The following is a 41782-nucleotide window of genomic DNA, read 5'->3' as shown; positions in this document are numbered from 1 at the left end:
CCACCAAACCGGCAGCAGGCCATTCGAGCATAGCGACAAGGTCAAGGCCCTGCTGACCCAGGTCAGCGCCTTCATGGACCAGCACATCTATCCCAATGAGCAGTCCTATCACGATTTCGTCACCGATCCCGCCAACCAGTGGCAGGAATGGCCGGGGATGGAAGAGCTCAAGGCCAAGGCGCGGGCAGAGGGGCTGTGGAACCTGTTCCTGCCGCACGAATTCGGCGAGTTTTCGCCCGGACTGACCAATCTTGAATATGCGCCGATCGCCGAACTGCTCGGCCGGGTGCCATGGTCCAGCCAGGTGCTCAACTGCTCGGCCCCTGATACCGGCAACATGGAAGTGCTGGCCAAGTTCGGTTCGCCCGAGCAGCAGGAAAAGTGGCTGAAGCCACTGCTCGATGGTACAATCCGATCGGCCTATGTGATGACCGAGCCGCAGGTGGCCTCGTCCGACGCGACCAACCTGGAACTGTCGATCATGCCCGATGGCGATCACTATGTCCTCAACGGGCGCAAGTGGTGGATCTCCAACGCGATGCACCCGCGCTGCATGATCTGGATCGTGATGGGCAAGACCCACTTCGACGCGCCGCGTCACGCCCAGCATTCGCAGATCCTGGTCGAACCGGACACACCGGGGATCACTATCGTCCGCCACCTGACCGTGTTCGGATCGCATAATTCGCCGGGCGGGGAGGTTGAGCTGCGGTTCGACAATGTCCGCGTGCCCAAGGAGAACCTGATCCTGGGCGAAGGCCGCGGGTTCGAGATTGCGCAAGGCCGCCTTGGGCCGGGCCGCATCCACCACTGCATGCGCTCGATCGGCCAGGCGCAGCGCGCGCTTGAGATCATGGCCCGCCGCGCCGACGATCGCGTCGCCTTCGGCAAGAAGCTCGCCGACCAGTCGAGCATCCGCCAGGATGTAGCCAAGAGCTTCTGCGAGATCGAAATGTCGCGGCTGCTCACGCTGAAGGCCGCCGATGCGATGGATCGCTTTGGCAACAAGGTCGCCAAGGACCTGATCGCCGCGATCAAGGTGGTCGCCCCGCAGATGGCCCAGACCGTCTGCGACCGCGCGATCCAGGTTCACGGCGGGATGGGGGTGAGCGACGATACGCCGGTGGCCCGGTTCTTCACGCTCAACCGCTTCGTGCGGATCGCCGATGGTCCGGATGAGGTCCACATGAGCCAGCTCGGCAAGGCCAAGATCAAGGAATACGTCGCGATGAACGAGCGGTGAGGGCTACGCCGAACATTCGCTCTAGCACTCATCGCCCCTCCCCGTTGGGGAGGGGTTGGGGTGGGGGCTCCAAGCCATCGTAGTACCCCCACCCCCAGCCCCTCCCCAAGGGGAGGGGGGAATGAAGCTGTCGGGAGTCAACCACGTATGAAAGCCCTGCGATACCACGGCGCCCGCGATGTGCGCTATGAGGCGATGGACGATCCCGTGCCGCAGTCGGACCGCGACGCAATCGTCAAGATCACCGCTTGCTCGATCTGCGGATCGGACCTGCACATCTACCACGGCCATGGGTTCAGCGAGGACCTGGGTTTCTGCGTCGGCCATGAAGCAGTGGGCGAGGTGGTCGAGGTCGGGCGCGGGGTAAACCGGCTCAAGGTGGGCGACAAGGTGATGCTCCCTGCTGCCGTGGGCTGTGGTTCGTGCCGATCATGCCTGTCGGGCAATGTCGCCAATTGCCAGTTCAACGCCGGGGCCTGCTATGGCCTTTCGGCCAAGCTGCAAGGCTCGCAGGCCGAAGCGGTGCGGGTCCCTGCGGCGGACATGAACGCCGTGCCGGTGCCCGAAGGCGTCTCGATGGAACAGGCGCTGATGATGACCGACGCGCTCGCCACCGCGTGGTTCGGCGCGCGCAATGCCGACATCCGCCCCGGCTCAAGCGTTGCCGTGATCGGGCTGGGGCCGATTGGATTGATGGCAGTCGACAGCGCCTTCGTGATGGGCGCGCATGTTGTTTACGCTATCGATCCGATCCCGGAGCGCCGCGCGATGGCAGAAGCTTCCGGCGCAATCGCGCTTCACCCGGACGAGGCGCTGGAGCGGATCAAGGCCGATACCCACGGGGCCAAGCTCGATTGCGTGGTCGAGGTAGTCGGCAGCGACGCGACGGTCGATTTCGCGCTGCGGCTGGTGCGCCGGCGGGGGACCGTTTCGGTGATCGGCGTCCAGCAGAGCCGCCGCTTCGCTTTTCCGCTCGAACGCGCCTTTGCCGCCGGGCTGACCTTCCGGGTCGGAACCTGTTCGGTGCCCGAGGAATTGCCTGCGCTGTTCCCGCTGGTCCAGTCGGGTCGCCTGAAGCCCGAACGCTATGTCAGCCACCGCATGCCGCTCAGCCAGGGCGCCGAAGCCTATCGCCTGTTCGAGGCGCGCGAGGCCGGGGCGCTCAAGATGGTGCTGCTGCCCGACTAACCCCGTGCCGCCTCGTTCGCCGCGCTGAGAACGGCGCGGACCGAGGCGGTGGCGATGTCCTCGTCGATGCCCACGCCCCACACGGTCTTTCCGTCGGGGCCGATGCATTCGACATAGGCTGCGGCGCGTGCGTCCGATCCGGCGGTCATCGCGTGCTCGGCATAGTCCTTGACCTCTAGCGCAACGCCGAAGGTATCGGAAATCGTCGCCACGACCGAGCTGATCAGCCCGTTGCCACGGCCCGAGACTGACTGTTCCTGGTCATCGACCGCGATCTTCCCAGCGAACAGGCGGGTGCCGTCAGCAGCCTTGGTTTCCTCATAATCGAGCAGCTGGAAATGCTGCGGGGTGCCCAGGTGATAGACCCGCTGGAACACCTGCCAGATGTCTTCGGCAAACAGTTCGCGGCCAACCTCGTCGGCCAGCTCCTGGACGTGCTTGGAAAAGTGCGCCTGCATCTTCTTGGGCAGCTTCAGGCCCTGGTCCTGTTCCAGCACCCAGGCGAAACCACCCTTGCCGGACTGCGAATTGACGCGGATCACCGCCTCGTAATCGCGGCCCAGATCGGCCGGATCGATCGGCAGGTAGGGCATTTCCCACAGCTCGTCGTTCTGCTTCTCGCGCGCGGAAAAGCCCTTCTTGATCGCGTCCTGATGGCTGCCCGAGAACGAGGTGTAGACCAGTTCGCCGACATAGGGATGACGCGGGTGGATCGGCAGCTGGTTGCAATATTCCACGGTCTTCGCGATCTCGTCGATGTTCGAGAAATCGAGCAGCGGATCAACACCTTGGGTGTACATGTTCAAGGCAACTGTGACGAGGTCGCAGTTGCCGGTCCGCTCGCCATTGCCGAACAGGCAGCCTTCGACCCGGTCGCCGCCGGCCATCAGCCCGAGCTCGGCCGCCGCGATCCCGGTGCCGCGGTCGTTATGGGTGTGGAGCGAGATCACCACGCTGTCGCGGTTGGGGATCATCCGCCCGAACAGCTCGACCTGATCGGCATAGATGTTGGGCGTAGCGCATTCGACGGTGGCGGGCAGGTTGAAGATGATCGGCTTTTCCGGCGTCGGCTGCAGCACGTCCATCACCGCCGCGCAGACCTCGACCGAGTATTCGACTTCGGCGGTCGAGAAGGTTTCGGGGCTGTATTCGAACACCCAGTCGGTTCCGTGATACTTGGCCGCCTGGTCGCGCAGCACCTTGGCACCCTCGATCGCGATCGCCTTGATCTCGTCCTTGCTCATCCCGAACACGACCTTGCGCCAGACCGGCGACACCGCGTTGTAGAGGTGGACGATTGCGGTCTTCGCCCCTTCAAGGCTGGCAAAGCTGGTCTCGATCAGGTCGCGGCGCGATTGGGTCAGCACCTGGACAGTCACATCGTCAGGGATCTTGCCGTCCTTGACCAGGCCGCTAATGAAATCGAAGTCGGTCGCGCCCGATGCGGGAAAGCCGACCTCGATTTCCTTGCAGCCGACCTTCAGCAGCAGATCGAAGAAGCGCATCTTTTTTTCCGCGCCCATCGGATCGATCAGCGCCTGGTTGCCGTCGCGCAGGTCGGTGGAAAGCCAGCGCGGGGCCTGGGTGATCTGGCGGCTCGGCCACTGGCGGTCGGGCAGGTTGATCGGCGGGAAGGGGCGATACTTGACGCCCGGGTTCTTCAGCATGGTCATGACGGTATCTCTGATTGGCTCTGCGACTAAATGGCGGTGTCAGGTCCCTTGAGCGGCGCTGCGTGCCGCCTCTGCGCACGCCAGCTCACGCCCAAGGGCGGATAAGTCGCAGGGTAAGGCCAATCGTGCGGATCATGGCCACAGCCTATGGCGGCACGAATCCGCGCTGTAAAGGGGCTTGGGTGGTTTGGCATCGGTCCGCGGCTATCAGGGGCGGGCCCATTGTGGGAGATATCGGGTCTGTTAGCCTAGTAGACGCAGACCCGGCCCCATTCGCCTTGCCAACAGGCAGGTGCCTTCTTGTCGCGCAAGACCAAGCCCCATTGGTTGAGCTTGCCAAGGCCGGGAACCGAACCGGCGATTCGGGCCCGGCCCGGTGCGGTCAGGGTGACCTCGATATAATTGACGTAAACAATCTCCGCGGCTGCATCAGGCAGGATCAGGTCGAACGATCCGCCTTTGCGGGCCGTAAAATCGCAGGGGCCGCGATAGCGTTCACCATCGGCCGTGGTGATATCGCAGCGCGCAGTCTTGGCCAAAGCAGGGGCCGGAGTCAGCGCTGCCGCACAGCCGAGTGCGACCAAGGCCAACGCCAGTTTTCCATTCATCACGTCAATCCTCTCTTCTGGCTTGCTGAATCCGCAAGCCGCTCGCTTCCCATGATAATCGTGGTTTCGCAAGGCGCTTGTCGGCTCAGCAAGCATGGCGCGGCGACCCCAGGATCTGGATCGCCGCGCCGAGAAGTCATGGGGTGCCAGAAACGTACAACGAAATTCCGGCGTCGCTGGAACTGGCGAAGTAGGTCAAATTCTGGAGATTGGGATCGTTGTCGACGAATAGGGTAGCTTTGGAAACGACCCATGAATTTCCGCTGTTCGACTGTGTAACGCCGTTGCGGGTTGCGCCAGCCACCAGGGGGTACGCAGCTGTCGGGATCAAACCGCCCGGTCCCCGGAAATGGGTGGCAACAACCAGGCAGCCAACGGTGCTGATGCTTGAAATCGGAAAGCCAAACAGCTTGATCGTGGCGTTGTTTGCAACCGTGGTGGCTACAACCCGCAGAGTACGCCATTTCTTCCCAAAGCCCGATCCGGTTTCGCCAGAGGCACTGCCGGTGCGGACAGAGGAGTAGTGACGGTTCTCAAATTCGAACCACTTCTTGAGCAGTGCCAGCCAGGGGGCCGCCTTGGCCGTTGCAGCACCTGTTCCGCCAGCAGCTCCGGACTTGAGCTTGCCGTCTTGCTGAGCCGCTGCGAGTTCCTTTTCAAGGTCCGCGGCCTGCCGGGCGCTTATCGGAATCAGCCGCATGATCTCCTGATCGAGCATGGCGGTAACTGCGTCGAGCCGCTTTTGTGGTTCAACCCCCTTTTCCAGCAGTTCCGTGTTGTGGTTGCACAGCTTGTTGAACGCCTCTTCGCCCAAAATCGCGCAAACCGGGTGATCGTCGGGATTGAACTTTGCAGTATAGACCTTGAGAGTCTTTTCAATTGACTGCGAAACTTCGCGTTTGTTCATACCAATCTGCAAGAACGCCTTTTCAAGTGAGCTAGCACTCGGAATTTTAAGTTCAGTCATTTTTGCCTCCAGCAGCCCACCCGACCGTTTGCCCGGTGGATGCTGGTAGTCGTGTGGAGCCTGGATCTGGTTCAAAGTGTCCGGGTGTTAGACAGGTACTGCTCAATTTTGTTTGGTGTTATTGGAATTCCTGAATTTGATCCAGAATTGTTAAATCCGGACCTGACTGCCGAGTTCGATCACCCGGTTGGACGGCAGCTGGAAATAGTCCATCGCAGATTCGGAGGCTTTCGACATCCAGGCGAAAAGGTGTTCGCGCCACAGCGCCATGCCCGCGACTTCGCGCGCGGCAATCAGCTTTTGCCGGCTCAGGAAATAGCTGGTCCGCATCGGATCGAGTGCGATCCCGAACTTGGTCGCCGGGGCAAGATCGCGCGGCACGTCGATTTCCTCGGTAAAGCCATAGCGCATCACCACCCGGTGAAAGCCGTGGCCGACATGGCTCAGTTCCAGACGGTCTTTGGCTGCGACGCGCGGCTCTTCGGTCACCTCGATGGTCAACAGGATGACATGCTCGTGCAGCACCTGGTTGTGCTTCAGGTTGTGCAGCAAGGCCGGCGGAACCCCATCCCTGGCGGCGGACAGGAAGATCGAAGTGCCCTTGACCCGGTGCACCGATTCCCGGGTCGAATTGATGAAGGTCTCAAGCGGCATGCCATCGGCCTGCAACTGTTCTCGCAGCAGGTTGCGTCCCTTGGCCCAGGTGGTCAGGATGATGAAGATCACCCCGGCTACCGTCAGCGGAACCCAGCCGCCGTCCGCGATCTTTGCGATGTTCGACAGGAAGAAGGCCGTATCGACCAGGGCGAACAGGGCAATGGTGCCAGCCGCTGCCCAGCGGTTCCAGCGCCAGACCTTGAACAGCAGGAAGGCCAGCATGGCGGTGGTAATCAGCATCGTTCCCACCACTGAAATGCCATAGGCCGAAGCCAGCCGGGTCGATTCCCCGAAGCCGATCACCAGCACCAGCACCATGATCAACAGGCCCCAGTTGATCACCGGAATGTAAATCTGACCTGCGGCTCTTGCGCTGGTGTGCAGGATCTTTAGCCGCGGCAGGAAGCCGAGTTGGATGGCCTGATGCGTGACCGAGAAAGCGCCCGAAATAACGGCCTGGCTGGCAATGATCGTAGCGCAGGTCGCCAGCAGGATCAGCGGCAGCCGTGCCCATTCCGGAGCCATCAGGTAGAACGGATTTTCGACCGCCGCCGGATTGGCGAGCAACAGGGCACCCTGTCCCATGTAGTTGATCAGCAGGCACGGAAAGACAATCGCGATCCAGCTGAGCCCGATTGCCTTTCGGCCGAAGTGGCCCATGTCGGCGTAGAGCGTTTCTGCACCGGTGACAGCAAGGAACACGGAACCCATGGCGAGGAAGGCCAGCTTGGGATCGTGACGGAAGAAGTCGACCGCCCAGGCCGGATTGACGATCGTCAGGACTTCGGGGTGAGTGACGATGTTGGCAATGCCAAGCGCCGCCAGGACCGCGAAATAAACCAGCACGATCGGGCCGAACACGGCACCGACGCGGGCCGTGCCGCGCGACTGGATGAAGAACAGGCCCAGCATGATCAGCGCGGCGATTGGCAGGACCAGTGGCTGCAGCCGCGCTTCGACAATCGTCAGGCCCTCTACCGCAGACAGCACCGAGATCGCCGGGGTGAGCATGGCATCGCCATAGAACAGCGCTGCCGCCAGCACGCCCAGGACCAGCAACATGGCCTTGTGCCGCTCGCTAAGGTGATGTGAAATCAGCGCGAGCAGGGCGAAGGACCCGCCTTCGCCGCGATTGTCGGCGCGCATGGCAACGAACACGTATTTTACCGTCACGATCAGAACGAGCGCCCAGAAAATCAGGCTGAGCACGCCGAAGATGTGCAGGCGATCTACCGCCAGCGGGTGCGGGCCGATGAAGCTTTCCTTCATGGCGTAAAGCGGCGAGGTTCCGATATCTCCGAACACCACGCCGATCGCCCCGAGCATGAGGACCGAGAGGCTATCCTTCGGCGGGCCCCCGAGCGGGACAGGCGTGATCGCGGGCGATGAGTTGCTGGACGTTTTCATGCCTTATTAGTGGGGCCGGGGCGCATAAAGATTCCATGTGGATTTGCGCGTTGGGTCCCGTAATTTCTCGACGCAAGCGGGCGGCACAGGCAAAATGCCATCATGAAAGCTGATCTGACCATTCCGATGCCTCGGCTGAACCCGTTGGGCCAGACTTTGGCCGGGTACGCCGGTGCGATGCTGCTCGTTGCTGTTTCGACGGCGATCGCGTTGCTGATAGAGGCGCGCTGGGGAACTTCCCCAGTGGGCATGCTTTACCTGCTGCCAGTCCTGGTCGCAGCGATCTATGCAGGGCTGGGCGCAGGCCTGACCGCAGCGGTCGCTTCGGCGGCAGCGTTCAACTACTTTTTCACGGCGCCCTACCACACGTTCGTGATCCATAGCCCTGCCGACATCGTTACCGTCGTCATGCTGTTCGTGGTCGCTTCCGTTTGCAGCCAGCTCGCGGCATCGGTGCGCCGCCAGGCCCAGATCGCATCGGATCATGCCAGCCGCAATGCGACCATCGCCGGCTTTGCCAGGCGCTTGCTTTCGACCCGGGGCGAGGCCGAGGTGGCTGAGATATGCGTCGCTCAATTGGCGGACCTATTCGGCTGCCACGTGGCGGTCCTGGCTGGTCCGGATGGCGCGCTGGACCTCATCAGCAAGCCGCGTGACATTGCCTTGAGCCCGAGTGATCTGGCCGCCGCTATGTTCACTCTGGAATCGGGCGAACGCTCCGGGCGGGGAACACGCCGGGCGCGCGAGGCGGATTGGCAGTTCCATCCGATTGCTTCGGGCGAGCAGGTGCTGGCCACGGTCGGGCTGGCCCGCGAGGACGGCACCCCCCCGATTTCCGAAGGCCAGGAGCTGCTGTTCGAAAGCCTGCTTGATCAGATGGCGCTGGCGCTCGAACGGGCAAGGCTTGAATTCGACGCGCGCGATGCTGCTGCCTTGCGGGCGCGGGACAGGTTGCGGTCAGCCTTGCTGACCTCGATCGGCGACGACATCAAGCCGCGCCTCAAGATTGTCCAGGCTGCCGTGCGGGGACTGCGCCGCGAAGGCACATCGAACCGGGGGCTGGTTGCCCAACTGGAGAGCGAAGTTGCCTCGATCGAGCGTCACATCGACAATCTGGTCGATGTCCGCTCCGGGTCGCAGGAGGAAGCGATTCCCCTGGGCAACATTACGATCGACCTGCATCGCCGCATCGTCACCCGGTCAGGCGCGGAGGTGCACCTGACGCCGAAGGAGTTCGCGGTACTGGCAGAGCTGGCCAAGAATGCCGGACGGGTGCTGACTCACCCGCAGTTGCTGCGTGCGGTCTGGGGACCAGCGCAGCAGGATCACGTCGACTATCTGCGGGTCGCGGTCCGGGCCCTGCGCCAGAAGCTGGAACGCGATCCGGCCAATCCGGAACTGATCATCAACGAACCGGGTGTCGGCTACCGCTTGATCGTTGCCTAGGAAGCGAGCGGTCCAGCCGAAGGTGCGGGGCACCGCGCGCACCGCTCGCCCTGGATAAATTGTTCCATCACCTGCTCTTCCCGGCTTACCGGACGCCCGCAAGCCTTGCAGCTGGCGTAGTCCCCCGGCACCAGGCCGTGGCCGACGCTGACCCGCTCATCGAAGACATAGCATTCGCCCTGCCAAAGGCTCTGTGGCTCGGGCATTTCCTCCAGGTATTTCAGAATCCCGCCCTTGAGGTGATAGACCGCCTCAATCCCCTCGGCCTTGAGGAAGGCGGTGCTTTTCTCGCAGCGGATGCCGCCGGTGCAGAACATCGCGACCTTGCGCTTGCCCTGGCCGAGCAGTTCGTCGCGGTGCTGGCGAAACCAGCCGGGGAATTCGCGGAAGCTGCGGGTGCCGGGATCGACCGCGCCCGCGAAAGTGCCGATCGCCACTTCGTAAGCGTTGCGGGTGTCGATCACCACGGTTTCGGGATCGGCGATCAGCGCATTCCATTCTGCGGGATCGAGGTAGTGGCCGGGAGCGAGCGGATCGATATCCGGCTGGCCCATGGTGACGATCTCACGCTTGATCCGCACCTTCATCCGCCGGAACGGAAGCGCGGGGGCGCGGGAGTATTTGACGTCGAGATCGCCGCAACCGGGAAGCGCGCGCAGCGCGGTAACTACGCTTTCGATCGCCGCGTCTTCCCCGGCGATGGTCCCGTTGATCCCCTCGGGCGCGATCAGCAGGGTGCCCTTGATCGCCTGGGCTTGACACAATTCGAGCAGGCGCGTGCGCAAAGCGCCCAGGTCTTCCATCGGCGCAAAGCGGTAGAGGGCGGCAACCCGGATTGGCAGGTCAGCAATTGTCACGCATGCCCCCTAATCGAAGTGCGGCGGCATTGACCAGCCCGCACAGGCCCGCAATAGTCGGTTCGAAACAGCAACCGATCACCTGCGGAGAGTTATGACCAGTACCACCGGCAAGTTCGATTCCGCGCGGCTCGCCCGCATCGACGGGTTCGTCAAGGAGCGCTATCTCGATACCGGCCTGTTGCCGCATGTGCAGGTGCTGGTCGCGCATCGCGGCGAGATCGCGCATTTCTCTTCGCAAGGCCCGGCCCGCGAAGGCGGCCAGGCGATCGACGAAAGTTCGATCTTCCGCATCGCCAGCATGACCAAGCCGGTCACCTCGGTGGCCTTCATGCAATTGCTGGAGCAGGGCAAGGTCGCGCTCGAAACCCCGGTCCATCACGTGCTGCCTGAATTCAAGGGCCAGGGCGTCTATGCCGGCGGCGGGGGCGGGTTGCCGTTCCTGACCCGGCCGTGCGACCGGGCGATGACGATGCAGGATCTGCTGCGCCACACCTCGGGCCTGACCTATTCGTTCCAGAACCGCAGCAACATCGATCTCGTCCACCGCGAGGGCAAGCTGGAGAACTGGCATGGCAACCTGTCGCTTGACGAACTGGTCGCTGCGCTGGGCAAGCTGCCGCTGGAGTTCTCGCCCGGAACGGCGTGGAACTATTCGGTCTCGACCGACGTGCTGGGCGCGGTGGTTCAGCGGCTGTCGGGGCAGAGCCTCGACGCCTATTTTGCCGAGCACATCTTTGGGCCACTCGGGATGAACGACACCGGCTTCATGGTCCCGGCGGAGAAGATCGACCGGTTGACCGACTGCTATACCTTCGTCCCCGGTAAGGGGCGGGTGATGTATGACAAGGGGGTTGAAAGCGCCTGGAGCCGGATGCCGCGCCAGTTTTCGGGCGGGGGCGGGCTGGTTTCGACCGCGCTCGACTATCACCGCTTCACCACGATGCTGCTGAACGGCGGCGAGCTGGAGGGCGAGCGGGTGATCGGGCGCAAGACGCTTGAGCTGATGACCATGAACCACTTGCCGGGCGGAGCGGACATCGCCTCGATGTCGAAAAGCCTGTTCAGCGAAGAGGCCTTTGGCGGGGTCGGCTTCGGGCTGGGCTTTGCGGTCAACCTCAACCCGGCGCGCTCAATGCTGCCCGGCTCGGTCGGCGAGTATAACTGGGGCGGGATGTTCTCGACCTACTTCTTCGTTGATCCGGTCGAGGAAGTGACCATGGTATTCATGACCCAGCTTTCGCCCAGCAGCACCTATCCGATCCGGCGCGAGCTCAAGACCCTGATCTATGCGGCGATGACCTGATGCCGGTGGACAGCCTGTATAAGACGATGGGGCTGACCCGGATCGTCACCATGGACGGTGAAGGCGGGCGAGCCTGCCTCGAGTACCTCGCCAAGCCCGAGCAGTGCCATTCAGGCGGGGTGGTGCAGGGCGGCTTCGTCAGCGGCTGGCTTGACGCGGCGATGGCCCACGCCCTGATCGCCAAGTTGGGGGACCAGGTTGTGCCGATGTCGCTGGAACTGAAGGTCAGCTTCCTCGCCCCGGCGCGGCCCGGCCCGGTCTTTGCCGAGGGCTGGATTATCCGTGCCGGCCGCAAGACCGCGTTCCTGGAAGGCAGCCTTAAGGACGGCGCGGGCATTGAACTTGCCCGCGCGAGCAGCACCGCCATGCTGGCTGACCGCGGCCGGGTGGAAGCAGCGGCCAAGGCGGCCACGGAGTAGTGAGCAAATGACCGACGTCCGCCCCTTCACGCTCGAAATCCCCCAGGCGCAGCTCGATGATCTCAATCTGCGGCTGGACCTGACCCGCTGGCCCGAGCGGGAATGCGTGGCTGACTGGATGCAGGGAACACCGTTGGCGGCGTTGCAGGAGCTGTTGGGCTACTGGCGGAACGGTTACGATTGGCGGCGCTGCGAGGCCCGGCTCAACGGGCTGGGGCAGTTCGTGACGACGATCGACGGGCTTAACATCCACTTTATCCACGTCCGTTCGCGCCATCCGGGGGCGATGCCGCTGATCATGACCCATGGTTGGCCTGGCTCGGTGATCGAATTCATGGGCGTGATCGAGGCGCTGACCGATCCGGACGATCCGGCTCAAGCCTTCGATCTTGTGTTGCCCTCGCTGCCGGGCTTCGGCTTTTCGGGTAAGCCGACTGCAACCGGCTGGGGGGTGGAGAAGATTGCCCGGACCTGGGGCGAACTGATGCGGCGGCTGGGTTACACCCGCTGGGTAGCGCAGGGCGGCGACTGGGGCAGCGCGGTGACCACCGCGATCGGGGTGCAGATGCTGGAAGGCTGCGCCGCGATCCACCTCAATATGCCGATCGGGAGGCCGCAGCCCGAGGATCTTGCCGATCCTTCACCGGCCGAGCTCAAGGCGTTGGCAGCGCTCAAGCATTATCAGGACTGGGATTCGGGCTATTCAACCCAGCAGCGCACCCGGCCGCAGACTGTCGGCTATGGCCTGGTCGACAGCCCGGCCGGGCTGGCGGGCTGGATCTTCGAGAAGATGTGGGCCTGGACCGACAATTCGGGCTCACCCTATGACGCGCTGAGCAAGGATCAGATCCTCGACAACATCATGCTCTACTGGCTTCCGGCGACCGGGGCCTCTTCGGCGCGGCTCTATTGGGAGAGCTTTGGCGCCTTTGCTCCGCAGGAGATCGAACTGCCGGTCGCGGTCAGTGCGTTCCCCAGGGAAATTCTCCCGACCCCGCGCAAATGGGCCGAGCGCAATTTCAAGAACCTGATCCACTGGGGCGAGATGGACAAGGGTGGGCACTTCGCCGCCTGGGAACAGCCCGCAGCCTTCGTTGCCGAACTGCGGACTGCCTTTTCCCAGATCCGTTAGCCACCTACTTCTCAAAAGCGGCGGTGATGCTCAGGCTGACCTGATCGCCAACCAGCGGTACATCACCGCTCAGCCCCCAATCCGAGCGCTTGAGCGTTGCCGCGCCATGAAAACCGACGGTCTGTTTGCCACTGAGCGGGTTCTTCCCCGCGCCTGAAAAGGTCGCGAGGATGGTCAGCGGTTTGGTGACCCCGTTCAGCGTCAGGTTGCCGTCGATCGCTGCGCTGCGGCCATCGTCCATCGGGCTGACCTTGGTCGAGACGAACAGGGCGTCGCCCGGGCGACTGCCGAAGTAATCGGGCTTGCCGCCGCCCTTGGCATCGCGCAGCAGATGCCCGGTCAGCCCTTCGCTGGCGGTGATGACCTTGCGCACCGGAATCCGCACGGCAACCCGCGCCGCTGACAGATCGGCCGGATCAAGCACCAGGCTGCCGCTGACCGAACCGAACAAGCCGAAGTAATCGTTGAAGCCAAGGTGGTTGACCTTCCAGCCAACCAGGGTGTGGAGCGGATCGACCTTGTAGGTTCCGGCCGTGACCCGTGCCGGATCGGGGGCGCCCGGCGGCGAACCTGCCGCCCACAGCGCGGCGGAGGTTCCCAGCAAGGCAAGGGCGGCAAGGGCAGGGCGGAACATGCGGATTCTCCTGAAAGGCTCGCGCTGGACCATCGCAGAGCAGCGCTTGCGGTCAAGTGAATGGCGACGGCCCCCCCTTGCCCTGCGGCGGGCATCGGCTAAGTCTGCGGCACTAGGGGAGCAAAGCGCCAATGAGCAATCAGTTTACCACCACCGAGGAAGCCGAAGCGCTGATCGGGCACAGCGACACGCAGCTCGGCCGCAGCCTGGAAAACCGCCACGTCACCATGATCACGCTGGGCGGGATCATTGGGGCGGGGCTGTTCGTCGGTTCATCGACCACGATCAGCCAGGTCGGACCGGCGGCGGTAGTCTCTTTCGCGATTGCCGGGCTGGCGGTGATGCTGGTGATGCGGATGATCTCGGAAATGGCGAGCTCGCTGGAAGGCGTGCAGGCCTTCCCGGATTTCGCGCGCGAAGGGATTGGCCATTGGGCCGGGTTCCTGTCCGGCTGGCTCTACTGGTATTTCTGGGCCGTGGTCGTCGCGGTAGAGGCGGTGGCCGGGGCCAAGATCCTGCACGAATGGTACCCGATGTTCGCCGAATGGCAGATCGGCGTGGCACTGATGCTGGCGCTGACTGCGGTCAACCTGCTCTCGACCCGCGCCTACGGTGAGTTTGAGTTTTGGTTCTCGCTGATCAAGGTCGGCGCGATCCTGGCCTTTATCGCGATTGCCGGGGCCTGGGTGCTCGGCTTCACCAATCCGGCCGGGGCCAGCGTCGCCAACTGGACCCAGCACGGCGGATTTGCTCCCAATGGCTGGGGGCTGGTGCTGGCGGCGGTGGCATCGACCATCTTCACCATGTGCGGCGCCGAAATCGCCACCATTGCTGCCGCCGAAAGCAAGGAAAGCGGCAAGGTTATCGCCCGGCTTTCGCTCTCGGTCTCGGCTCGGATTCTGGTGTTCTACGTCATCACGCTGGCGCTGATCGTGGCGATCCTGCCGTGGAACGGGGTGGTCGCAGGCTATTCGCCGTTCGCCGCCACGCTGGAGGCGATCCACGTGCCCGGCGGTAAATTCATCATGACCTGTCTGGTGCTGGTCGCGGTGCTTTCGTGCCTCAATTCCAGCCTCTACATTACCTCGCGCACGCTTTTCGGCCTCGCCAAGCATGGCGATGCGCCGCAGTGGCTGGTGGCGGTCAACAACCGCAAGGTGCCAGCCCGCGCGATCGTGATGGCCAGCCTGTTCAGCTATGCCGCCTATATCGCCGAGCGGGTTTCACCCGATAGGGTGTTCAGCTTCCTGATCAATTCATCGGGCGCGACGATGCTGTTGCTCTACATCCTCTGTGCGGCGGCGCAGCTGCGGATCCGCAACCGGCTGGAGAAAACCGCGCCCGAGAAGCTGCAAGTGCGGATGTGGCTATTCCCCTGGCTGACCTGGGCGACCATCGCGGTGATGGCGGCGGTGCTGCTGTTCATGGCGATCAGCCCGGCGCGGCAGATTGAGCTTTGGACCAGCCTGCTGGTGGCTGGCGCGTTCCTGCTGGGGTTTGCGGCAATGAAAAAGGCCCGGGCGTAAACCCGGGCCTCATTCGTTTTCAGCCTAGGCCGAGCGATCAGTTCTTTTCCTGATCAACCAGCTTGTTCTTGCCGATCCACGGCATCATCGCGCGCAGCTGAGCTCCGGTCTGTTCGATCGGGTGCGCCTCGGCGGCTTTACGGGCGGCCTTCAGCTCGGGCTGGCCGGCGCGGTTGTCGAGCACGAAGTTCTTGACGAAACGGCCCGACTGGATGTCAGCCAGCACGCGCTTCATCTCGGCCTTGGTTTCGGCGGTGATGATCCGCGGGCCGGTGGTGATGTCGCCGTATTCTGCGGTGTTGCTGATCGAATAGCGCATGTTGGCGATGCCGCCTTCATAGAGCAGGTCGACGATCAGCTTGGTTTCGTGGAGGCATTCGAAATAGGCCATTTCCGGGGCGTAACCGGCTTCGACCAGCGTTTCGAACCCGGCCTGGATCAGGTGAGTGATCCCGCCGCAGAGCACGGCCTGTTCACCGAACAGATCGGTTTCGCATTCTTCCTTGAAGTTGGTCTCGATGATGCCGCTGCGGCCACCGCCGACGCCGGAAGCATAGGCCAGGGCAACGTCATGGGCATTGCCGGTGGCGTCCTGGTGGACCGCGATCAGGCACGGCACGCCGCCGCCCTTGAGGTACTCACCGCGCACGGTGTGACCGGGGCCCTTGGGGGCGATCATGATCACGTCGATGTCGGCGGGAACTTCGATCAGCCCGAAGTGGATATTGAGGCCGTGAGCAAAGGCAAGGGCGGCGCCGGGGCGCAGGTTGCCCTTGATATCGTCGGCCCAGATTGCCGCCTGATGCTCGTCGGGGGCAAGGATCATCAACACGTCGGCCCAGGCTGCGGCGGCCTTGTTGTCCATCACCTTGAAGCCCGCACCTTCGGCCTTCTTGGCGCTGGCCGAGCCCGGGCGCAGCGCGATCGCCACGTCCTTTACGCCGCTGTCGCGCAGGTTCTGGGCATGGGCGTGGCCCTGGCTGCCATAGCCGAGCACGGCGATCTTCTTGCCGGTAACCAGGTTGAGATCGCAATCGGCGTCGTAGTAAACCTTCATTTCCGCTTCCTATTCAAACGTCATGCTGAACTTGTTTCAGCATCCATTGTGCAACAAATCCTGCCCTGGCCTGTGAGGCACCATGGACCCTGAAACGAGTTCAGGGTGACGGTGCAGGAGAGGGTAGGGGTGAATCCTAAGCCGCGCTGGCTCCCCGCATCATCCCGACCACGCCGGTGCGGCCGACTTCGACCAGCCCCAGTTCGCGCATCAGCGCGACGAAGCGGTCGATCTTGTCCGGGGCGCCGGTCAGTTCGAACACGAAGCTCGACGTCGTGGTGTCGATCACCGAAGCGCGGAATACCTCGGCCAGGCGCAGCGCCTCGACCCGGGCGTCACCCACACCGGCCACCTTGACCAGCGCCAGCTCGCGCTCGACGTGGTCGCCGGCTTCGGTCAGGTCGATAACCTTGTGGACCGGGACCAGCCGATCGAGTTGCGCGTGGATCTGGTCGATCACCGCCGGCGGGCCGTGGGTGACGATCGTGATCCGGCTGACCGCGTGGTTCTCGGTAATGTCGGCCACCGTCAGGCTGTCGATATTATAGCCGCGCGCGGTGAACAGCCCGGCGATCTTGGCCAGGATCCCCGCCTCGTTATCGACCGTGATCGTCAGAACGTGGCGTTCGGAGGCTTCGTGCTTGATCTTCATGATGCTTCCGCCCCTCCCGCAGGCGGGAGGGGAGCGAGACTTGGTGAGTGCAACGAACCTAGTCGCAGCGGGGTGGGCCGTGCGGCCCACTCGACCTGACGGTCGCGCCCACCCCTAACCCCTCCCGCCTGCGGGAGGGGGGCAAGGTCATGACTTTGGAGATCGAATTCCATCACACCAGCGCCTTGGCTTCGTCGTCCATGGTCCCGGCGACGCTGTCGCCATAGAGGATCATGTCGGTATGCGCGGCGCCGCTGGGGATCATCGGGAAGCAGTTGGCTTCCTTGGCAACCAGGCAATCGACGATCACCGGCCCGTCATGGTCGATCATTGCCTGGATTCCGGCGTCAAGCTGGCTTTCGTTCTCGATCCGGATGCCCTTCCAGCCATAGGCTTCGGCCAGCTTCACGAAATCGGGCAGGCTGTCCGAATAGGAGCTGGAATAGCGGCTTTCATAAGTCAGTTCCTGCCACTGGCGGACCATGCCCATCCATTCGTTGTTGAGCACGAAGACCTTGACCGGCAAGCGGAACTGGGTGGCGGTGCCAAGTTCTTGGATGTTCATCTGGATCGAGGCGTCGCCGGCAATGTCGATCACCAGATCGTCCGGATTGCCCAGCTGCGCTCCGATCGCGGCGGGCAGGCCATAGCCCATCGTACCAAGCCCGCCCGAGGTCAGCCACTTGTTGGGGGCGTAGAACGGAAAGTACTGCGCCGCCCACATCTGATGCTGCCCGACTTCGGTGGCGATGATCGGATTGCGGTGTTTGGTCAGTTCGAACAGCCGCTCAACCGCCAGTTGCGGCATGATCGCGGTCTTGTTGGCCGGATAGGCCAGGCTCAGCCTTGCACGCCAGCCGTCGATCCGGGCCTTCCATTCGGTCAGATCCTGCGCCTTGCGGGTGCCCCAGGCCTGGACCAGCTGGTCCAGCACTGCGGCGCAATCGCCCAGGATCGGCAGGTCGACATGGACCGTCTTGTTTATCGAGGCGCGGTCGATATCGATGTGGATCTTGGTCGAATTGGGGGCGAAGGCATCGAGCCGGCCGGTGACCCGGTCGTCAAAGCGCGCGCCGACACAGACCATCAGGTCGGCCCGGTTCATCGCCATGTTGGCTTCAAACGTGCCGTGCATGCCCAGCATGCCGAGCCAATCGGGATGGTCGGCCGGGAAGGCGCCGAGGCCCATCAGCGTCGAGGTGACCGGCGCGCCGGTCAGCGCCTGAAGCTGGCGCAGCAGCTCGGTCGCGCGCGGGCCGGAGTTGATCACCCCGCCGCCGGTGTAGAAGATCGGCGCCTTGGCATTGGCGAGCAGCTCGATCGCCTTGGCGATATCGCGGTCGCTGCCGGTGCTGGGCGGGTTGTAGCGGATATGGCGCTGCGGCGCGGCTTCGCTCCAGCTGGCCATGGCGATCTGGACGTCCTTGGGAATGTCGATCACCACCGGGCCGGGGCGGCCGGTGGTGGCGATCTGGAATGCCTCATCGATGATCGCGGCAAGCTCACCCGGGTCTTTGACCAGGTAATTGTGCTTGGTGCAGTGGCGGGTGATGCCGATCGTGTCGGCTTCCTGGAAGGCATCGGAACCGATCAGCCCGGTCGGGACCTGCCCAGTGATTACCACCAGCGGAATCGAATCCATAAAGGCATCGGCGATCCCGGTGACCGCATTGGTTGCACCGGGGCCGGATGTGACCAGCACCACCCCCGGCTTGCCGGTGGAGCGGGCATAGCCTTCGGCCGCATGGGCCGCGCCGGCCTCGTGCCGGACCAGGATGTGGCGGATCCGGGCATCGCCGAACAAGGCGTCATAGATCGGCAGGACCGCGCCGCCGGGATAGCCGAAGACGAATTCCACCCCCTGGCGGACCAGGCTTTCGACCAGGATGCTGGCGCCGCTGCGCTCCTCGCTCACCTCAAATCACCTTTCCAAATCGTCGTCCGGCCTGAAATGGACGACCCGGCACAGCGGGCTGTGCCGGGTCTCCTCTCCAACTCGGGACCAATGCGCAAGCGCATATCGTGGGCACGCCTCTAGGCGATGGAAAATAACGCGTCAACCCCTAATCGCGCAATAATGATGCGAACATTTGTTCCAGATCGTAATGTTCTGACTCAATGCGCTGCCATTCGGGCGGGGGCTGGTTGCGGAACCAGGTGAACTGGCGCTTGGCATAGTTACGGGTGGCCTGGGCACCGCGCGCGGCAGCCTCGTCGCGGCTGATCTCTCCGGCCAGCAGCGCGCTCAATTCGGGCACACCAATCGCCCGCATGACGGGAAGAGCCGGATCGAGCCGCCGTGCCAGCAGCGCTTCGACTTCGGCCAGCGCGCCCCGGTCCAGCATCATGGCAAAGCGCAGGTCGCAGCGATGGTATAGCCAATCGCGCGGCGGCAGGAGCACGGCCGGGTGCAGCGCAACTATTGCTCCAATTCCGCCGACCAGATCGGCCTGCCACGCCGCCAGTGAGCGGCCAGTCGAGCGCACGACCTCCAGTGCGCGGGCAACGCGGGCGGTATCAGCCGGAGAGAGCACGGCGGCGCGCGGCGGGTCCTCGACTTGCAGCGCCGCATAGGCCTCGGCCACCGGCATCGCCCTCACAAGTTCCCGCACGGCGGGATCGATCGGCGGTACCGGCGCGATTCCGTCGAGTAGCGTGCGCAGGTACAGCCCGGTCCCGCCAACCAGGATCGGCACCGCGCCGCGGGCATGAACCTCGGCAATGACGTCGCTTGCCCGTGCTGCCCAGTCAGCCGCAGAGCAGGCTTCGGCGCCGTCCCATTCCCCGAACAGGCGGTGCTCGATCCCACGCATCTCCTCCACCGAGGGGCGGGCGCTCAGCACCGCGAGGTCGGCATAGACCTGCGCGCTATCGGCATTGATCACCACGGCTTCACGGCCGGCGTCGCGCAATCGTATGGCCAGCTGCACCGCGACATCGCTCTTGCCGCTGGCGGTCGGCCCTGCGATGAGCGCCAGCGGCGGCTTGCCTGCCGATTCAGGGGATTCCAACGTGCTCATTGCCCGCGTGATAGCAGAACCGGCGGTCTTGTCCGCCCATCTCGATGCAGCGGTTCACGCGATCGAAGCGCAGGGCGCGAAAGTCCTGGGCGCAGATTCGCTGCCGGGGCTCGACACAGTGTTGCAATTCATGGCCCAGGATGCCGATCCGGTCGCGGTTCGCGGCGTGATTGATCGGCATTTCAGTTCCTCGGACCACCTGATCGTCGATCACCTGCCGCAGGTGCCGGGGGTATTCGTCTCCGACATGGATTCGACCATGATTGGCCAGGAATGCATAGATGAACTGGGCGACTTTGCCGGGATCAAGGACCAGATCGCCGCGATCACCGAACGCGCGATGCAGGGTGAACTCGATTTTGCCGAAGCGCTGGGCGAGCGGGTGCGCCTGCTCGGCGGGCTGGGGGAGGATGCGATCCAGCAGTGCCTCGACCAGCGGATCACCGACATGCCCGGCGCGCGGACCCTGGTCGCCACGCTGAAGGCCCATGGCTGCGAGACGGTGCTGGTTACTGGCGGGTTTCACCAGTTCGCCGATCCGGTCGGGGAGCGGCTTGGGTTTGAGCGGGTGGTCGGCAACCGGCTGGCGGTGAGCCACGGCAAGCTGACCGGCGGCCTTATTGGTGACATTGTCGACAGCGCGGTCAAGGAAGCGGTGCTGCGCGGTGCGGTCGAAGCGCGGGGCGGGGCGGCCAGCCTGGCGACCGGCGATGGAGCAAACGACATCCCCATGCTGGTCGCAGCCAGCTATGGTCTGGCCTATCACGCCAAGCCCAAGGCCCGCGCTGCCGCCAACGGCGCGATCGACCGCGGCGACCTGACCGACGTATTGCGGCTGCTAGGGATTCCGGAAGGAGAGTGGGCCTAGGTCCGCTTGCCCTTGCGCCAGGCTGCGATCCGCAAGGCCAGCGCGACCAGACACAGCAACACCCCATAGCTGGCCTCTGGCAATTTGCCCGGTTCGGCAAAACGTCCGGCATAGGCGAGCATGAAGATCAGCCAGATGTAGTGAATTCCGGCGCTGTGGAGCCGCTTCCAGTTCTTGCCCAGCACCCGCATGGCCGCGTCGTTGGAGGTCAGCGCCATCAGGAAGATCGCCAGATAGGCAAGGCCTCCCGGGATCAGCGAAGCCAGCGTGCGCTCTTCACCGCTGGCCTGGAGGGCGCGGATCAGGGCGTAAAGGTGGATCGAATGGCTGGCGGCAAAGCCCAGTCCCCACCAGCGCCGGTTACGCCAGATGGCCCGGGTCAGGTCATTTGGCCAGAGCCGCCCGAGCGACGAGGCGGCATAGGTCAGCAGAAAGATCGGCAGCCCGATCCGCGCCGTCCAGCGCGCGGCGCGGCCCCATTGATCTGCGGCATCGCTGCCCGTGGCGAGCCCGAGATATATCGCGGCCAGTCCGGCTATCAGGCCCAACAGCAGTGGCCAGCGGCGTGTCATGGCATTCCCCACCCAAGTTTTGCTGCGCCTCTTAGCGGGAATTCGGCGCTTTCGCCAGCGGGCGCGCACTGTATTGACATTTCTGTAAGTAGTTCGCAGTATCGGCTTTGCCATGAACATGATGACCACTGTCGCCGCGGGGCCTCAGGCCCATGTCGATTTCGCCGCGCCGGACCTGCCGCTTATGCTGCCGGGCCGGCCGAAGATGCGGTATGACCTGCCCAAGGCTTGGCGTCACTTCAAGGAGCTGATCAAGGACAAGGACGATACGGCGCAGGTCACGCCAATCTTTGAGGCTCTGCCGTGGCTGGGCGTCTATGACGCGGCCCTGGCCTTTCTCAAGACCGATCGGGCCCAGGAAATCCGCCGCAAGGAGCCCTCGCTGGTCAAGATCCTCGACGATCGCGCCAGCCTGCGCAGGCTTCCGGCAGGCAGCGTCGCCCAGGTCTATTGCGACTTCATGGAGGAGGCCGGGTTTTCGGCCCAGGGCCTGGTTGACGAGCTTGACAAGAACCGGCCTGCCGAGCGCTATTATGACGATCAGGTCACCTGGTACTTCAACCGGATGCGCGACACGCATGATCTGCTTCACGTTCTGACCGGGTTCAGCCGTGACGCACTGGGCGAGCTGTGCGTGCTGGCCTTCACCTACAGCCAGCAGCCGAGCCCGGCGCATCTGTTCCTGGGTTATGCCGGCGCATTCCAGGTCAGCAAGCACCCGGTCAAGGCGCCGGTCTTCCGCGCCGTGCGCGAGGCGCAGAAGATGGGCAAGGCGTGCCCGCGGCTGGTTGAGATGGCGATCACCGAACTGCTGCCGCTCCCGATCGAAGTGGCCCGCGCCAGGCTCAATATTGCCGAGCCGAAGTTCTATCGCCAGGCCCATGCCGTTTGGCAGGGCCAGGGAGTCGATCCCTACGATCTACTGGCGCCGGTCAAGCAGGCGGCTTGAGGTGAGGGGGGCTGCCCTCTCGCCAAAGTCTTCACCCTGAACTTGTTTGAGCAAGCTCAGCTTCGCTTCCAGGGTCTATTGTGCCATTTGCCCAAAGCGCAGGATAGTTAGCAAACCGAGCGGTCAGTGCATTCCAAGCGCCAACTGGGCCATCCGTAAAATGGCCCCTGGAAGCGAAGCTGAGCTTGCTCAAACAAGTTCAGGGTGACGGGCGTGGGTTGATGGCCGGTAAGGCCTAAATCACCGCAGCTCTTTGCGGATCACCAGCTTCAGCCCTGACCAGACATCGTCCACCGCGCAGACCTTGGTATCGACGAATCCCAGCGGCAGGCACAGCTCGCGAATGGTGTCTTCGGTGATGTCGGTGGGCAACTTTGAGGCCTTTTTTGGCCAGCTGACCCAGACCTGACCATCGGGCGCGATTTGCTTGCGCAGCGCGATCAGCCGCGCTTCGAGAACCGCGCGTTCGGTAACGAAGACATGGGCGGCGTCGATTCCTTTGGCGGGATCGGCGACAAAGGTCAGTTCCAGGGCATATTCGGCGATCTCGTCGAACACGTCCTCGGGCATGGCATCGAACCACACCCGCATCCCATCACGCAGCGACAGCTTCTTGGCGAGGGGTGTGCCAGAGTAGCCTGTGGTCATGCCTGACAATCCTTCTAAACCAAGTTCGTCACCCTGAACTTGTTTCAGGGTCCATCGTGCTGCCCGCCCGAAGCGCGGAATCGCTAGCAAACCGCGCAGTCAGCTCATTTCACCCAGCAACTGGGCTATCTGCGAAATGGACCCTGAAACAAGTTCAGGGTGACGGGTACGGTAAGGGAGGGGTGCAGTCCGCCCCTCAAACCCCACGCTTGCCCAAATGCTCGCCAATCAGCCCATCAAGCGCCGCAATCCGGTCGCGCTCCGGCGTCCCGATCGCCAGACCCTTGAGCCGACAAGTCGCCCACAACTGCTTGCGTTCACTCTCGAGCGCCTTGAGGTACAGATCGGCCATCAGGTTTCCATCCAATCGCGGAAAAATGCTTCGTTGGCAGCCCGCAGTTCGGCAAGTGTAACCGATTGGCGCTTACCGCCATCAATCCATTCGAAAGTGCAGGCATCACCGCCGGTCAAGCCAACTGGTACTGCGATCAAGCCAGCTGCGTCGGCACGGCCCTTGATCGCGGCGAAATCTGAGCCGGTCACGATGTAACGACCCTGGTCTTCGCCAAAGTAGAGACCGGCCAGCGGAGGCAGGTTGGGGGCGATCTGGCTGGTAAACCCGATGTTTCGGGCCAAGGCCATTTCCGCCATCGCCACAGCGGCACCGCCATCGGCACAGTCGTGAACCGCGCTCACACTGCCATCGGCAACCAGCGCACGGACGAGTTCACCCGCCGCGCGTTCCTTGGCCAGATCAACCGCCGGTGGATCGCCGTCCTCTCGGCCATGCAGTTCGCGCAGCCACAGCGACTGACCGAGGTGGCCGGAAGAGTGGCAGATCAGCACGATCATTTGCCCCTCGGCCTTAAACCCGATCGTCGCCATCTTGGCGTAGTCGTTCATCAGACCCACGCCGCCGATCGCCGGGGTCGGCAAGATCGCAGAGCCGCCGCCGGTGGCCTTGCTCTCGTTGTACAGCGACACGTTGCCGCTCACGATCGGGTAATCCAGCGCGCGGCAAGCGTCGCCCATGCCGCGCAGGCACTCGACGATCTGGGCCATGATCTCGGGCCGCTGCGGATTGGCGAAGTTAAGGCAATTGGTAATTGCCAAGGGCTTGGCCCCGACAGCTGAGATATTGCGGTAGGTTTCCGCGACCGCCTGCTTGCCGCCTTCGTAGGGGTCGGCGTAGCAATAGCGCGGGGTGCAGTCGGTGCTCATCGCCAGCGCCTTGCGGGTGCCGTGGAGCCGCACCACCGCCGCGTCGCCGCCGCTCTTCTGCAGCGTATCGGCGCCGACCTGGCTGTCGTACTGTTCCCAGATCCAGCGCCGGCTGGCAAGATCGGGGCAGGCCATCAGCTTGAGCAGATCGGCGGCGATATCGGTGCTTTCGGGAATATCGCCCAGCGGCTTGACCGCCGCCCAAGTCTTGTATTCCTCGAGGCTCAGCGCCGGACGATCGTACAGCGGCGCGTCCTCGGCCAAGGGGCCAAGTGGAATGTCGCAGACGGTCTCGCCTTGCCAGGTCAGCACCATGTGGCCGGTATCGGTCACTTCGCCGATCACCGCGAAATCGAGCTCCCACTTCCGGAAGATCGCCTCAGCCATCGGCTCCTTGCCAGGCTTGAGCACCATCAGCATCCGCTCCTGGCTCTCGCTCAGCATCATCTCGTAGGGCGTCATGCCCTCTTCGCGGCACGGCACCTTGTCCATGTCGAGAATGATCCCGGCCTTGCCGTTGGTGGCCATTTCGACCGAGCTGGAGGTGAGGCCCGCCGCGCCCATGTCCTGAATCGCGACGATCGCGTCGGTTGCCATCAGTTCCAGGCAGGCTTCGATCAGCAGCTTTTCGGTGAAGGGATCGCCGACCTGCACCGTCGGGCGCTTTTCTTCCGAATCCTCGCCGAAATCGGCAGAGGCCATGGTCGCGCCGTGGATTCCGTCGCGTCCGGTCTTGGAGCCAACATAGACGATCGGATTGCCGATCCCGGTGGCGGCCGAATAGAAGATCTTGTCGGCATCGGCGACGCCGACGGTCATCGCGTTGACCAGAATGTTGCCGTCATAAGCGGTGTGGAAGTTGGTTTCACCGCCTACGGTCGGCACGCCGACGCAGTTGCCATAACCGCCGATCCCGGCGACCACGCCCTTGACCAGACTTTTCATCTTGGGATGGTCGGGCCGACCAAAGCGCAGCGCGTTCAGGTTGGCAACCGGACGCGCGCCCATGGTGAAGACATCGCGCAGAATTCCGCCGACGCCGGTGGCTGCACCCTGGTAGGGCTCAATGTAGCTCGGGTGGTTGTGGCTCTCCATCTTGAAGATCGCGGCCTGCCCGTCGCCGATGTCGATCACCCCGGCGTTCTCACCCGGACCGCAGATCACCCAGGGAGCCTCTGTGGGCAGCTTCTTGAGGTGGATACGGCTCGACTTGTAAGAGCAATGCTCGGACCACATCACCGAGAAGATCCCTAGCTCGACCATGTTCGGCTCGCGCCCGAGTGCATGGAGCACGCGCTGGTATTCATCCTCGGAAAGCCCGTGCTGGGCGACGACTTCGGGAGTAATCTCGGCCATGCGCGGGCGCATAGCGGGGCAGGGGGATTCGCACTAGTCCTGGGCAGAGCCTAAACGGGGGATTTTTGGGGCAGCGGAGCCGGATATCGATCCCTTAACCTTTTTGCGGTTCTATTCTCCCGCCGAGAAGGGGAGGCACGCATGGCGAAATACAACGGTGACATTTCCGCATTCCAGGGTTCGTTTTACAAATCCGGAAGCGACAAGAACCTGTTTGTGGCCATTTTGCTGTGCTTTTTTCTGGGTTTCACTGGAATTCACCGCTTCTACCTGAACGAGCAAGGCCACGGCTTTTTCCACCTCGGACTGTGCTTCATTGCGGTCATTTTCGGGCTGTTTACGCTGAACTTCTGGCTGTTTGCCTATATCATCATGGCTCAGTCGCTGATTCTGCTGGTTGAGATTGTTCTGCTGTTTATCCGGGTTATCAACGAAGGCGGCTGAACGCCTCCTTCCGGTGCATCAAGCCCGGGCGCTTTTCCCCATCCACCAGGCGGCCAGAGTTGCCAGACCAAAGGCAACAAAGGCCAGCAGGCTCGTGCCTGCGGTCACCTCGGGTTCGACCGGGCCGAACCAGTTGACCGCTTGCAGCGCCAAGAGCACCGCGGCCAGCGTCCAGACCCGCGCTGCGGCGGGCTGGCGATTGCGGGCATAGAGCCACAGCGCGCCGAAGGTGATGCCCAGCTCAATCGGCATTTCCAGATACGGATAGTTCCACAGCGCAAATCCCAGCTTCGGCGGCGATCCGGCCAGGGTCAGGTCAGGCACGTGGACCAGCAGGTCCAGCAACCAGTGTGACAGCACCACTGCCCCGGTCGTCAGGGCCGCACCACGATCTCGGGTTGCGGCCAGCACCAGCCCGGCGAACCCGGCTGCGAAAATCGCCGAGCCGAGCAGGCTGTGAGTATAGGGCATGTGATAGAGGTCCAGAGGGTTCATCGCGCTGATCCCGGGGGAAAAGCGCATGTGCTCCACCCCGGCAAGCAGCAGGCCGAAGAACGCCCAATCGACCAGCTGAGCTGCGACAAACAGAACGCCGATCGTCGGCATCGGGCGCCGGGCCGCGACAGCCAACGCCGGTGCCCAGTGCCCGATGAACATCGCCGGTCAGCCCTGGATTTTGATCATCGCCAGGGTAGCGGCACCGGCCGCCAGCCCGCTGGCGACTGTACCCCAGGCGATATCGACCAGAGTCATCTCGATCGGCCAGTTCTTCAGTGTGGCCATATTGGTCAGGTTGTAGGTCGCATAGGCGGTCAGGCCCAGCGCCGCACCGAAACCGGTGGCGATCGCGACGCCGTAGTTGGTCGGCGCAAGCAAGGTGCCCGGGGCGACCGCGAACAGCGTCAGCGCGGCGAAATAGATCACGTAAAACACGATCGCCGGGCCGATCCGGAACTTGTCGGTCAGCAGCTCGCCCAGCGCCGGGCGATAGAGCACCGGCGTTGCGAACCGCAGCCAGACCATGTCGAGGATCAGAAACAGTGCGCCCACGATCGGGTAGGCAAGGTACCACTTGAACATCAAGAAATCTCCCCGGGAGCAATGCGCCCCGTGCCTTCCTAGCTTGACCGCTGCGGCGCGCGCGGTCAATGGTCGATGCCATGAGCGAGACCGATCCCGAGATTGCCGCCCTGTCGTTCGAGGACGCGCTGCGCGCGCTGGAAGACATCGTCCGCAAGCTGGAAAGCGGCGAAGTGCCGCTGGATGCGACGATGGACCTTTATGAGCGCGGTGAAAAGCTGCGCCAGCATTGTCAGGCCCGGCTCGATGCGGCGCAGCTGCGGATCGAGAAGATCGTCGCCGGGGCGGACGGCCAGGCGGCCGGCACCCAACCCTTCGACGCCGGCTGATCGTGCCCACCGAACCGCTGCTGGCCGATGCGCTTGGCGCGATCGCCCGCGATATCGATGGCATGTTCGACGCGCTGTTGCCGTCGCAGGGTCGGCTGGCCGCTGCGATGCGCCATGCCGCGATTGGCGGGGGCAAGCGGCTCCGCCCGCTGCTGCTGACCGCAACCGCCGCGATGCACGGCGCCGATCGCACCCATGCCATGCGCGCCGCGGTGGCGATCGAGGCGATCCATGCCTATTCGCTGGTTCACGACGATCTGCCCTGCATGGACGATGACGCCATGCGCCACGGCAAGCCGAGCACGCATATCGCCTTTGGCGAGGCGATGGCGGTGCTGGCGGGCGATGCGCTGCAGAGCTTCGCCTTCGAAGTGCTGTCCGATCCGGCAACCAGTGGCGATCCGTTCGTCCGGGCCGAAATGGTCCAGGTGCTGGCGCTGGCATCGGGCGCGCAGGGCATGGTCGGCGGGCAGGTGCTCGACATCGAGGGTGAGGGGCAGGCGCTGGACCTGCCGGCGATCACCCGGATGCAGCAGCTCAAAACCGGGGCGCTGCTTTCCGCTGCCGTGGAAATGGGCGCGGTGCTGGGCAAGTTGCCCGCCGAGGGGCGGATGCACCTGAAGGGCTATGCCCGCGATATCGGTCTCGCCTTCCAGATCGCCGATGACCTGCTCGATCATGCCGGCGATGAAACCAAGGCCGGCAAGGCGCTGCGCAAGGATGCCGAAGCGGGAAAGCAGACCTTCGTTGCCGCGCTGGGTGCGGACCGGGCGCGCGAGCAGGCGCGGATGCTGGTCGATCAGGCGATTGCGCACCTTGGCTCATACGGGCAAGAAGCAGACCTGCTGCGCGCCGTGGCGCGCTACATCGTGGAGAGGGACCACTAGATGACCAAGCGCATCGGCGTTTACCCCGGCACTTTCGATCCGATCACCCTGGGCCACATGGATATCATCGAGCGCGGGGCCAAGCTGGTCGACGAGCTGATCATCGGGGTGACCACCAATATCGCCAAATCGCCGATGTTCAGCGATGACGAGCGGATCGCGATGGTCGAGCGTGAAGTGGCGCGGGTCGGCAATGCCAAGATCCGGGTGGTCGGGTTCAACTCGCTGCTGATGGACTTTGCCGATGCGATGAACGCGCAGGTGGTGATCCGCGGCATCCGGGGCGTGACCGACTTCGAATACGAGTATCAGCTGACCGGCATGAACCGGCAACTGAACCACGAGGTAGAGACCGTGTTTCTGATGGCCGACGTCGCGCTGCAGCCGATCGCCTCGCGGCTGGTCAAGGAGATCGCCAAGTACGGCGGCGACATCTCCAAATTCGTCACACCGGCGGTCCGCGATGACGTCGTGGCGCGAATTGCCAAGGATTGACCATCGGGGACGAGTAGTTTCCGTTCATTGCCATGACAGCGTCGGGGCGCTATCCCGCCGCCGACGATCGGCCGTTTGGCCCTATTGCGAGAATTCTGATCCATGAACCGCCGCCTGTTTGCCTCCATTGTCCTCGGCCTGACGCTGGCTGCCACCCCCGCGGTCGCCAAGAAGAAGGAGCCGCTCGCTCCGGCTGCGCCGGCCATTTCCGTGGTGGTAAGCCCTGACGTTTCGGTCGATCCGGACAATATCCTGGTGCTCGACCTGTCGAACGGCGGGCGCGTCATGATCCGGCTGATGCCGACCTGGGCTCCGGGCCATGTCGAGCGGGTCAAGACGCTGACCAAGCAGGGCTTTTACAACGGGATCATCTTCCACCGCGTGATCGATGGCTTCATGGCGCAGACCGGCGATCCGACCGGGACCGGGCAGGGCGGTTCGCAGCTGCCCGACCTCAAGGCCGAATTCAACTATGTGCCGCATGTGCGTGGAACGGTTTCGATGGCACGGACCGACCAGCCCGATACCGCCAACAGCCAGTTCTTCATCGTGTTCTACCCGCGCTTCGCGCTTGATCACCGTTACACCAACTTCGGGCGGGTGATTTCCGGGATGGACGTGGTAGACGCGATCGTGCGCGGCGAGCCGCCGTCGAACCCGACCAAGATCGTCCAGGCTTCGATGCTTTCGGAAAACAAGCCGCGTCCAGCCGTTGCCGCACCGGCACCGACGGCGATCACCGCCGACATGCTGAGCAATTCGAAGTCGAACTGAGCGCACTACGCCGGGGGCTTCGACAAGCTCAGCCGGAGCGGGACTTGAATGTGTTTTACCCCAAGACCCGCTCCGGCTGAGCTTGTCGAAGCCCCTGCGCTGCTCTAGCGGCGCAGAATGCGCGTTGATCTGTTCGACTTCGAACTTCCGCCCGAACGGATTGCTCTGCGTCCCGCTCGCCCGCGCGATTCGGCGCGGATGCTGGTGGTGCCGGGCGCGCAGCCGTTGCGCGATCTGACGATGCGCGACCTGCCGGGCCAGCTCTGCCCTGGCGACGTGCTGGTCTTCAACGATACCCGGGTGATCCCCGCTCAGCTGGAGGGTTATCGCGGCCAGGCCCGGATCGGCGCGACGCTGCACAAGCGTATCGACCTGCGCCGTTGGCAGGCCTTTGTCCGCAACGCCAAGCGCCTGAAAGACGGCGACAGCATCGAATTCGCCGCCGGCGTTTCCGCCACGGCCGTAGCGCGCCATGCCGATGGCAGCTGGACCCTGGCTTTCGCCGGGGAGGAACCTGTCGAAGTTCTGCTCGACCGGGCTGGGCAGGTGCCGCTGCCGCCCTATATTGCCGGAAAGCGCGCGATCGACGATCGGGACCGCAGCGATTACCAGACCATGTTCGCCGCCAAGGATGGTGCCGTCGCCGCGCCCACCGCCGCGCTGCACTTCACGCCCGAATTGATGGCGGCGCTGGCAGAGGCCGGGATCGGCCACGAAACGCTGACCCTTCACGTCGGAGCCGGCACCTTCCTGCCGGTCAAGGCCGATGACACCCAGGATCACCAGATGCACGCCGAATGGGGCAGCATCGAACCAGAAGTCGCCGCCCGGCTCAACGCGGCGCGCGCCGCTGGCGGGCGGATCATCGCGGTTGGCACCACCTCGCTGCGCCTGCTCGAAAGCGCCGCCGACGAAGCCCGGGTGATCCATGCCTTTTCCGGGGACACCGCGATTTTCATCACCCCGGGCTATCGCTTCAAGGGAATCGACGGGCTGGTCACCAACTTCCACTTGCCCAGGTCGACCCTGTTCATGCTGGTCAGTGCATTGATCGGGCTGGAGCGGATGCAGGCGGCCTATGCCCATGCCATTGCCGAGGGCTACCGGTTCTACAGCTATGGCGATGGATCGCTGTTGCTACCAACCTGACAGTCGCGGCTTGCGCCGCTGCGACATTTCCGGTCTGTTACGGCACCCGGCATGCAAACAGCGCGCGGGCGGAGGGGATTGATCATGAACGATTCAAATTCGGCGCCCGCGGCGGCGCCCGGTCCGGTTGCGGGGCTGGCGATTGTTGCCATCGTGGTGGTGCTGGTGATCGCCTGGGCGGTGCTGGGAACCATGCTGTTTTCCGATCTGACGCTGTTCGGCGGGTTCCTGCTGCTGTGGCACTGGGCCAACCTTGAGCAGCTTGAGATCAAGCGCATGCCCGCGACGATTGCCGGGGCCTTGGTCGGCATCGGACTGGCCTGGCAGGTTGTTTATTTAACCCAGCAGATGGGCTCGACCGGCACGATTATCGGCCTGCTGGTGATGATCGCGGCGATCTACATCCAGATAATCAATGTCATGCCGATGCTGTTCAATGCCGCGGCCATGCTGTTTCTGACAGTGGCTGCCGCACCGCTGATCCAGCTCAAGGTCGATTTTGCCGAACTGGCGCTATCGACCGTTGTCGCCGGATTGTTTTTTGGCGCACTGGTCGAAGGATTGAAGCGCGCTGCGGCGCGGTTTGGCGGCGGGGCCTAGCGCGGAAACAGCGTCGCGGAATCAATCACCCGGTCGATCATCGCATCATCGTTCGGGAGCTGCTGATCGAGCATTAGCATGGCAAGGCCGTGGACAACGGCCCAGGCCTGGATCATCAGGCGCTGCTCGGCCTCGGGATCGCCGCCGGTCGCTCCGGCAGCCTTCTGGCGCAGCAATTGCGCTGCCAGATTATCTCCGAATAGAGTCTGCCCGGCGCGGTCGCATTGGCTGAAGGTCAGGCGGAACAAGGCCGGGTTGGCCAGCGCCCAGCGGACATAGGCGCGCCCTGTTGCGGCAAAGGCATCGGCGCTGCCATCCGAATCGGCTGCGGCCTGCTGCTGGAATCGCCCCAGCTGTTCGATCCCGGCATTGGCAAGCGCCTGCATCAGCGCCTGCTTGTCGGGGAAGTGGCGGTAAACGGCGGTGGCGGAAACGCCGACTTCGCGGGCCAGGTGGCGGAGCGAGAGATCGGCGAAGTCGGTGGTTTCCAGCGCCTTCAACCCCGCTTCGACCAGGGCTGCGCGCAGATCGCCGTGGTGATAGGTGCGCGTCGCCGCTTTCGATGTTGACACTGTTACCATAACCTCTATGTTTACGGCATAAACATTAAGGAGAGTTTCCACCCATGGCAAGCGCCGTCGAAACCGCGATCCGTTCCGTGGTCACCAAGGGCATAACCACCGTGGCCAATCTCAATCGAGCCTTGCAGCAAAAGGATCGCGCGCATCCCTATCTTACCGGGATCTATGCCCCGATGTCGGATGAGCGCACGATCACGGATCTCAAGGTGACCGGCGAGATCCCGGCCGAACTGAGCGGTCGCTACGTCCGGATCGGGCCCAACCCGTTCAACCCAGATCCGCGCGGCCATCACTGGTTCGTCGGTGACGGAATGGTTCACGGCGTGCGGCTGCAAGGCGGCAAGGCGCTGTGGTATCGCAACCGCTACATCCGATCGAAGGCGCTTGAATCCAAAGGCGGACCCAAGGCAGCCCCGGGGCCGCGCCGCGGCCGGCGTGATCTGATCAACACCAATGTGATCCAGCACCATGGCAAGGTATTGGCGATCGTCGAGGCCGGATCGTTCCCGGCTGAACTGGACGAGAATTTGGAAACGGTCGCTTACACCGATTTCGGCGGTTCGCTGACATTGCCCTTCAGCGCCCATCCGCACGAAGACCCGCTGACCGGAGAGCTGCATGCCGTGGTCTATGACGGGATGACCCAGAACGCCGTCTGGCATGTGGTCGTCTCGCCGGAAGGCAAGGTTGTCCGGCAGGAGCCGATCCCGGTGCAGGACGGTCCTTCGATTCACGAATGTGCGATCACCAAGAATTATGTGCTGGTGTTCGACTTGCCGGTGACCTTTTCGATGAAGGCACTGATCGGCGGCCAGCAGTTTCCATTTGCCTGGAACCCGGAGCACAAGGCCCGGGTCGGCCTGCTGCCGCGCACCGGCAGCGCCGAACAGATCGTCTGGTGCGAAGTTGATCCCTGCTATGTCTTCCATGTTGCCAATGCCTATGAGCGCGAAGATGGCGTGGTGATCTGCGACAGTTCGGTTCACGAAACGATGTTCGCCGGCGGTCCTGACGGTCCCAACGGCAAGGCATTGGGGATGGAGCGCTGGCTGATCGATCCCAAGGGCGGCAAGGTCGAACGGATCACGCTGGATACCGCGCCGCAGGAATTCCACCGTCCCGACGAGCGCCGCTTTGGCCAGACCTATCGCTATGCCTGGTCGCTGGGGCTGCCTGGCGGAGAAAGCTCGTTCCTCGGCGATGCGCCGATCTATCGCTACGATCTGGAGACCGGTGAGCGCCAGGTCCATGATTTCGGGCCGGGCAAGGTTCCGGGCGAGTTCGTCTTCGTGCCGCGCAGCGCCAATGCGCCAGAGGGTGACGGCTGGGTAATGGGCTATGTGATCGACCGGCTGACCGACACTACCGATCTCGTCATTCTGGACGCCGCCGACATGTCCAAACCGCCGGTCGCCAGCATCCACATCCCGCACCGAGTCCCGCCGGGTTTTCACGGCAACTGGCTGCCCGACGCTTGATCCAGGGCAAGACAAACCCGCTCCGTCCCTGCTAGGCCAAGGCCTGGAAGGGGCGGAGCGATGACGGATCTGGCAAGCAAAGCGGCGATCGAAGCCCGGCTGGAACGCTATGCCGAAAGCCATGGCGATCCGACCGGGCCGGTCATGGCCGAATACTACCGCCGGTACCCCGATGCGCGGGCCAGCTTTGCCCACCATTCTCCGCACGATCCGGCCAAGCTGGAAGCGGAGATGGTCGGCAACACGATCTATTACCTGCTGTGCTGGTTCGAAAATCCAATCGAGGCGCGGATTTATTTCGATACGTCGGTGCCGCATCACCGTGTCGCACTGGCAGTCCCGCCGGACTGGTACCGCGGGCTTATCGAGGCGACGATCGACGTAATCGAGAATGCCACTAATGCCGCGAATGCCGCTGAGGAGGCTGCCTGGCGCGAAATGCGCGCCGGGCTGGTTGGGCTGGTCGAACGCAACCGTTTCGAATAGGGCGCGGCGGATGACCGCTCCGCGCTTCGCATTCTCGATCCACGCCACCGATGGCAAGGCCCGCACCGGCACCATTGCCATGCGCCGGGGCGAGATTCGCACACCTGCTTTCATGCCGGTCGGCACCGCCGCCACGGTCAAGGCAATGAAGCCCGAGAGCGTGCGGCAGACCGGCGCTGATATCCTGCTTGGCAACACCTATCACCTGATGCTGCGCCCCGGAGCGGAACGGGTCGCGCGGCTGGGCGGGCTGCACAGGTTCATGAACTGGGATCGCCCGATCCTGACCGACAGCGGCGGCTATCAGGTGATGAGCCTGTCTGACCTGCGCAAGATCACCGAGGAGGGGGTGACCTTCAAAAGCCATCTCGATGGCTCCAAGCACCTGATCACCCCCGAACGCTCGATGGAGATCCAGCGCTTGCTGGGCAGTGACATCGTCATGGCCTTCGATGAATGCCCGCGGGCCGATGCTCCGCGCGAGGTGATCGAAAAGTCGATGCAGATGTCGATGCGCTGGGCCGCCCGCAGCCGCGCCGGGTTTGACAGCGGCGAAGAGCACGCCAGCCACGCTGCGTTGTTCGGTATCCAGCAGGGCGCGCTCGACGAAGCTCTGCGCCGCGAGAGCGCCCAGGCGCTGCAGGAAATCGGCTTCGATGGCTATGCAATCGGCGGTCTGGCGGTGGGCGAGGGGCAGGAGGCGATGTTCGCCACGCTCGACTTCGCCCCGGGCATGCTCCCCGCCGACAAGCCCCGCTACCTGATGGGCGTGGGCAAGCCCGACGATCTGGTCGGCGCGGTCGAGCGCGGGGTAGACATGTTCGATTGCGTGCTGCCCAGCCGCTCAGGCCGGAACGGGCAGGGCTTCACCTGGCACGGCCCGGTCAACCTGCGCAACGCGCGCCATGCCGAAGATACCGCACCGCTTGATGAACGCTGCCCTTGCGATGCCTGCACCAAGTACAGCCGCGCCTACCTGCATCACCTCCACAAGAGCGGCGAAATTCTGGGGGCGATGCTGCTGACCGAGCACAACCTGACCTTTTACCAGCAACTGATGGCGGCCATGCGCGAGGCGATTGCGGAAGGGCGGTTTGCTGCGTTTGCGGCAAGTTTCCGGCGGGACTACGCCTGAATCCAAGCCTTCGTTTGGTCATCCCCAGCAACCCTGCTAGGGGCGCGGCGCAATGTTTACGATCAACGCAGTCACCGTGCGGCTTGGCGGCCGGGTCATCCTCGATGGGGCTTCGGCGACGATTCCGCCCGGGGGCCGGATCGGGCTGATCGGGCGCAACGGCGCGGGCAAGTCAACCTTGATGAAAGTGCTGGTCGGCGAGCTCGATGCCGACGAGGGCTCGGTCGAAATGCCCAAGCGCACGCGCCTGGGCTATATTGCGCAGGAAGCGCCGAGCGGGGAGATCACGCCGTTCGAAGCCGTGCTCGCCGCCGATGCGGAACGCACCGCGCTGCTCGAAGAGGCTGAGCACTGTGTCGATCCCCACCGGCTTGGCGATCTGCATGATCGGCTGCTGGCGATCGATGCCTATTCCGCCCCCTCGCGCGCGGCGATCATCCTGACCGGGCTGGGTTTTGACGAAGCCATGCAGGCCCAGCCGCTCGACAGCTTTTCGGGCGGGTGGAAGATGCGGGTGGCGCTGGCGGCGCTGTTGTTCTCGGCGCCCGACGTACTGCTGCTCGACGAGCCGTCGAACCACCTCGACCTCGAATCGACGCTATGGCTGGAGAGCTTTTTGAAGGGCTATCCCGGCACGCTTCTGGTGATCAGCCACGAGCGGGACCTGCTCAACAATGTGGTCGATTCGATCCTGCACCTGCAGGGCGGCAAGCTGGCGCTCTATCCCGGCAACTACGATTCGTTTGAGACCCAGCGGGCCGAACGCGCCGCGCAGCTGGCTGCGGCCAAGGCCTCGCAGGATGCCCAGCGGGCCAAGCTGCAAGACTACGTCGCGCGCAATTCGGCGCGTGCTTCCACCGCCAAGCAGGCCCAGTCGCGCGCCAAGATGCTCGCCAGGATGCAGCCGATCGCGGCCTTGATGGAAGATCCCAGCCTCAGCTTCGATTTTCCCAGCCCCAAGGAAATGCGCCCGCCATTGATCACGCTCGATCTGGCGGCAGTGGGGTACAACGACAAGCCGATCCTCCAGCGGCTCAACCTGCGGATCGATCCCGATGACCGGATCGCGCTGCTGGGCCGCAACGGCAACGGCAAGACCACGCTGGCGCGGCTGCTGGCGGCGCAGCTCCCTGCGCTCGAAGGTTCGATGCGGGCCTCGGGGCAGATGACTGTGGGCTACTTCACCCAGTACCAGGTCGAGGAACTGGCAGGCGGCGATACCCCGCTGGAGCACATGACCCGCGCGATGCCGAACGCCACCCCCGGCGCGGTGCGGGCGCAGCTGGGCCGGTTCGGCTTTTCGGGCAACCGCGCCACGACCAAGGTCGGGTCGCTTTCGGGCGGCGAGCGCGCGCGGCTGGCGCTGGCGCTGATCACCCGCGATGCGCCCAACCTGCTGATCCTCGACGAGCCGACCAACCACCTCGACGTCGATGCGCGCGAGGCGCTGGTCCAGGCGCTCAACGAATTCAGCGGCGCGGTGATCCTGATCAGCCACGATCGGCACATGGTTGAACTGACCGCCGACCGGCTGGTGCTGGTCGATAACGGCACCGCCAGCGACTATGCCGGATCGATGGAGGATTACATCGACTTCGTGCTGGGCCGCAATCAGCCCAAGGCCGATGGCAAGCCCAAGGGCGAAAAGAAAGACAAGAAAGCCGCCGCCCAGGCCCGTGAGCTCGCGCGGCAAGTGGCCAAGGAAGTCAGCGAGGCCGAGGTCGTGGTCGCCCGCTGGCAGAAGCAGCTATCGGCGATCGACCAGGCGATATTCGCTCCCAATAGCGCCGCCGCCGATTTGCGCGACCTCACCATGGGCGAACTCTCCCGCCGCCGCGGCGAGGCGCTGCGCGAGCTAGAGCAGGCAGAGGAGCTGTGGCTGGTAGCGAGTGAGCGGCTGGAGCGCCAGGAAGCCTAGAGTCTTGTTTTCACACCCTACAATAATTTCCGGTTCCCTATTTTGCGAACGCGGTCGCAAGCTGCTGGGCAACAAATCGAGCCTCCGCGAAACGCGAATTCGCCGCCAGAAACCTGGCCAGGCCGGCATAATGCCTGCGCCTGGCCTGAAGCCGTTTTCTCCCGGCCGAGCTTTTGGCTTCCCGCATTTTGGACGGGACGAAGGTATAGCCAAATGCGGCCCGCTTGATCGCAAAGGCAGTATAGGCGCGCTCGCGTTCTTCGGCATCGAATTCATCCAGACCGGCTTCATCACAATAATGCTTGACCAAATCCAGTCGCTGATTCCAGCCTTCGCTAGTGTTTGCGAAAACCGGATAATCGTCGATCAATTGCGATATGTCGCGAAACACGATTTCCGGCTTTGAAGCTTCAAGATCGATCATTACGATCCGAGACCGCCGGTCGACGATCCAGTTTTCGGGATGCGCATCCTTTTTCTTGGAGACCGGCAGATCGCTGGGCAACAATTTGAACCAGGCCTCTGCCGCCCGTTGTGGAGCTTCGATATTCTCTATTTTTGAGAGGTTTCCTTTGAAACGCTCCAGGGTTTTCCGTGCAAACGCGTTGTCGTCGTCCCAATTGATCCCGCACCAGTCATGGTAGATCCGCAGAAAATCGAGTGATTTCATGACAAGTTCGCTGCCAGCGTAGCCGTTGGGCGTGTCCTTGAAGATGTACCTTCCCAGATCTCTCCCGCTTTCGCGCTCCATCGCATATATGCTGTCGATATCCGGTTTCTTGCGTCCGTTGGCGGGGGCGGGTCTATAGTCGATCATTGCAATCGGCTTGGGCAGGAGCAAATCCTTGAAGTCCGTGTTCGTTCCCAGATAACTAGCAAACTTCTTGGTGGCATCGATTTCTTTTTGCGCATCAGCGCGCCCCATCGGTTTCAGCACCATCGCACTGCTCAGCAAGCGATGCGGATCCTCGAGAAAGAAGACTTGCGATCGTCCGCCGAGCAGCTTCCGCTTGAATTCATCAGAGCTGGCAGCCCTGTGCACCGCAGCGTCGAGCAAATCCTGACGCTTGCCTGCCAGCACTTTCTCCCGGACATCGGCAAGCATGCCTGGCAATTCCGGGCACGGTGCTATCAATTGAGACAAGGCCGAAGCGGGGCGCTCGGCATAGCCGGCGAGCTGGAACAACGGCCAGGGCCAGTTTGGTTCCTCGCAATGCGCGCTGAGCGCCGCTTCGATCGCTTCCCTTAGGTGTGCCGGATCGCCCGATTGCTCGTAAAAGAACTCGTGAATCCTTGCAATCATGCTGCATTGTTCGCGGGATTTCTGACCTTGCTCTCTGGCCTGGAGTTTGAGTTCCAGGGCTTGTTTGAACAGTTCGGGATCTCTGGCTGCCCGGGCCTGGCGGTAATAGGCATCGCCCAAAAGGCCCAAAAGGTGCGGGGTTTGGTTGCCGTAGGCCTTTGCTTTCTGAAAATGAAAGATCGCCTTTTGATGGGCGTCTGGTCCAGCCAAAGCTATCCCGGCCCGCAGATAGGCTTCGCCCAATTTGGAATGGCTCACCATAAAGGAAAATGAATCCGGAAGTGACTCAATGGTCCCTACGGCCACGGCTTGCGCTCGTTCGAAGTAAGCTATCGCTTCGACGATAAGCTCTGGTGCATCCTCGTCGGTAATGACTGTTTGGCCAAGCTTTGAAAGCCGCAGAGCATAGTCCGCAGCCTGTGAGAGCAATGAGGCATTGGGCTCCTTCAGAATGTCGATAGCCGCAGTATAAAGCCGATAAGTTTCCATACCTAGATTGTCGGCATCGAGGCGTCGTGACAGGCCTGCAGCGTAAGAGAGGCAAAGTCCGGTATGCTCGCTGGTTTCTTCGAGTTCATCGACAAATGAGACGACCTGATCGATGACCGCTTTGGTCGTTATTCCAAGTTCGATGGTCCCGTTCAGTTGTTCGCTCCAGGATTGATGCAAGCCCAGCAAGGCAGAAAAATGCCAGCGATTTCCCGCTGTGCCGATTGCCAGCAATTGGTTGCAAAACGCCAAGATGCCCGGATTGTCATGAGCCGCAATGGCTTCACGCAGCGCAAGCTCCAGCTTGCTGGCTGCAATTTGTTTGCCAACCTTGTCTCTCAATTCAGGGGAGCCAACCAAATGCAGGGAAGCTTCAGCTTCATCCAGATCGGCCAATGCCTGGTCAGGTTGGACCAGACTATTCAATCCGGAATGGCGTAGCAGCGCCAGCGACAGATCGGCGCCTCCGAACCCATGAGCGGCCGCCAAACGAAGATCGGGAAGCGCGGCTTCGATATCTTCTAGCATCCGCTGTTCCGCGGCATCTCCAATCAGGCTCCAGCGCAGCGAGGTGGTATGTCCCCGATACCCGTGAAACACGTAATCGGAATTTTCGTTAGTGGAATCTTGAAGCGTAAGTGCCTTTGAGCAGGCGGCTATCGCCGCTTCAACATGATGCACCCGAGCTGGATCGCCGCTTTCAATAGGTTTCAACGAAGCCATGTGCCATTTGTAAACGTCGGAGTAGTACTGACGATCTTTGAACCTGGTGATGCCGAGCAACTCCGCCAGGCTGTCATGGGCTGCATGATCAAACCCTAACTCGAGCCTACGAACAAGGCATTCACGAAGGTAGGTTTGGCACTCAGCGCCATCGTTGCCGAGCTCATACGAGTCATAAAGATCGTCGAACGCCTCTTCGAGTTCGATTTCGTCAGAGCGCGTGCGGCAAAGCAGGATGCGTGAGACGCCGCGCATGCCGGTGGCAAGTCGCAGCTGGGCCTGGGTGAGTTTGCCCCTGTCGGTCAGAAGCTGGTTTAGTATGGCAATAGCGGCTTCGAGCAAGCTCGCATCTCGCCCGTCGGCGATGAAGATCTTTCGGCCCACTCCAAAATAGCCGGAACCGGCCCGCATCATCATCTCGGTTCGGGTCTTGGCGAAGCCCAGCATCTGGTCGCTAAGGGCTCTACGCATTTCATAGGTCTCAACGACCGTGGCGGCCACAAAACCGCCATAGACGGCCGCCCACTCTGCTTCTCCACGCAGCTCGATCGAACTTCTGTTATCGAGGATTTCTCTCCAACCGATAGCGACCAAACGCGGGCAATGTTCCTTGCCCGAAATATCCGGCAATCCAAAAGTCTCGAATACGCGTTTAACGCGGGCTTTGGCAGGAGGATCGAGCAACGCTTCGATCGCCGGATGGGGGGGCATCATGAGTCACTTACAAAGTATAACACTGTCGTGAACACTGTCTCATACTTGGTGGAGCGCAGTCAACCAAGTAGTTCAATACCCCTTTTGAGAGCCCTTTTCGCTAAATATTGCGCGTGCCAGTTCGAGTTTGATCAAGCCTCTTCCAGGTCGAACCCCACCCAGCGCGTGGCCTCGTCCACGCTCTTGCGTTCCGACACCACGGCGTTCGCGGGGAAGCTGTCATCGGGCCAGCCCAAGGCCACAGCCTTCATGATCACCTGATCGTCAGGAATTCCGGCGTGTTCGCGCACTACCGGGCTTTGCATGATTCCCTGGCTGTTGATCACGCAGCCGAGCCCGCGTGACCAGGCCGCGTTTACCAGCGCGGTGGTGACCGCACCGCAATCGAAGGCGGTATCGTCGCTGTCGGCCAGTTCCTTGTCATAAGTGACGATAACGCAGACCGGGGCGTCGAACTGGCGGAACCCGCGCAGTACCCAGTCGAGCCTGGCCTCCTTGTCTTCGCGGGCGATGCCCTGGGCAGCGAACAGCTGCTTGGCGACCCCGATCTGGCGTTCGCGGTGGACCCCTTCAAAAGCATGGCCGGTGCGGAATTCGCGGCTGTGCGGTACGCCGGCGAGATTCCGTTCGGTATTGCCTGCGCGGATCCGGTCAAGCGGTTCGCCGGTGATGATGTGGAAGTTCCAGGGCTGTGTATTCATCGAACTCGGTGCGCGCATCGCCAACGTCAGCACTTCCTCGATCAGCGCGCGCGGGACCGGTTTGTCCAGATAGCCGCGTGTACTGCGCCGTCCCATGATCACGTCATCGAAATCCATTCGCATTCCTCCACCCTGTCTGAGTGTCGAGGTAGCAAATTAATTGGACGATTAAACCCCCTTCAACGCGTCTCAAGACGGGTTTCGCGATAGGCCTGGAACATACCATTCCGGCCATCGAGAAAGCCTGCGCCGATCGCGGCCGCGTAGCGCTGGGCCTGGGTCAATTCGGGATACCATTTGCCGCAGCGGTGCGGCGTGACAAAGCGGAACTGGGGCATCGGCCACCTCCTGCCGTCTTTGTCGCAAACCGGCATGAAGGCTGCGCAAACAAACAGCCCCAACGAAAAAGGGCGGCCCCATACGGGTACCGCCCTAATGCGTTTGCAACTCTGGCTAAGTGATTAGCGCGAGTAGAATTCGACCACGAGGTTCGGTTCCATCTTCACCGGGTAGGGCACTTCGTCAAGCGTCGGAACGCGGACGAAGGTTGCCTTGTCGGTGCCATCGGGCGCGACATAGTCGGGGATTTCACGCTCGGGCAGGCCCTGCGCTTCGGCGATCAGGGCCATTTCCTTGGCCTTCTTGCCCAGGCTGACCACGTCGCCCGGACGCACGCGGCGGCTGGCGATGTTGCACTTCACGCCGTTCACATAGATGTGGCCGTGCGAAACGATCTGGCGGGCCGAGAAGATGGTCGGCGCGAACTTGCAGCGGTACACAACCATGTCGAGGCGCTGTTCGAGCAGGCCGATCAGGTTCTGACCGGTATCGCCCTTCATGCGGCTCGCTTCCTGGTAGGTGCGCTTGAACTGCTTTTCGGTGACGTCGCCATAGTAGCCCTTGAGCTTCTGCTTGGCGCGCAGCTGGATGCCGAAGTCCGAAAGCTTGCCCTTGCGGCGCTGGCCGTGCTGGCCGGGACCGTAGGAGCGGCGGTTGACCGAGCTCTTCGGACGGCCCCAGATGTTTTCGCCCATACGGCGATCAATTTTATACTTCGACGAATTGCGCTTTGACATGGCGCGTCTGTCCT

At 62.9% G+C, this 41782-nt stretch carries 41 protein-coding genes; 20 read left to right on the top strand and 21 right to left on the bottom strand.

Annotation, left to right across the window (positions count from 1 at the left end; translation table 11 throughout):
* Both B2V17_RS12680 and B2V17_RS12675 read left to right on the top strand, forming a co-directional pair.
* The coding region (locus tag B2V17_RS12680) for an acyl-CoA dehydrogenase family protein (RefSeq protein WP_292998220.1) at positions 1–1243 on the top strand (1243 nt) is incomplete at its 5' end.
* 147 nt (positions 1244–1390) lie between these two features.
* A complete protein-coding gene (locus tag B2V17_RS12675) occupies positions 1391–2431 on the top strand; it encodes an alcohol dehydrogenase family protein (protein WP_292998218.1) in 1041 nt (346 codons plus the stop codon).
* Here B2V17_RS12675 and leuA read toward each other — a convergent pair.
* From leuA to B2V17_RS12655, 4 genes are all read right to left on the bottom strand, one after another.
* Positions 2428–4104, bottom strand: coding sequence for a 2-isopropylmalate synthase (leuA, locus tag B2V17_RS12670; RefSeq protein ID WP_292998216.1), 1677 nt, complete (start codon positions 4102–4104; stop codon positions 2428–2430). The genes B2V17_RS12675 and leuA overlap by 4 nt on opposite strands.
* A gap of 248 nt (positions 4105–4352) precedes the next feature.
* A complete protein-coding gene (locus B2V17_RS12665) occupies positions 4353–4712 on the bottom strand; it encodes a hypothetical protein (RefSeq protein ID WP_292998214.1) in 360 nt (119 codons plus the stop codon).
* 136 nt (positions 4713–4848) lie between these two features.
* On the bottom strand, positions 4849–5679 hold the full coding sequence (locus B2V17_RS12660) for a hypothetical protein (protein ID WP_292998212.1): 831 nt from the start codon (positions 5677–5679) through the stop codon (positions 4849–4851).
* Between the two features lie 150 nt (positions 5680–5829).
* Entirely contained in the window at positions 5830–7743 is a 1914-nt protein-coding gene (locus B2V17_RS12655; protein ID WP_414690808.1) for a potassium transporter Kup, read from the bottom strand.
* 102 nt (positions 7744–7845) lie between these two features.
* Between B2V17_RS12655 and B2V17_RS16540 the strand changes: the two genes are divergently transcribed.
* Complete coding sequence (locus tag B2V17_RS16540; protein ID WP_324475945.1) at positions 7846–9189, top strand: DUF4118 domain-containing protein; 1344 nt, start codon at positions 7846–7848, stop codon at positions 9187–9189.
* Here B2V17_RS16540 and B2V17_RS12640 read toward each other — a convergent pair.
* Positions 9186–10046, bottom strand: a complete 861-nt coding sequence (locus B2V17_RS12640) for a rhodanese-related sulfurtransferase (protein WP_414690807.1) — start codon at positions 10044–10046, stop codon at positions 9186–9188. The two genes, B2V17_RS16540 and B2V17_RS12640, sit on opposite strands and share 4 nt — an antisense overlap.
* 94 nt (positions 10047–10140) lie before the next feature.
* Between B2V17_RS12640 and B2V17_RS12635 the strand changes: the two genes are divergently transcribed.
* The 3 genes from B2V17_RS12635 to B2V17_RS12625 are packed head-to-tail and all read left to right on the top strand — an operon-like array spanning position 10141 to position 12903.
* The gene (locus B2V17_RS12635) at positions 10141–11352 is read left to right on the top strand and encodes a serine hydrolase domain-containing protein (RefSeq protein WP_292998210.1); all 1212 of its coding nucleotides are present in this window, start codon (positions 10141–10143) and stop codon (positions 11350–11352) included.
* Positions 11352–11771: a PaaI family thioesterase gene (locus B2V17_RS12630; protein ID WP_292998208.1), complete on the top strand. Its 420-nt coding sequence runs from the start codon at positions 11352–11354 to the stop codon at positions 11769–11771. Before B2V17_RS12635 ends, B2V17_RS12630 begins: the two co-directional genes overlap by 1 nt.
* A 7-nt stretch (positions 11772–11778) precedes the next feature.
* Entirely contained in the window at positions 11779–12903 is a 1125-nt protein-coding gene (locus B2V17_RS12625; RefSeq protein ID WP_292998206.1) for an epoxide hydrolase family protein, read from the top strand.
* Between the two features lie 4 nt (positions 12904–12907).
* Here the strand turns inward: B2V17_RS12625 and B2V17_RS12620 are convergent, their stop codons facing one another.
* Positions 12908–13537: a YceI family protein gene (locus B2V17_RS12620; protein WP_292998204.1), complete on the bottom strand. Its 630-nt coding sequence runs from the start codon at positions 13535–13537 to the stop codon at positions 12908–12910.
* A 131-nt stretch (positions 13538–13668) separates the two neighbouring features.
* Between B2V17_RS12620 and B2V17_RS12615 the strand changes: the two genes are divergently transcribed.
* On the top strand, positions 13669–15063 hold the full coding sequence (locus B2V17_RS12615) for an amino acid permease (protein ID WP_292998202.1): 1395 nt from the start codon (positions 13669–13671) through the stop codon (positions 15061–15063).
* A gap of 37 nt (positions 15064–15100) precedes the next feature.
* Here the strand turns inward: B2V17_RS12615 and ilvC are convergent, their stop codons facing one another.
* The 4 genes from ilvC to miaA all read right to left on the bottom strand — a co-directional run bounded on the left by ilvC (position 15101) and on the right by miaA (position 19792).
* Positions 15101–16120 (bottom strand): ketol-acid reductoisomerase, encoded by a 1020-nt coding sequence (ilvC, locus tag B2V17_RS12610; protein WP_292998200.1) that lies wholly within the window; start codon positions 16118–16120, stop codon positions 15101–15103.
* A gap of 136 nt (positions 16121–16256) precedes the next feature.
* Positions 16257–16772, bottom strand: a complete 516-nt coding sequence (ilvN, locus tag B2V17_RS12605) for an acetolactate synthase small subunit (protein ID WP_292998198.1) — start codon at positions 16770–16772, stop codon at positions 16257–16259.
* Positions 16773–16944: 172 nt separating this feature from the next.
* A complete protein-coding gene (ilvB, locus tag B2V17_RS12600) occupies positions 16945–18687 on the bottom strand; it encodes a biosynthetic-type acetolactate synthase large subunit (RefSeq protein ID WP_292998196.1) in 1743 nt (580 codons plus the stop codon).
* A 148-nt stretch (positions 18688–18835) separates the two neighbouring features.
* Positions 18836–19792: a tRNA (adenosine(37)-N6)-dimethylallyltransferase MiaA gene (gene miaA, locus B2V17_RS12595; RefSeq protein ID WP_292998194.1), complete on the bottom strand. Its 957-nt coding sequence runs from the start codon at positions 19790–19792 to the stop codon at positions 18836–18838.
* On the opposite strand from miaA, the gene serB reads away from it, so the two are divergent.
* Positions 19785–20660, top strand: coding sequence for a phosphoserine phosphatase SerB (gene serB, locus B2V17_RS12590; protein ID WP_292998192.1), 876 nt, complete (start codon positions 19785–19787; stop codon positions 20658–20660). The two genes, miaA and serB, sit on opposite strands and share 8 nt — an antisense overlap.
* On the opposite strand, the gene B2V17_RS12585 is transcribed toward serB, so the two are convergent.
* Positions 20657–21232, bottom strand: a complete 576-nt coding sequence (locus tag B2V17_RS12585) for a hypothetical protein (RefSeq protein WP_292998190.1) — start codon at positions 21230–21232, stop codon at positions 20657–20659. The genes serB and B2V17_RS12585 overlap by 4 nt on opposite strands.
* Before the next feature lie 112 nt (positions 21233–21344).
* Here B2V17_RS12585 and B2V17_RS12580 point away from each other — a divergent pair, with 112 nt between their 5' ends.
* Positions 21345–22181: a Coq4 family protein gene (locus B2V17_RS12580; RefSeq protein ID WP_292998188.1), complete on the top strand. Its 837-nt coding sequence runs from the start codon at positions 21345–21347 to the stop codon at positions 22179–22181.
* 240 nt (positions 22182–22421) lie between these two features.
* Here the strand turns inward: B2V17_RS12580 and B2V17_RS12575 are convergent, their stop codons facing one another.
* The 3 genes from B2V17_RS12575 to purL form a co-directional block, all read right to left on the bottom strand.
* Complete coding sequence (locus tag B2V17_RS12575; RefSeq protein WP_292998186.1) at positions 22422–22829, bottom strand: hypothetical protein; 408 nt, start codon at positions 22827–22829, stop codon at positions 22422–22424.
* A 196-nt stretch (positions 22830–23025) separates the two neighbouring features.
* Positions 23026–23181 (bottom strand): hypothetical protein, encoded by a 156-nt coding sequence (locus B2V17_RS12570; RefSeq protein WP_292998184.1) that lies wholly within the window; start codon positions 23179–23181, stop codon positions 23026–23028.
* Positions 23181–25406: a phosphoribosylformylglycinamidine synthase subunit PurL gene (gene purL / locus B2V17_RS12565; protein ID WP_292998182.1), complete on the bottom strand. Its 2226-nt coding sequence runs from the start codon at positions 25404–25406 to the stop codon at positions 23181–23183. Before purL ends, B2V17_RS12570 begins: the two co-directional genes overlap by 1 nt.
* Before the next feature lie 141 nt (positions 25407–25547).
* On the opposite strand from purL, the gene B2V17_RS12560 reads away from it, so the two are divergent.
* A complete protein-coding gene (locus tag B2V17_RS12560; protein WP_292998180.1) occupies positions 25548–25850 on the top strand; it encodes a TM2 domain-containing protein in 303 nt (100 codons plus the stop codon).
* Between the two features lie 18 nt (positions 25851–25868).
* Here B2V17_RS12560 and B2V17_RS12555 read toward each other — a convergent pair whose 3' ends face one another.
* The gene (locus B2V17_RS12555; RefSeq protein WP_292998178.1) at positions 25869–26507 is read right to left on the bottom strand and encodes a hypothetical protein; all 639 of its coding nucleotides are present in this window, start codon (positions 26505–26507) and stop codon (positions 25869–25871) included.
* A 6-nt stretch (positions 26508–26513) separates the two neighbouring features.
* Positions 26514–26930, bottom strand: a complete 417-nt coding sequence (locus B2V17_RS12550) for a DUF2177 family protein (protein WP_292998176.1) — start codon at positions 26928–26930, stop codon at positions 26514–26516.
* 80 nt (positions 26931–27010) lie between these two features.
* Between B2V17_RS12550 and B2V17_RS12545 the strand changes: the two genes are divergently transcribed.
* From B2V17_RS12545 to B2V17_RS12520, 6 genes are all read left to right on the top strand, one after another.
* Positions 27011–27259, top strand: a complete 249-nt coding sequence (locus B2V17_RS12545) for an exodeoxyribonuclease VII small subunit (protein WP_292998174.1) — start codon at positions 27011–27013, stop codon at positions 27257–27259.
* Positions 27260–27321: 62 nt separating this feature from the next.
* Positions 27322–28146, top strand: coding sequence for a polyprenyl synthetase family protein (locus B2V17_RS12540; RefSeq protein ID WP_292998230.1), 825 nt, complete (start codon positions 27322–27324; stop codon positions 28144–28146).
* Positions 28147–28641, top strand: coding sequence for a pantetheine-phosphate adenylyltransferase (gene coaD, locus B2V17_RS12535; RefSeq protein WP_292998172.1), 495 nt, complete (start codon positions 28147–28149; stop codon positions 28639–28641).
* Positions 28642–28743: 102 nt separating this feature from the next.
* Complete coding sequence (locus B2V17_RS12530) at positions 28744–29415, top strand: peptidylprolyl isomerase (protein ID WP_292998170.1); 672 nt, start codon at positions 28744–28746, stop codon at positions 29413–29415.
* A gap of 117 nt (positions 29416–29532) precedes the next feature.
* Positions 29533–30564 (top strand): tRNA preQ1(34) S-adenosylmethionine ribosyltransferase-isomerase QueA, encoded by a 1032-nt coding sequence (queA, locus tag B2V17_RS12525; RefSeq protein ID WP_292998168.1) that lies wholly within the window; start codon positions 29533–29535, stop codon positions 30562–30564.
* Positions 30565–30648: 84 nt separating this feature from the next.
* Complete coding sequence (locus B2V17_RS12520; protein ID WP_292998166.1) at positions 30649–31164, top strand: hypothetical protein; 516 nt, start codon at positions 30649–30651, stop codon at positions 31162–31164.
* Here B2V17_RS12520 and B2V17_RS12515 read toward each other — a convergent pair.
* Positions 31161–31745 (bottom strand): TetR/AcrR family transcriptional regulator, encoded by a 585-nt coding sequence (locus B2V17_RS12515; RefSeq protein WP_292998164.1) that lies wholly within the window; start codon positions 31743–31745, stop codon positions 31161–31163. The genes B2V17_RS12520 and B2V17_RS12515 overlap by 4 nt on opposite strands.
* 44 nt (positions 31746–31789) lie before the next feature.
* Here B2V17_RS12515 and B2V17_RS12510 point away from each other — a divergent pair, with 44 nt between their 5' ends.
* From B2V17_RS12510 to B2V17_RS12495, 4 genes are read left to right on the top strand one after another with little or no spacing between them, the layout of a single operon-like run.
* Entirely contained in the window at positions 31790–33223 is a 1434-nt protein-coding gene (locus B2V17_RS12510) for a carotenoid oxygenase family protein (RefSeq protein ID WP_292998162.1), read from the top strand.
* Between the two features lie 60 nt (positions 33224–33283).
* Positions 33284–33709, top strand: a complete 426-nt coding sequence (locus tag B2V17_RS12505) for a hypothetical protein (protein WP_292998161.1) — start codon at positions 33284–33286, stop codon at positions 33707–33709.
* 10 nt (positions 33710–33719) lie between these two features.
* Positions 33720–34844, top strand: coding sequence for a tRNA guanosine(34) transglycosylase Tgt (tgt, locus tag B2V17_RS12500; RefSeq protein WP_292998160.1), 1125 nt, complete (start codon positions 33720–33722; stop codon positions 34842–34844).
* Between the two features lie 52 nt (positions 34845–34896).
* Positions 34897–36762, top strand: a complete 1866-nt coding sequence (locus tag B2V17_RS12495; protein WP_292998159.1) for an ABC-F family ATP-binding cassette domain-containing protein — start codon at positions 34897–34899, stop codon at positions 36760–36762.
* 37 nt (positions 36763–36799) lie between these two features.
* Here B2V17_RS12495 and B2V17_RS12490 read toward each other — a convergent pair whose 3' ends face one another.
* The 4 genes from B2V17_RS12490 to rpsD form a co-directional block, all read right to left on the bottom strand.
* Positions 36800–39991 carry a hypothetical protein gene (locus tag B2V17_RS12490; RefSeq protein ID WP_292998158.1) on the bottom strand — a complete coding sequence of 1064 codons (3192 nt, stop codon included), beginning with the start codon at positions 39989–39991 and terminating at the stop codon, positions 36800–36802.
* 131 nt (positions 39992–40122) lie between these two features.
* Positions 40123–40809: a nitroreductase gene (locus tag B2V17_RS12485; RefSeq protein ID WP_292998157.1), complete on the bottom strand. Its 687-nt coding sequence runs from the start codon at positions 40807–40809 to the stop codon at positions 40123–40125.
* A 62-nt stretch (positions 40810–40871) separates the two neighbouring features.
* Positions 40872–41030 (bottom strand): hypothetical protein, encoded by a 159-nt coding sequence (locus B2V17_RS12480; RefSeq protein ID WP_292998156.1) that lies wholly within the window; start codon positions 41028–41030, stop codon positions 40872–40874.
* Between the two features lie 123 nt (positions 41031–41153).
* Positions 41154–41768, bottom strand: coding sequence for a 30S ribosomal protein S4 (rpsD, locus tag B2V17_RS12475; RefSeq protein ID WP_292998155.1), 615 nt, complete (start codon positions 41766–41768; stop codon positions 41154–41156).
* Positions 41769–41782: the final 14 nt, after the last annotated feature.

Origin of the sequence: Novosphingobium sp. UBA6272, from assembly GCF_002440635.1 — a bacterium.
GTDB lineage: Bacteria > Pseudomonadota > Alphaproteobacteria > Sphingomonadales > Sphingomonadaceae > Novosphingobium.
The sequence above is the reverse complement of the archived record's forward strand: the minus strand, read 5'-3'. Positions and strand labels throughout refer to the sequence as shown.

Coding starts and splice junctions, on each gene's coding strand:
- B2V17_RS12665 (WP_292998214.1), bottom strand. CDS start 4,712: ATGAATGGAAAACTGGCGTTGGCCTTGGTCGCACTCGGCTGTGCGGCA.
- B2V17_RS12560 (WP_292998180.1), top strand. CDS start 25,548: ATGGCGAAATACAACGGTGACATTTCCGCATTCCAGGGTTCGTTTTAC.
- B2V17_RS12510 (WP_292998162.1), top strand. CDS start 31,790: ATGGCAAGCGCCGTCGAAACCGCGATCCGTTCCGTGGTCACCAAGGGC.
- B2V17_RS12575 (WP_292998186.1), bottom strand. CDS start 22,829: ATGACCACAGGCTACTCTGGCACACCCCTCGCCAAGAAGCTGTCGCTG.
- rpsD (WP_292998155.1), bottom strand. CDS start 41,768: ATGTCAAAGCGCAATTCGTCGAAGTATAAAATTGATCGCCGTATGGGC.
- B2V17_RS12495 (WP_292998159.1), top strand. CDS start 34,897: ATGTTTACGATCAACGCAGTCACCGTGCGGCTTGGCGGCCGGGTCATC.
- miaA (WP_292998194.1), bottom strand. CDS start 19,792: ATGAGCACGTTGGAATCCCCTGAATCGGCAGGCAAGCCGCCGCTGGCG.
- B2V17_RS12630 (WP_292998208.1), top strand. CDS start 11,352: ATGCCGGTGGACAGCCTGTATAAGACGATGGGGCTGACCCGGATCGTC.
- B2V17_RS12625 (WP_292998206.1), top strand. CDS start 11,779: ATGACCGACGTCCGCCCCTTCACGCTCGAAATCCCCCAGGCGCAGCTC.
- B2V17_RS12480 (WP_292998156.1), bottom strand. CDS start 41,030: ATGCCCCAGTTCCGCTTTGTCACGCCGCACCGCTGCGGCAAATGGTAT.
- B2V17_RS12550 (WP_292998176.1), bottom strand. CDS start 26,930: ATGTTCAAGTGGTACCTTGCCTACCCGATCGTGGGCGCACTGTTTCTG.
- B2V17_RS12505 (WP_292998161.1), top strand. CDS start 33,284: ATGACGGATCTGGCAAGCAAAGCGGCGATCGAAGCCCGGCTGGAACGC.
- B2V17_RS12520 (WP_292998166.1), top strand. CDS start 30,649: ATGAACGATTCAAATTCGGCGCCCGCGGCGGCGCCCGGTCCGGTTGCG.
- B2V17_RS12530 (WP_292998170.1), top strand. CDS start 28,744: ATGAACCGCCGCCTGTTTGCCTCCATTGTCCTCGGCCTGACGCTGGCT.
- B2V17_RS12545 (WP_292998174.1), top strand. CDS start 27,011: ATGAGCGAGACCGATCCCGAGATTGCCGCCCTGTCGTTCGAGGACGCG.
- purL (WP_292998182.1), bottom strand. CDS start 25,406: ATGGCCGAGATTACTCCCGAAGTCGTCGCCCAGCACGGGCTTTCCGAG.
- B2V17_RS12540 (WP_292998230.1), top strand. CDS start 27,322: ATGTTCGACGCGCTGTTGCCGTCGCAGGGTCGGCTGGCCGCTGCGATG.
- ilvC (WP_292998200.1), bottom strand. CDS start 16,120: ATGAAGGTTTACTACGACGCCGATTGCGATCTCAACCTGGTTACCGGC.
- coaD (WP_292998172.1), top strand. CDS start 28,147: ATGACCAAGCGCATCGGCGTTTACCCCGGCACTTTCGATCCGATCACC.
- queA (WP_292998168.1), top strand. CDS start 29,533: ATGCGCGTTGATCTGTTCGACTTCGAACTTCCGCCCGAACGGATTGCT.
- B2V17_RS12555 (WP_292998178.1), bottom strand. CDS start 26,507: ATGTTCATCGGGCACTGGGCACCGGCGTTGGCTGTCGCGGCCCGGCGC.
- B2V17_RS12515 (WP_292998164.1), bottom strand. CDS start 31,745: ATGGTAACAGTGTCAACATCGAAAGCGGCGACGCGCACCTATCACCAC.
- B2V17_RS12580 (WP_292998188.1), top strand. CDS start 21,345: ATGAACATGATGACCACTGTCGCCGCGGGGCCTCAGGCCCATGTCGAT.
- B2V17_RS12620 (WP_292998204.1), bottom strand. CDS start 13,537: ATGTTCCGCCCTGCCCTTGCCGCCCTTGCCTTGCTGGGAACCTCCGCC.
- B2V17_RS16540 (WP_324475945.1), top strand. CDS start 7,846: ATGAAAGCTGATCTGACCATTCCGATGCCTCGGCTGAACCCGTTGGGC.
- B2V17_RS12490 (WP_292998158.1), bottom strand. CDS start 39,991: ATGATGCCCCCCCATCCGGCGATCGAAGCGTTGCTCGATCCTCCTGCC.
- B2V17_RS12655 (WP_414690808.1), bottom strand. CDS start 7,743: ATGAAAACGTCCAGCAACTCATCGCCCGCGATCACGCCTGTCCCGCTC.
- B2V17_RS12660 (WP_292998212.1), bottom strand. CDS start 5,679: ATGACTGAACTTAAAATTCCGAGTGCTAGCTCACTTGAAAAGGCGTTC.
- B2V17_RS12585 (WP_292998190.1), bottom strand. CDS start 21,232: ATGACACGCCGCTGGCCACTGCTGTTGGGCCTGATAGCCGGACTGGCC.
- B2V17_RS12635 (WP_292998210.1), top strand. CDS start 10,141: ATGACCAGTACCACCGGCAAGTTCGATTCCGCGCGGCTCGCCCGCATC.
- tgt (WP_292998160.1), top strand. CDS start 33,720: ATGACCGCTCCGCGCTTCGCATTCTCGATCCACGCCACCGATGGCAAG.
- ilvN (WP_292998198.1), bottom strand. CDS start 16,772: ATGAAGATCAAGCACGAAGCCTCCGAACGCCACGTTCTGACGATCACG.
- B2V17_RS12570 (WP_292998184.1), bottom strand. CDS start 23,181: ATGGCCGATCTGTACCTCAAGGCGCTCGAGAGTGAACGCAAGCAGTTG.
- B2V17_RS12675 (WP_292998218.1), top strand. CDS start 1,391: ATGAAAGCCCTGCGATACCACGGCGCCCGCGATGTGCGCTATGAGGCG.
- B2V17_RS12485 (WP_292998157.1), bottom strand. CDS start 40,809: ATGGATTTCGATGACGTGATCATGGGACGGCGCAGTACACGCGGCTAT.
- leuA (WP_292998216.1), bottom strand. CDS start 4,104: ATGACCATGCTGAAGAACCCGGGCGTCAAGTATCGCCCCTTCCCGCCG.
- B2V17_RS12615 (WP_292998202.1), top strand. CDS start 13,669: ATGAGCAATCAGTTTACCACCACCGAGGAAGCCGAAGCGCTGATCGGG.